At 70.8% G+C, this 57,070-nt stretch carries 47 protein-coding genes (2 of these 47 only partly in view); 24 read left to right on the forward strand and 23 right to left on the reverse strand.

Features of this window, described 5'->3' with window-relative positions:
- The 7 genes from OHA88_RS17780 to OHA88_RS17810 form a co-directional block, all read left to right on the forward strand.
- Positions 1–36, forward strand: partial view of a HEAT repeat domain-containing protein gene (locus tag OHA88_RS17780; RefSeq protein WP_328626248.1) — the end only. 2,139 nt of this gene lie to the left of the window's left edge; 36 of the gene's 2,175 nt are visible here — the last part of the coding sequence; its start codon lies off the left edge, out of view; its stop codon occupies positions 34–36.
- Complete coding sequence (locus OHA88_RS17785; RefSeq protein WP_328626249.1) at positions 33–347, forward strand: zinc-ribbon domain-containing protein; 315 nt, start codon at positions 33–35, stop codon at positions 345–347. The genes OHA88_RS17780 and OHA88_RS17785 overlap by 4 nt, the downstream gene beginning before the upstream one ends.
- Before the next feature lie 113 nt (positions 348–460).
- Positions 461–1,225, forward strand: coding sequence for a hypothetical protein (locus OHA88_RS17790; protein WP_328626250.1), 765 nt, complete (start codon positions 461–463; stop codon positions 1,223–1,225).
- A complete protein-coding gene (locus tag OHA88_RS17795) occupies positions 1,222–2,595 on the forward strand; it encodes a sensor histidine kinase (RefSeq protein WP_328626251.1) in 1,374 nt (457 codons plus the stop codon). Before OHA88_RS17790 ends, OHA88_RS17795 begins: the two co-directional genes overlap by 4 nt.
- A gap of 36 nt (positions 2,596–2,631) precedes the next feature.
- Positions 2,632–4,011: an FtsW/RodA/SpoVE family cell cycle protein gene (locus tag OHA88_RS17800; RefSeq protein ID WP_326627267.1), complete on the forward strand. Its 1,380-nt coding sequence runs from the start codon at positions 2,632–2,634 to the stop codon at positions 4,009–4,011.
- Positions 4,008–5,465, forward strand: a complete 1,458-nt coding sequence (locus OHA88_RS17805) for a penicillin-binding transpeptidase domain-containing protein (RefSeq protein WP_328626252.1) — start codon at positions 4,008–4,010, stop codon at positions 5,463–5,465. Before OHA88_RS17800 ends, OHA88_RS17805 begins: the two co-directional genes overlap by 4 nt.
- 89 nt (positions 5,466–5,554) lie before the next feature.
- Positions 5,555–6,034 (forward strand): DUF3291 domain-containing protein, encoded by a 480-nt coding sequence (locus tag OHA88_RS17810; protein ID WP_328626253.1) that lies wholly within the window; start codon positions 5,555–5,557, stop codon positions 6,032–6,034.
- On the opposite strand, the gene OHA88_RS17815 is transcribed toward OHA88_RS17810, so the two are convergent.
- From OHA88_RS17815 to OHA88_RS17825, 3 genes are all read right to left on the reverse strand, one after another.
- Entirely contained in the window at positions 6,035–6,868 is an 834-nt protein-coding gene (locus OHA88_RS17815) for a hypothetical protein (protein WP_328626254.1), read from the reverse strand.
- Positions 6,869–6,922: 54 nt separating this feature from the next.
- The gene (locus OHA88_RS17820) at positions 6,923–7,807 is read right to left on the reverse strand and encodes an ADP-ribosylglycohydrolase family protein (protein ID WP_328626255.1); all 885 of its coding nucleotides are present in this window, start codon (positions 7,805–7,807) and stop codon (positions 6,923–6,925) included.
- Positions 7,808–8,041: 234 nt separating this feature from the next.
- A complete protein-coding gene (locus OHA88_RS17825) occupies positions 8,042–9,145 on the reverse strand; it encodes a ferritin-like domain-containing protein (RefSeq protein WP_326605766.1) in 1,104 nt (367 codons plus the stop codon).
- Between the two features lie 178 nt (positions 9,146–9,323).
- Between OHA88_RS17825 and OHA88_RS17830 the strand changes: the two genes are divergently transcribed.
- The 5 genes from OHA88_RS17830 (at position 9,324) to OHA88_RS17850 (ending at position 15,432) form a co-directional block, all read left to right on the forward strand.
- On the forward strand, positions 9,324–10,259 hold the full coding sequence (locus OHA88_RS17830; RefSeq protein WP_328626256.1) for an AurF N-oxygenase family protein: 936 nt from the start codon (positions 9,324–9,326) through the stop codon (positions 10,257–10,259).
- 40 nt (positions 10,260–10,299) lie between these two features.
- Complete coding sequence (locus tag OHA88_RS17835) at positions 10,300–11,052, forward strand: TetR/AcrR family transcriptional regulator (protein ID WP_328626257.1); 753 nt, start codon at positions 10,300–10,302, stop codon at positions 11,050–11,052.
- 34 nt (positions 11,053–11,086) lie between these two features.
- Entirely contained in the window at positions 11,087–11,353 is a 267-nt protein-coding gene (locus tag OHA88_RS17840; protein WP_030915852.1) for a hypothetical protein, read from the forward strand.
- Positions 11,354–11,437: 84 nt separating this feature from the next.
- Positions 11,438–14,113: an outer membrane protein assembly factor BamB family protein gene (locus tag OHA88_RS17845; protein ID WP_328626258.1), complete on the forward strand. Its 2,676-nt coding sequence runs from the start codon at positions 11,438–11,440 to the stop codon at positions 14,111–14,113.
- Between the two features lie 146 nt (positions 14,114–14,259).
- Positions 14,260–15,432 (forward strand): C40 family peptidase, encoded by a 1,173-nt coding sequence (locus OHA88_RS17850; RefSeq protein WP_328626259.1) that lies wholly within the window; start codon positions 14,260–14,262, stop codon positions 15,430–15,432.
- A 100-nt stretch (positions 15,433–15,532) separates the two neighbouring features.
- Here OHA88_RS17850 and OHA88_RS17855 read toward each other — a convergent pair whose 3' ends face one another.
- From OHA88_RS17855 to OHA88_RS17875, 5 genes are read right to left on the reverse strand one after another with little or no spacing between them, the layout of a single operon-like run.
- On the reverse strand, positions 15,533–16,780 hold the full coding sequence (locus tag OHA88_RS17855) for a styrene monooxygenase/indole monooxygenase family protein (RefSeq protein ID WP_030969918.1): 1,248 nt from the start codon (positions 16,778–16,780) through the stop codon (positions 15,533–15,535).
- 43 nt (positions 16,781–16,823) lie between these two features.
- A complete protein-coding gene (locus OHA88_RS17860) occupies positions 16,824–17,474 on the reverse strand; it encodes a GTP-binding protein (RefSeq protein WP_328626260.1) in 651 nt (216 codons plus the stop codon).
- The gene (locus OHA88_RS17865; protein WP_267001902.1) at positions 17,455–17,865 is read right to left on the reverse strand and encodes a DUF742 domain-containing protein; all 411 of its coding nucleotides are present in this window, start codon (positions 17,863–17,865) and stop codon (positions 17,455–17,457) included. Before OHA88_RS17865 ends, OHA88_RS17860 begins: the two co-directional genes overlap by 20 nt.
- Entirely contained in the window at positions 17,865–18,344 is a 480-nt protein-coding gene (locus OHA88_RS17870; protein WP_267001904.1) for a roadblock/LC7 domain-containing protein, read from the reverse strand. Before OHA88_RS17870 ends, OHA88_RS17865 begins: the two co-directional genes overlap by 1 nt.
- Entirely contained in the window at positions 18,341–21,280 is a 2,940-nt protein-coding gene (locus OHA88_RS17875; RefSeq protein WP_328629717.1) for a sensor histidine kinase, read from the reverse strand. The genes OHA88_RS17870 and OHA88_RS17875 overlap by 4 nt, the downstream gene beginning before the upstream one ends.
- 364 nt (positions 21,281–21,644) lie before the next feature.
- Here OHA88_RS17875 and OHA88_RS17880 point away from each other — a divergent pair, with 364 nt between their 5' ends.
- Positions 21,645–22,430 carry a hypothetical protein gene (locus OHA88_RS17880; RefSeq protein ID WP_328626261.1) on the forward strand — a complete coding sequence of 262 codons (786 nt, stop codon included), beginning with the start codon at positions 21,645–21,647 and terminating at the stop codon, positions 22,428–22,430.
- A 133-nt stretch (positions 22,431–22,563) separates the two neighbouring features.
- Here OHA88_RS17880 and OHA88_RS17885 read toward each other — a convergent pair whose 3' ends face one another.
- Positions 22,564–23,061 (reverse strand): MarR family winged helix-turn-helix transcriptional regulator, encoded by a 498-nt coding sequence (locus tag OHA88_RS17885; protein ID WP_383926561.1) that lies wholly within the window; start codon positions 23,059–23,061, stop codon positions 22,564–22,566.
- Positions 23,062–23,286: 225 nt separating this feature from the next.
- On the opposite strand from OHA88_RS17885, the gene OHA88_RS17890 reads away from it, so the two are divergent.
- Complete coding sequence (locus tag OHA88_RS17890; protein ID WP_328626262.1) at positions 23,287–24,135, forward strand: lysozyme; 849 nt, start codon at positions 23,287–23,289, stop codon at positions 24,133–24,135.
- A 191-nt stretch (positions 24,136–24,326) separates the two neighbouring features.
- On the opposite strand, the gene lon is transcribed toward OHA88_RS17890, so the two are convergent.
- Positions 24,327–26,747, reverse strand: a complete 2,421-nt coding sequence (gene lon / locus OHA88_RS17895; protein ID WP_328626263.1) for an endopeptidase La — start codon at positions 26,745–26,747, stop codon at positions 24,327–24,329.
- A 162-nt stretch (positions 26,748–26,909) separates the two neighbouring features.
- Between lon and OHA88_RS17900 the strand changes: the two genes are divergently transcribed.
- The 5 genes from OHA88_RS17900 (at position 26,910) to OHA88_RS17920 (ending at position 34,738) form a co-directional block, all read left to right on the forward strand.
- The gene (locus OHA88_RS17900; RefSeq protein WP_328626264.1) at positions 26,910–27,383 is read left to right on the forward strand and encodes a hypothetical protein; all 474 of its coding nucleotides are present in this window, start codon (positions 26,910–26,912) and stop codon (positions 27,381–27,383) included.
- A 505-nt stretch (positions 27,384–27,888) separates the two neighbouring features.
- Positions 27,889–28,581, forward strand: coding sequence for a spermidine synthase (locus tag OHA88_RS17905; RefSeq protein WP_328629718.1), 693 nt, complete (start codon positions 27,889–27,891; stop codon positions 28,579–28,581).
- Between the two features lie 235 nt (positions 28,582–28,816).
- Positions 28,817–29,554 (forward strand): response regulator transcription factor, encoded by a 738-nt coding sequence (locus OHA88_RS17910; RefSeq protein ID WP_267001914.1) that lies wholly within the window; start codon positions 28,817–28,819, stop codon positions 29,552–29,554.
- The gene (locus OHA88_RS17915) at positions 29,551–30,627 is read left to right on the forward strand and encodes a HAMP domain-containing sensor histidine kinase (protein WP_328626265.1); all 1,077 of its coding nucleotides are present in this window, start codon (positions 29,551–29,553) and stop codon (positions 30,625–30,627) included. The genes OHA88_RS17910 and OHA88_RS17915 overlap by 4 nt, the downstream gene beginning before the upstream one ends.
- 259 nt (positions 30,628–30,886) lie before the next feature.
- A complete protein-coding gene (locus tag OHA88_RS17920; protein WP_328626266.1) occupies positions 30,887–34,738 on the forward strand; it encodes a multifunctional oxoglutarate decarboxylase/oxoglutarate dehydrogenase thiamine pyrophosphate-binding subunit/dihydrolipoyllysine-residue succinyltransferase subunit in 3,852 nt (1,283 codons plus the stop codon).
- Between the two features lie 96 nt (positions 34,739–34,834).
- On the opposite strand, the gene fxsT is transcribed toward OHA88_RS17920, so the two are convergent.
- From fxsT to OHA88_RS17960, 8 genes are all read right to left on the reverse strand, one after another.
- The gene (fxsT, locus tag OHA88_RS17925) at positions 34,835–37,828 is read right to left on the reverse strand and encodes an FxSxx-COOH system tetratricopeptide repeat protein (RefSeq protein WP_328626267.1); all 2,994 of its coding nucleotides are present in this window, start codon (positions 37,826–37,828) and stop codon (positions 34,835–34,837) included.
- Positions 37,829–37,918: 90 nt separating this feature from the next.
- Positions 37,919–39,304 carry an aKG-HExxH-type peptide beta-hydroxylase gene (locus OHA88_RS17930; protein ID WP_328626268.1) on the reverse strand — a complete coding sequence of 462 codons (1,386 nt, stop codon included), beginning with the start codon at positions 39,302–39,304 and terminating at the stop codon, positions 37,919–37,921.
- A complete protein-coding gene (locus tag OHA88_RS17935; protein WP_328629719.1) occupies positions 39,301–40,446 on the reverse strand; it encodes an FxsB family cyclophane-forming radical SAM/SPASM peptide maturase in 1,146 nt (381 codons plus the stop codon). The genes OHA88_RS17930 and OHA88_RS17935 overlap by 4 nt, the downstream gene beginning before the upstream one ends.
- A 285-nt stretch (positions 40,447–40,731) precedes the next feature.
- Positions 40,732–40,935, reverse strand: a complete 204-nt coding sequence (fxsA, locus tag OHA88_RS17940; protein WP_328626269.1) for an FxSxx-COOH cyclophane-containing RiPP peptide — start codon at positions 40,933–40,935, stop codon at positions 40,732–40,734.
- A gap of 100 nt (positions 40,936–41,035) precedes the next feature.
- The gene (locus OHA88_RS17945; RefSeq protein WP_328626270.1) at positions 41,036–44,506 is read right to left on the reverse strand and encodes an SAV_2336 N-terminal domain-related protein; all 3,471 of its coding nucleotides are present in this window, start codon (positions 44,504–44,506) and stop codon (positions 41,036–41,038) included.
- Between the two features lie 7 nt (positions 44,507–44,513).
- Positions 44,514–45,563: an AAA family ATPase gene (locus OHA88_RS17950; RefSeq protein ID WP_328626271.1), complete on the reverse strand. Its 1,050-nt coding sequence runs from the start codon at positions 45,561–45,563 to the stop codon at positions 44,514–44,516.
- 118 nt (positions 45,564–45,681) lie between these two features.
- Complete coding sequence (locus OHA88_RS17955) at positions 45,682–47,706, reverse strand: VMAP-C domain-containing protein (protein ID WP_328626272.1); 2,025 nt, start codon at positions 47,704–47,706, stop codon at positions 45,682–45,684.
- 56 nt (positions 47,707–47,762) lie between these two features.
- The gene (locus OHA88_RS17960) at positions 47,763–48,332 is read right to left on the reverse strand and encodes a CU044_2847 family protein (RefSeq protein WP_328626273.1); all 570 of its coding nucleotides are present in this window, start codon (positions 48,330–48,332) and stop codon (positions 47,763–47,765) included.
- 164 nt (positions 48,333–48,496) lie between these two features.
- Here OHA88_RS17960 and OHA88_RS17965 point away from each other — a divergent pair, with 164 nt between their 5' ends.
- Entirely contained in the window at positions 48,497–48,682 is a 186-nt protein-coding gene (locus OHA88_RS17965; RefSeq protein WP_030190019.1) for a DUF6104 family protein, read from the forward strand.
- A gap of 41 nt (positions 48,683–48,723) precedes the next feature.
- Here the strand turns inward: OHA88_RS17965 and OHA88_RS17970 are convergent, their stop codons facing one another.
- Positions 48,724–49,569, reverse strand: coding sequence for a hypothetical protein (locus tag OHA88_RS17970; protein WP_328626274.1), 846 nt, complete (start codon positions 49,567–49,569; stop codon positions 48,724–48,726).
- Positions 49,570–49,723: 154 nt separating this feature from the next.
- On the opposite strand from OHA88_RS17970, the gene OHA88_RS17975 reads away from it, so the two are divergent.
- Together OHA88_RS17975 and OHA88_RS17980 are read left to right on the forward strand one after the other, a co-directional pair.
- Positions 49,724–50,581 (forward strand): DUF4097 family beta strand repeat-containing protein, encoded by an 858-nt coding sequence (locus OHA88_RS17975; RefSeq protein WP_328626275.1) that lies wholly within the window; start codon positions 49,724–49,726, stop codon positions 50,579–50,581.
- A 1-nt stretch (position 50,582) separates the two neighbouring features.
- Positions 50,583–51,599 (forward strand): PadR family transcriptional regulator, encoded by a 1,017-nt coding sequence (locus tag OHA88_RS17980; protein ID WP_328626276.1) that lies wholly within the window; start codon positions 50,583–50,585, stop codon positions 51,597–51,599.
- 86 nt (positions 51,600–51,685) lie between these two features.
- On the opposite strand, the gene OHA88_RS17985 is transcribed toward OHA88_RS17980, so the two are convergent.
- From OHA88_RS17985 to OHA88_RS18000, 4 genes are all read right to left on the reverse strand, one after another.
- Positions 51,686–52,264 (reverse strand): Clp protease N-terminal domain-containing protein, encoded by a 579-nt coding sequence (locus OHA88_RS17985; protein ID WP_328626277.1) that lies wholly within the window; start codon positions 52,262–52,264, stop codon positions 51,686–51,688.
- Positions 52,264–52,473, reverse strand: a complete 210-nt coding sequence (locus OHA88_RS17990; RefSeq protein ID WP_030915748.1) for a sigma factor-like helix-turn-helix DNA-binding protein — start codon at positions 52,471–52,473, stop codon at positions 52,264–52,266. The genes OHA88_RS17985 and OHA88_RS17990 overlap by 1 nt, the downstream gene beginning before the upstream one ends.
- Before the next feature lie 409 nt (positions 52,474–52,882).
- Positions 52,883–53,848 (reverse strand): zinc-binding dehydrogenase, encoded by a 966-nt coding sequence (locus OHA88_RS17995; RefSeq protein WP_030915745.1) that lies wholly within the window; start codon positions 53,846–53,848, stop codon positions 52,883–52,885.
- A 206-nt stretch (positions 53,849–54,054) separates the two neighbouring features.
- The gene (locus tag OHA88_RS18000; protein ID WP_267001957.1) at positions 54,055–55,278 is read right to left on the reverse strand and encodes an NAD(P)-dependent malic enzyme; all 1,224 of its coding nucleotides are present in this window, start codon (positions 55,276–55,278) and stop codon (positions 54,055–54,057) included.
- A 523-nt stretch (positions 55,279–55,801) separates the two neighbouring features.
- Here OHA88_RS18000 and OHA88_RS18005 point away from each other — a divergent pair.
- Both OHA88_RS18005 and OHA88_RS18010 read left to right on the forward strand, forming a co-directional pair.
- Positions 55,802–56,764, forward strand: coding sequence for an ABC transporter substrate-binding protein (locus OHA88_RS18005; protein ID WP_328626278.1), 963 nt, complete (start codon positions 55,802–55,804; stop codon positions 56,762–56,764).
- 28 nt (positions 56,765–56,792) lie between these two features.
- On the forward strand, positions 56,793–57,070 hold the 5' end (the start) of the coding sequence (locus OHA88_RS18010; protein ID WP_326627342.1) for an amino acid ABC transporter permease. It continues 673 nt past the right edge of the window; 278 of the gene's 951 nt are visible here — the first part of the coding sequence; its start codon is at positions 56,793–56,795; its stop codon lies off the right edge, out of view.

A 57,070-nucleotide genomic window follows, 5' to 3' on the forward strand; every position in this document is an offset into this window, starting at 1 on the left:
CTTCCGGGGAACACGGGGAAAGGGCCCACAACGTGATCATCTTTGGTACGCGAGGCTATCTCTATCAACTGGCCGTTCTGACGCTGGTCTGCGGCTGGTGCGGCAACCCGGCCGCGCACACGCTGCGCAAGCGGGTCACGAAGTTCACGCTGTTCTTCGTGCCGCTGTTCCCGTTCTCGACCAAGTACGCGACGCAGTGCACGTTCTGCGGCGGGGAGCAGAAGATCCCGAAGGAGCAGGCCGAGCAGCTGCTGGCGCAGCACGTGGCGGCGCAGGACGGCAACCCGTTCGGGCAGGCGCAGCAGCCGGGGTACGCGCAGGACGGGCAGAACCCCTACCAGCACTGAACAACCGCCTCTTCACCGGCAGCAAGAAGACATAAAGGACTTCCTTCCGAATAAGGTCGACGGATCACGGGTCTGCGGACTCATGGACCGGACGACCGGGAAGGGAGCGAGCGATGCGCCCGCACCGCCGGGTGACGCGCCGCGCGACGGCGGCCCTCGTGGCCGCCGTCGGCGCCGCACTGCTGGCCGGCTGCGGCACCGACGGCGGCCGGCTGCAGAGCGCCGGACCGGCCCCGACCGCCATCGGGCCCGCCCGGCTCTGGCCCCAACTGCCACCCGCCTCCGCCGCTCCGTACGACTACGGCGAGGGCGCGACGGCGCGCATCCCCGGAATCACGGTCCCGCACGACGATGTGCGTGCGCTGGACCCGGTCGCCGTGGTGCAGGCCGACCTGAAGGCCACCACCAGCCGGTCCAGCGGTTCGGACGAACTCCCCGCCGACACGGTCCGGAGGATCACCGCGTGCCGCACCGCGCCCGCCGCCTGCCCGGTCCTGCAGCCGTACTACCGCGATCTGACGGGCGCGGGCAGGGACGACATGGTGCTCGGCGTGCGGCGCAGCGACGGGCGGCTCTCCGTCCGGGTCTACATGGCACACGCGGGCGCGCTGACCCGGATCATGGCCGTCTCGGACGCCGTGATCAGCGTGGAGCTGGCCGGCCGGGATGTGATCATGCGGGTGCCGTCGGCGATCACCGGGTACGAGTACCGGACGGTCTGGTCCTGGGACGACCAACAGCACGCGATGCTGCCGACGCAGGACGAGATCCTGCGGAAGCCCCCGGAGGCGGAATCCAGCGGCCGGCCGAGCGCGGAGCCCAGTCCTGCGCCGACCGTGACGTCGCCGTCGCCCGCCGTCTCCGAGGGGCGCCGATGAGGCGACGGAGACTGCGTACGCCCGCCTGGACCGCGACGCTCACCTGGAAGGCCGCGGTGTTCATCACCGTGATGTGCTGCGCCCTCGCCGCACTGCTCGGCGTACTGGTGCACACCGCGGTGACCCGGGAGACCGTCAGCGAGGCCCGCGACAAGGCGCTCGCCCGGCTGGCGGACGCGACCAGGGCGTACGAGGCGGGCGAAGCGCTCCCGCCGGATTCCGGTATCGACCCGGCCGGACTGCCCGCCTCCCTGCGCGACCTGGCCGTGAGTGGGCGTCGGGGCACCGTCGTCGCCGACGCCCACGGCCGGGCGGCCATGTGGGCCGCCGGCCCGGCCGACGGCCGCGCGCTCGCCACCGAGATCGACTACAGCATGAGCGCCCACACCATCGACCGCCTCGACCGGGCGATCGTCGGCTCCTCGCTGCTGGCGATCGCCGTGACGCTGCTGGTCGGCGCCTTCGCCGTCACCAGGGTCACCCGGCGGCTGCACCAGACCGCCCGGGTGGCCCGCCGGATCAGTGCGGGCGATCTCGACGCCCGCGTCGACGACCCCTGTACGGCGGACCCTGCGCGCCCGCAGGACGAGGTGGCGATCGTCGCCGGCGCACTGGACACGATGGCGTCCACGCTCCAGCGCAAACTGCTGGCCGAACAGCGCTTCACCGCCGATGTGGCGCACGAGCTGCGCACCCCGCTGACCGGTCTCTCGGCCGCCGCCGAGCTGCTGCCGGCCGGCCGGCCGGCCGAGCTGGTGCAGGACCGGGTCCGCACCATGCGGGCGCTGACGGAGGATCTGCTGGAGATCTCCCGGCTGGACGCACGTACCGAGGAGGTCGATCTCGCCGTGCACGAACTGGCGCCGCTGGCCGAACGGGTGGTGCGCGCGTCGGGGACGGCGACCGAGATCCGCGTCGTGGGAGCGGAAGCCGCCGGCGGGGTGCGGAACGTGCAGGTCGAGACGGACAAGCGGCGGCTCGAACGGGTCCTCGGCAATCTGATCTCCAACGCGCACAAGCACGGCCGCCCGCCGGTGGTCCTGACGGTCGACGGGCCGGTGGTGACCGTACGCGACCACGGCCCGGGCTTCCCGGACTATCTGCTGACCGGCGGTCCGCAGCGGTTCCGGACCGAGGGCGGCGGCAAGGGCCACGGGCTCGGACTGACCATCGCCGCCGGACAGTCGGCCGTCATCGGCGCCGAACTCGTCCTCGGCAATGCGGAGGACGGCGGGGCGGAGGCGCGTCTGACGCTCCCGGAGTACGTGCAGTTCGACGAAGACGAACCGGCCGGCCAGAACGGCGACGACGACGGCACCCGGTCCGGCGGCGACAGGCCGACCGGCGACGGCCAGGCCGAAGCGACATAAGGGAAATAAGGTCCACCTCTTGCTACGTTGCGGGGCATGACCGCAACGAGGCCGGACGCACCCCCGCCCGAGCTACGCCTGCCCAAGCGGCGCGGAGTGGAACTCTCGCTCCTCATCGGGGCCGTCCTCATCTCCGTCTACGGCTACGCCGCCGTCGGTCTCGCGCGCAACGACGCGGTCCCGCCCGATGTCGCCGGTTACGGCGCCGGCCTGGGACTGCTCGCCCTCCTCGCCCATCTCGCCGTCCGCTTCCGTGCCCCGTTCGCCGATCCGCTGCTGCTCCCCATCGCCGTCCTGCTCAACGGTCTCGGCCTGGTGCTGATCTACCGGCTCGATCTGGAGACGCCCAAGGACCAGGCCGCACCCACCCAGCTGATCTGGTCGACGCTCGGTGTCGCGCTCTTCACCGTGGTCGTCGTCTTCCTCCGCGACTACCGGGTGCTGCAGCGGTACGCGTACCTCTCCGTCGCCACCGCCCTCGTCCTGATGATCGTGCCGATCTTCTTCCCCGCCGTGAACGGCGCCAAGATCTGGATCCGGGTCGGCGGATTCTCCTTCCAGCCCGGCGAGTTCGCCAAGATTCTGCTCGCCGTCTTCTTCGCGGCGTATCTCGCCGCGAACCGCAATGCCCTCGCCTACACCGGCCGCAAGATCTGGCGGCTCCAGCTCCCCACCGGCCGCGTGCTCGGCCCGATCGTGGCGATCTGGCTGCTCAGCGTCTGCGTGCTGGTCCTCGAACGCGATCTGGGCACCTCGCTCCTCTTCTTCGGCCTCTTCGTGATCATGCTGTACGTGGCGACCGGCCGGACCGGCTGGATCGCGGTGGGACTGCTGCTCGCCGCCGTCGGCGCCTTCGTCGTCGGCTCCTTCGAACCGCATGTGCACAGCCGGGTGGAGGACTGGCTCGATCCGTTCGCCACCATCGCCGCGGGCCGCGGGCCCAGCCAGCTCGCCCAGTCGCTGTTCGCGTTCGCCGCGGGCGGGATGCTCGGCGCCGGGCTCGGTCTGGGCCACTCCATCCTCATCGGCTTCGCCGCCAAGTCCGACTTCATCCTGGCCACAGCGGGCGAGGAGCTCGGGCTGTCCGGGCTGACCGCGGTCTTCCTGCTGTACGCACTGCTGGTCGCCCGCGGCTACCGGGCCGGCCTCGCCCTGCGCGACCCCTTCGGACGGCTGCTGTCGATCGGGCTCGCCTCGATCCTGGCGCTCCAGGTGTTCGTGATCGCGGGGGGCGTGATGGGGCTGATCCCACTGACGGGCATGGCGATGCCGTTCCTCGCCCAGGGCGGTTCGTCCGTCGTCACCAACTGGATCATCGTGGCGCTGCTCATCCGCGTCAGCGACGTCGCCCGCAGGCCCCACCCCGACCAGGTGGAGACCGGGGTCGTCGCACCGATCGCGGAGGACCAGTCGTGATCCGCTACATCCGGCGGGCCGCCGCGTTCTGTCTGCTGCTGCTCATGGCGCTCCTGCTGAACGCCGCCCGCATCCAGGTCTTCCAGGCCGACGAACTGAACGACAACCCCGCCAACCGCCGCCGGACGATCGTCCGTTACGACCAGCCGCGCGGCGACATCATGGTCGGCAAGAGGTCCGTCACCGGTTCCCGGAACACCGGCGAGCAGCTCAGCTACGAGCGTACGTACACCAACGGCCCCTTGTACGCGCCGGTGACCGGCTACGCCTCGCAGACGTACGGCACGACGCTGATCGAGAACGCCGAGGACGGCATCCTCTCCGGCACCGACCCGATGCTCGCCCCGGTCCCCCTGTGGAACGAGATCACTCGCAGCCAGCAGCCCGCCGGCAACGTCGTCACCACCATCAAGGACTCGATGCAGCGCGCCGCGTACGACGGGCTGGGCAGCCGGCGGGGCGCGGTCGCCGCTCTCGAGCCGTCGACCGGCAAGATCCTGGCGCTGGTCTCGACCCCCTCGTACGATCCGGGACGGCTCTCCGGCACGGGTTCGTCGGTCACCGACGCCTGGCGGCAGCTCAACGCGGCGAAGAGCCAGCCGATGCTGAACCGGGCGATCCGGCAGACCTACCCACCGGGTTCCACCTTCAAGATCGTGACGGCGGCGGCCGCGCTCGACGCGGACGTGGTCACGGACCCGGACGCCCGCACCGACACCCCGTCCCCCTATGTGCTGCCCGGGACCAGCACCACGCTCCCCAACGAGGCGAGCGGCTGTGAGGAGGCGTCGCTCGCCGAGGCGATCCGGGTGTCGTGCAACACCGTGATGGCCCATCTCGGGGTGCAGGTGGGGCTGGACGGGATGGTGGAAGCGGTACGGAAGTTCGGCTTCAACGACACCGGACTGAAGATCCCGTCCGGGGTGGCGAAGAGCAACTTCGACACCGATATGAGCGACGACCAGCTGGCCCTGTCGTCGATCGGGCAGTACGACACGACGGCGACTCCCCTGCAGATGGCGATGGTGGCGTCGGCCGTGGCGAACGGCGGCGAGCTCAAGTACCCGTATCTGGTGGACCGTACGACCACCAAGGGCGGCACCACCGTCCGTCAGAACAACACGCGCTCGTACCACCAGGCGATGAGTCCGCGTACGGCGACGCAGCTGCAGCGGATGATGGTCGACGTCGTGGAGCAGGGCACCGGGTCCAACGGTGCGATCTACGGGGTGACGGTGGGCGGCAAGACCGGCACGGCGCAGCACGGCATCGACAACACGGGCATGCCGTACGCCTGGTTCATCTCCTGGGCCGAGTTCCCGGACTCGGGGCAGCCGGCCGTCGCGGTCGCGGTCGTCGTCGAGGACGCCGCCGCGAAGCGGGCGGACATCAGCGGGGGCGGCAGCGCGGCGCCGATCGCCAGGTCCGTCATGGAGGCGGCACTGCGGGGCTGACGGCACGGGTCGCACGGTTCGGATCCGGGGTCGTCCCGCGGCGCGGAACGGTCCGTGCGACGCGGAGCACCCTGACTTACTGTGCGGTCATGACATCCCTCGCGCCGCAGCCCGGCCACGAACTCGCCCAGGTGAACGTCGCCCGGCTCAGATTCCCGTTGGAATCCACCGAGTTGAAGGACTTCGTCGATGCTCTCGATCCGGTCAACGCGGTCGCCGACCGAGCAGTCGGCTTCATCTGGCGGCTCCGGAGCGAGACCGGGAACGCCACCGACGTACCGGTCTTCGGCGACTCCTGGCTGATCGTGAACATGTCGGTGTGGCGGGACACGGACGCGCTGACGGCCTTCATGTACCAGGGGCAGCACCGCGATCTCCTTGCCCGGCGCCGCGAGTGGTTCGAACGGGTGGCGGAGGCGATGACCGCGCTGTGGTGGGTGCCGGCGGGTGAGCGCCCGACGGTGCAGGACGCCGAGGAGCGTCTGCGCCATCTGCGTGAGCACGGTCCGACGGAGCGGGCGTTCACCCTGCGGACCGGCTTCCCGGCCCCGGCCGCCGCCGCGGGCTGATCAGCCGATCGGCCTGCGCGACTCGGCCCTGACCTCGGCCGTGTCCGCCGCCGCCTGCTCCAGGTCCACGCTCTTCGGGTCCTGGACCGCGGTCTTGGGAGTGACCAGGCCGACGAAGGCCGCCGTGTTGTCGTCGCCCCAGGCGCACATGGGGATGGTGCTGGTCACTCCGGCGTCCTTCGACGTGACGACCTGACAGGCCACCGTGATGTCGTATCCGTCGGGCGTGAACTCCCTGGCGGGTACGACGACGGTCATGCCCTTCTCTCCCGCGGCCCCCTCCAGGATCTTGTCCCGGGTGAACTCGGGCATCCTGATCCGGCCCCACATACCGGAGATGACCAGAACGCCGCCCTCGGCGGAGGTGTACCGGGTGACGACGGCCTTCACATCACGGACGCTGGGGTCAGGGACCTCCTCGACCTCCTTGCCGTCGGTCGACGACGTGTCCTCGGCGAGCGTGTACTCCTCGTCCAGCAACTTCTTCGGCACGGTGAGCCGGTACTCGGCCTCGGGGAAGCCACCCACGACCGACTTGCCGGCTCCGACCAGCTGGAAGGCGGTGTAGCCGAGGGCGCCGACCGCCACCAGTGCGGCGGCCACGATCCCGATGACCATGCCGGTCCGCTTCTTCTTCGGCGGCTGAACGCCCGGCGGGCCGGGCATCCCCGGCTGCCCCCACGGCCCTTGCGGCGGCCCCTGCGGCGGCAGTTGCTGCTGCGGATAGCCGTACGGGGGCTGCTGGGCATACGGGTTGTGCTGCGGGGGCTGGGGCGGCCCGTACGGGCCCTGCGGCGGCTGCGGCGGCTGCGGCGGCTGCGGCGGCATGGTCATGGCACCCAAGTTACGTCACGCATGCGAACGCCGATTCGACACAGGGTGGCCGTCTCAACTCAACGGCTCACGACTGCGCAGCCACTGGGCCGGCACGCCGTCGACCCCGGTGGCCGCGGCGACGACCCCGCCGGTGATGGCGCAGGTCGTGTCGACGTCGCCGAAGCCCTCGGCGGTGGCCCAGAGGGCCGCTTCCAGATCGCCCGGATGCCGGGCCGCGGTCCACAGGGCGAACGGGACCGTGTCGTCGGCCCGGATGCGCTGCCCGTTGCCGAGCAGATCGGCCGCCTTCCACGGCTCGGTGGTGAACGGCACGGCTGCGGCGCGCCGGATCCCGTCCCGTACCGATCCTTCGGGTGTACGGTCCGCGACCGCCGTCAACGTGAACCCGCCCCGCACCTGCAGTGCCGCGGCGACGGCCACGGCCACCGCGCCCGCGATGCCCTGCGGGTGGGCGTGGGTGACCTCGGCCGACAACTGCGCCTGCCCGGCCGCATGGTCGAGGTCCGCGTGGAACCGGGCGCCGAGCGGTGCGACCCGCATGGCGGCGCCGTTGCCGAGGCTGCCGCCCTCGAACAGGTCGGGCGCGAGGGTGCGCCAGTCGGCCGGTGCGGTGAGCAGCTCGGGCAGCAGGATGTGCATGCCGTGGCCGTAACCGCGGGCCGGGTCGATGTCGTACGTGAGGGCGAAGCAGGCGGCGAGCCGGTCCTGGTCCACCTCGCCGTGCTCGTCGAGGACACGCTGCAGGGCGCGGGCCATGGCCGTGTCGTCGGTCCAGTGCCAGACCGGTTCAGCGGGTGTGCGGCGGGCGCGGATCTCGTTGCGGGCCTGCCGGGGCGGGCGGAAGAGCGGGAACCATCGCTCCCCGAACGCATCACCGAGTGACAGTCCTTCAAGGCTTCGGCGGGCGGCCGCCAGGTCTGCGCGCGGGGGCGTCATGAGGGTCATCCTGGCGCCCGGGGCAGCGGGTGTACATCCCTTATTGGCGGGCACGGGCAGCGCCCGGCCCGGGATCTCGCGGAACTGTGCCACGGCTCCCGTGCGTCACCGCCGAGGGCGTCGCGGCGACGCACGCCGCACTGCCGGAGGAGCCGGTACGGGTGGCGGAGCCGGTGGGCGGTTCCGCGGCCGGCCTCCGGGCGCCGGCCGCTGAAGAACCTCGTGGCGGACCGCCTACGCCGCACCGTCCGCTATCGCGTCCTCGACCTCCGCCACCCGGGCCTGCTCCTCCGCCGCGAACCGGTCGCGGTCCAACTGCTCGGCGATCTCCTCGTCCTGGGCCATCAGCAGGTCCAGGTTGGAGTCGCCGAGCTCGAAGACGCCCATGTCGACGTAGGCCTTCTGGAGCCGTTCGCCCCACAGTCCTATGTCCTTGACGCACGGCACTATCCGGCTGAACAGCAGCTTGCGGAAGAGCTGCAGATACTCCGAGTGCTCGGAGAGCTCCTTGGCCTCCTGCTTGCCCACGCCGAAGTTCTGCAGCACCTCGACGCCGCTGAGCCGGTCCCGCATCAGGTAGCAGCCCTCGATGACGAACTCCTCGCGTTCGCGCAGTTCGGCGTCGCTCAGCTGCTTGTAGTAGTCGCGCAGCGCCATCCGTCCGAAGGCGACATGGCGGGCCTCGTCCTGCATGACGTACGCGAGGATCTGCTTGGGCAAGGGCTTGGTCGTGGTGTCGCGGATCATGCCGAAGGCGGCAAGGGCGAGCCCCTCGATGAGGACCTGCATGCCGAGGTACGGCATGTCCCAGCGCGAGTCGCGCAGGGTGTCGCCCAGCAGGCCCTGCAGGTTGTCGTTGACCGGGTAGAGCATCCCGACCTTCTCGTGCAGGAACCGGCCGTATATCTCCGCGTGCCGGGCCTCGTCCATGGTCTGGGTCGCGGAGTAGAACTTCGCGTCCAGATCGGGGACCGACTCCACGATCCTGGCCGCACAGATCATGGCGCCCTGCTCACCGTGGAGGAACTGGCTGAACTGCCAGGAGGTGTAGTGCTTGCGCAGCTCGCCCCGGTCCTTCTCGGTCATCTTCGCCCAGTGCGGCGTGCCGTACAGCGTGAGCGCCTCGTCCGGGGTGCCGAGCGGGTCGGCGGGGTCGACCTCCAGGCTCCAGTCGATGCGCTTGTTGCCGTCCCACTGCTTGTCCTTGCCCTTTTGGTAAAGGGCGAGAAGGCGCTCGCGGCCGTCGTCGTACTCCCAGCTGAAGCGGGCGGCGCCGGAGGCGGGCACCTGCCACAGCGGTTCCTCGGGGGCGGTGGTGTAGAGGTCGTGTGTCGACACGGACGGCTCCTTCGCCTCGCATGGTTCGATAAGTTCCGTGGCGGTTACGTCAGTTGGCAGGTTCACACGTTGGTAGACGCCGGGTCAACAAGTCGCGCGCAAGGGATTGACGACCTTGCTGACAAGCAGTCTCATAAGAAGCGACCGCCGGTAACCCACGTGTGAGGTGCCCTCAGCCATGACGACAGTGACCGAACGCGACGTGCAGACGCTTCGCGACGCACTCGGCCCGCTCCGGGACCGTGAGCAGATCGCCGAACGCCTCCTGGAGTCCTCGGCCAAGCACTCCTTCGACCCGGACACCGAGCTCGACTGGGATGCGGCCGTCGAGGACGGCAAGTGGTTCTGGCCGCCCGAGCTCGTCTCGCTCTACGACACCCCGCTGTGGCGGAAGATGTCCGAGGAGCAGCGGATGGACCTGGCCCGGCACGAGGCGGCGTCACTGGCCTCGCTCGGCATCTGGTTCGAGATCATCCTGATGCAGCTGCTGGTCCGGCACATCTACGACAAGCCCGTGACCAGCAACCATGTCCGCTACGCGCTCACCGAGATAGCCGACGAGTGCCGGCACTCGATGATGTTCGGCCGCATGATCCAGTGGGGCGGGGCGCCCAACTACCCCGTACCCCGCGTCTATCACAACCTCGCGCGGGTGCTGAAGACCGTGTCCACCACGCCGGGATCGTTCGCCGCGACCCTGCTCGGTGAGGAGATCCTCGACTGGATGCAGCGGCTGACATTCCCGGACGAGCGCGTCCAGACGCTGGTGCGCGGCGTGACCCGGATCCATGTCGTCGAGGAGGCACGGCATGTCCGGTACGCCCGCGAGGAGCTGCGCCGGCAGATGGTCACCGCACCGCGCTGGGAGCGCGAGTTCACCCGGCTGAGCTGCGGAGAGGCGGCGCGCGTCTTCTCCGTCTGCTTCGTCAACCCGCAGGTGTACGAGAACGTCGGCCTGGACCGCCGCGAGGCCGTCGCCCAGGTGAGGGCGAGCGGCCACCGGACGGAGGTCATGCAGACGGGCGCGAAGCGGCTGACGGACTTCCTCGACGACATCGGTGTGCTGAACGGGGTCGGGCGCCGGCTGTGGAAGAGCTCGGGCCTGCTGGCCTGACCCGGCTCCTCCACCGGGGGAACGGCTTACGCTTCGAGGTATGACCTCTGCTGCCGCAGCCCCGCCGAACCGCGCGTACCAAAGGCTCAGCGTCGAGGAGCGCCGCACGCAGCTCCTCGGTGCGGCCCTCAGCCTCTTCGCGCACCGGGCCCCCGACGAGGTCTCGCTCGACGAGGTCGCGGCGGTCGCCGGAGTCTCCCGTCCTCTCGTCTACCGCTACTTCCCCGGCGGGCGGCAGCAGTTGTACGAGGCTGCGCTCCGGTCCGCCGCCGACGAACTGGAGCTGTGCTTCACCGAGCCGCCCGTGGGCCCGCCCACCGAACGGGTGGAGCGGGTGCTCGACCGCTATCTCGCGTTCGTCGACGAACACGACGCCGGGTTCAGTGCGCTGCTGCGCGGTGGCAGCGTCGCGGAGACGTCCCGGACGACGGCGATCGTCGACGAGGTGCGGCGGGCGGCGGCCGAACAGATCCTTCTCCACCTCGGCCGCGGAGACACGCGGGCACCGGGCCCCCGGCTGCGGATGATGGTGCGGACCTGGATCGCAGCCGTCGAGGCGGCCTCCCTGATCTGGCTGGACGAGGAGAAGCAGCCCCCGGCGGACGATCTGCGCGCCTGGCTGGTCGATCAGTTGATCACCCTGCTCGCGGCCACCGCGGCCACGGACCGGGAGACGGCGGCCGTGGTGGCGGAGCTGCTGCCGCTGGAGACCGCCGACGGCCCGGCCGGGCGGCTGGCCGCCCGACTCGTCCCGGTGGTCGCCGAAGCGGCGCACCTGCTGCCACCGGACTGAGTGCCGGAACACGCCCCTGCGTCAGACTGGGGGCGTGAGAAGCGAGAACACCACCTTCAGGGGCGGCCCGCTGGACGGGCGGGTCCTGCCCGTCCTCGTCGGCGCGACCGGCCATCCGCCCAAGTGGTACGAGGTCCCGGTGCCGGATGCCGACGGCGGACCGGCCACCGTGTACACATACCGGCGGGTCCCGGCCGGATACTCCAAGCGGCTGGGTGTGCAGCGCGGCTGGGTGTACGAGTACGCCCCGGAGGGCCGCGAACGCCACACTCCCAAGTGGCCTTGGTCGAAACCGAACTGACCCGCGCGCATCCCGGCTGCGCGCACCGAACCCTCTAGGATCGACGGATCCATGGTCACGAGAACGGTCACAAGGGGGTGCGCCATGGAGGCGCTGCGTCAGGACGATCCACGCCGCTTCGGTCCGTACACCGTGGTGGCGCGGTTCCGCGAGACCGCGAGCGCCGTGCAGTACCTCGCGCATGACGCGGCCCTCGACGACACCGTCGTGATCACCGCGGCCCGCCCCGAACTCGCCGCGCTCCCTGCCTTCCGCCGCCGCTTCGAGGCGGAGACACGCACGGCGGACCGGCTGGCGGGTGGCTGGGTCCAGCCACAGATCGTCACCCGTACGGCAGAACACGCGGACGAGGACGCAGACGGACCCGCGGACAGGCAGCTGTGGACGGCCGTGGCGTACGTACCGGCGCTGACGCTCGCCGAGGCGATCGATTTCGCGGGCCCGCTCCCCGAGCGTGCCGTGCGGATACTGGGCGCGGGCATCGCCGAAACCCTCTCCCGGGTGCATGCCACCGGGGCCGTACTGGAAGGGCTCGCCCCCAGGACGGTGCTGCTGGCCGAGGACGGGCCCCGGCTCACCGCCTTCGGCCCCCTGGGCGCGGCGGCCGACGCGGAGGCCCGGTCGGGCGGGCAGCTGTCCGTACGGCTCGGCTATCTCACCCCGGAACAGATCGAGGGCAAGGAGGCCGGACCTGCCTCCGACCTCTTCGTGCTGGGCCTGCTGCTGGCGTACGCGGCGACCGGGACGACCCCGCTCGCCGACGGACCGGCGGCGGAGGCCGCCGAACGGATCGCCCGTACCGAGCCGGAACTGGACGCGGTTCCGGAAGAATTGCGCGGCCTGATCGCGCGCTGCCTCGCCAAGGACCCGGCCGACCGGCCGACCGCGGGCACGGTGGCGGCGGAACTGGCACTGGAGGGTGCGGCGGGCCTGGCCAAGGGCGGCTGGCTGCCGGATCCGCTGACCCGGGCGATCATGGAACAGGCCGGACAGGTACGAAAGTTGGCGGCGGATCCGGATGACGGTCCGGCCGACGCCGCCACCGGCACCCCCGTCGACTCGCCGACCCACGGTCTGCTCGGCCCCCTCGGCCACGACTCCGCCGACGCGGCCCCCGACGGACCCGCCGACGCCCGGTCCGACACCCCCGCCACCAGGGACGACGACGTCCGGACCACCCGCATCGGCAGCGTCGGCAGCCCCCGTGCGCCGGAGCCCGACCGGCCGACCACCCAGCTGTCCATCCCGCGTGAGCGCAGCGGGCCTCCGGCCGAGCTGCCCACCGGCCTGCCGCCCGTCGCACCGCTCGTGCCCCGGCCTCTTCCCGCTCCCACGACGCCGGCCGCCCCCGCATCGACCGCCCCGACAACAACCCCCACCGCTCCCCTTCCCTCTCCTCCCCCTGCCGGTCCGGTCAGCGCTCCCGCTCCCGCAGTCCCCTCACTCGACCGTCGCACGCTGCTCGTCGGTGGCGTTGCCGGTGCCGCCGGACTCGTCGTCGGGGGCGGGGCGGTGCTCGCCTTCGGGTCCGGCGGTTCCGAGGACCAGGACGACGCCAAACCCGCCCCGGCCCCCACGCGCCTCACCGTGGCCGGGCTGCCGCCGCAGCCGCGTTGGGTGTACACGCATCCCGACGCCGAGCCCGCGCCGCTCACCGCCGCACTCTGGCTCGACCGGCTGCTCGTCCTGACCGGCGACACGCAGGCCGTCGGAATCGATCTGCGCTCCGGCCGCCGCGTCTGGGAGTGTGCGGACGGAGCCAAGGGGCAGGCGGCCCTGCCCGCCGGCGAGGATCTCTGCTTCGTCGCCGGGCCGTCCGAGTTCCTCTGGCTGTCAGCCAAGAACGGACAGGTCATGCACCGGGTGGCGCACGAGGACGGGTTCAAGGACGCGCCGTATCTGACGGTGTCGGACATCGTCGGCCAGTCCGGGCCGGTCATCTGGTTCACCGGCTCCCACAAGGTCACCGTGAAGGCCAAGAAGCCGAAGAAGGGCAAGAAGCCCGGTAAGGACACCCAGGCCGTCGTGTCGTTCCTCTTCGCGTACGACGTCGTGCAGCGCAAGGAGGTGTGGCGGACTTCCGTACCCACCGGGCGTGAATCGGCCGCCCCCGCCTACCGGTTGATCACCGTCCGGCCGGACGACGTCGTCGTACGTCAGAAGAGTGCGACGCTCACTCCGGGAGACGTCAAGGCCGCCAGGGGCAAGGCGGTCTTCCGCGGCTTCGACCGCGAGAGCGGGAAGCTGCTGTGGACCAGGTCGTTCGGCAAGGTCGGGCCGGACGGGGCGGCCGTCGGCGACGACAAGGGGCTGCTCTACGCGGCGGTGGGCGACGATCTCCAGACGTTCGAGATGCCCGGGGGCAAGCCGGAGTGGACCCTGAACGGCACCGCGGGCTCCGTGTTCGGGACCCCGGTGCCGGCCGGAACGCTCCTGCACATCACCAACCGCAACCAGGAAGTCGGCGCGGTCGACCGGGCCACCGGAAAGCTGCACTGGCGGCGGTCCACTGAGGCGACGCCCGGCGGCGCCGCGCCCGCCATCACCGTCAGCCTCTCCGGCAAGACCCTGCTGGCGGCCGGAGGGGCGCAGGTCACCGCGTTCTCGGCGGAGGACGGACGGCGGCTGTGGAAGTTCCAGGACATCGGGGTGCAGGATCCGAAGGGGGCCACGGTCACCGCTCCGTACCGGGTGCTGGCGTTCGGGAAGACCGCCGTGGTCCAACGCGAGTGGATCTTCTACGCGTTCCCGGTGGCGTGAACCCGCAGGACACCCGCCTTCCGGGGGAACCCCGCGGCCGCCACGGCACGGGGTTCTTGCATCGCCCGGCACCCGGTGACCGTATGGATGTGTTGCGCTCACTCATGGGGTAGTCCCACGATCGCCCCGTCATCGGAGGTGATCCCGTGTCAGGCACGGTCCTGCGCACCGTCTGCTCTGCGGCGCTCGCCGCCCTCGTCCTGGCCTCCCCCGCCGTTGCCGCCCCCGTGGAACCGGACCCCGGGCCCTCGGGCGTGGCCACCGGCAAGGGCCCCGACTCCACCAAGAGCATCGCCGAGCTGCTGACCGAGCTGCGCACGCTGTACCGGCAGGCGGAGGAGGCCACGGAGACGTACAACGGGACCGTGGCCGAGCTGAAGAAACGGACCACCGAGGCGAAACGGCTCGATTCCGCCCTCTCCGCGGCCAGGCTCGCACTGGCCCGCAGCCACGACGAAGCGGGGCGGCTGGCCCGTGAGCAGTACCAGGGGCGGTCCGACTTCTCCTCGTACGCACAGCTGCTGCTGGCCCGTGATCCCGAGCACGCCCTGGACCAGGGGCATGTGATCCAACGGGTGTCCGCGGACCGGGCCGCGACCGTGAAGCGGCTCACCGGCACCGCGAAACACGCCGACGGCCTGGCCACCGCATCCCGCAAGGTACGCGACAGACAGCGGGTACTGGCGGCGCGGCAGAAGAAGCAGCGGGACACGGTGCGGGCGCGGCTGCGAAACGTCGAGAAGCTGCTGGCCACCCTCTCCGCCGAAAGGATCGCCCAGATGTCCCGGCTGGAGCAGCAGGCCACGGAGAAGGCCCAGGGCGCGCTGGTCGCCTCGGGCGCCCTGTCCTCGTCCCGGCAGCCGTCCGAGGAGGGCGGCGAGGCGGTGAAGTACGCGATCGGGCAGGTCGGCAAGCCGTATGTGTGGGGTGCGGAAGGGCCGGGGTCGTTCGACTGCTCCGGGCTCACCTCACGGGCCTGGGCCACCGCGGGCCGGCCCATCCCGCGAACCTCCCAGGAACAGTGGCAGCGGCTGCGGAAGGTGCCGCTGAAAGCGCTGCGCCCGGGTGACCTGGTGATCTACTTCCCGAAGGCCACGCACGTGGCGCTGTACATCGGCAACGGCCTGGTGGTGCAGGCGCCCCGGCCGGGGACCCGGGTGAAGGTCTCACCGGTGGCGTCGAACCCGCTGCTCGGCGCCGTGCGGCCGGACCCTGAGAACGCATCGCTGCGCACGTACGAGCGGCCGGAGCTGCCCCGGGATGCGTCGGACGACTCGGACACGGGGTACAGCTCGTCGTCCGCCCCCACCGGCGCGTAGCGCAAGCTCCCGCGAGTCACCCTGGCCGGGCCGCCTGTGGGCCGTCCGAAGGCGGCCCACAGGCACCGATGTTCACCAACGCTGACCAGTACTTCGCAGGTCAGGCGGCGGATGCGGCCCCGGAGACCTGGGCCAGGTACGCGTTCGTCTTCTCCGGGTCGAAGAAGAAGTTGTCGAAGTCCGCCGGGTTGTCGAACCCGTTGGCGAAGCGGTCGGCGACCGGCTGGAGCTGGCCGGCTGCGCCGATCAGGTTCAGCACGTGCTCCGGCGGTACGCCGAGCATGGCGTTCGTCCACTTCACGACGTGCTGCGCGGTGTCCCAGTAGCGGTCGAAGGTGGACTGCATCCAGTCCGCGTCGAACGGACGGTCGCCGTGCTCGATGATCGACCGGAGGTACGCATCGGCGCACTTGGAGGCCGAGTTGGAGCCCTGGCCGGTGATCGGGTCGTTGGCGACGACCACGTCCGCCACGCCGAGCACCAGACCGCCGCCGGGCAGCCGGCCGATCGGCTTGCGGACGGTCGGGGCATAACGGCCCGCCAGGGTGCCGTTGGCGTCCGTCAGTTCGACCTTGGTGGCACGGGCGTACTCCCACGGCGTGAACTGCTCCATGAGCTCCAGCGTCTTCGCGAGGTGCTCGGAGGGGTCCTTGATGCCCTGGAACACGTCCAGCGGGCCGCCCGGGATGCCTTCCCAGAACAGGATGTCGGCGCGGCCGGACGTGGTCAGGGTCGGCATCACGAAGAGCTCGCCGACGCCCGGGACCAGGTTGCAGCGGACCGCGTCGAACTCGGGGTGCTCGGGGCGCGGGCCCATGCCGTGGACGTACGCGACGGCCAGTGCGCGCTGCGGGGCGTCGAACGGCGAACGGGACGCGTCCCGCCCGAACATGGAGACCAGCTCGCCCTTGCCCGCGGAGACCATCACCAGGTCGTAGGTGCGGGAGAAGTAGTCGAGGTCCGAGACGGCCGCACCGTGGATGACGAGCTGTCCGCCACGCTGGGCGAACGTCTCCATCCAGCCGGCCATCTTCACGCGCTGGTCGACGGACTGGGCGAAGCCGTCCAGCTTGCCGACCCAGTCGATGGCGCGCGAGGAGTCGGGGGCGGCGACCGAGACGCCGAGGCCCTCGATGCGCGGGGCCTGGGACTCCCAGAAGTTGAGCTGGAGGTCGCGCTCGTGCTGCAGCGCCGTGTCGAACATGCACTGCGTCGACATGACCCGGCCGGACCGGATCTCGTCGGCCGTGCGGTTGGACATCAGGGTGACTTCGTACCCACTGGACTGCAGTCCGAGGGCGAGCTGGAGACCGGACTGGCCGGCACCGACTATGAGTATCTTCCGCATCGCGGTTCTCCGTTACTTCTACGTGTACGTGCGCGTGTTGTGTCTAAGCGGGTGTGGCGTCAAGAGCGTGGCCCACAAGGGCCAGCAGCGACTCGACGACCGTGATCCTGTTACGCGCATCCATGATCACAACGGGTACGTGCAGGGGTATGGTCAGGGCCTCCCTGACGTCCTCCGCCTCGAATCCGGGTGTTCCCTCGAAGTGGTTGACGGCCACGATGTACGGCAGTCCGCAGCTCTCGAAGTAGTCGAGCGCGGGAAAGCAGTCGGAGAGCCGCCGGGTGTCGGCGAGCACGACCGCCCCGATCGCGCCGCGCACCAGGTCGTCCCACATGAACCAGAAGCGCTGCTGTCCGGGCGTGCCGAACACGTACAGCACGAGGTCGTCGTCGAGGGTGAGACGGCCGAAGTCCATCGCGACGGTCGTGGTGACCTTGTCGGGCGTCGCGGTGAGGTCGTCGGTCTCCTCGCTGGCCTGGGTCATCAACGCTTCGGTCTGCAGGGGGGTGATCTCGGAGACCGATCCCACGAAGGTCGTCTTGCCGACGCCGAACCCGCCCGCGACCACTATCTTCGTGGCTATGGGGGCCCTGGTGTGGTCCAGCTGCCATGCCTGCAGTGACTCTTCGGTCTGGCTCTCCGGTCCCGGCTGACGCGGGGCGGACAGCAGCGAGTCAGAGACGGCGGAGTCCATTCAGCACCCTTTCGAGCAGTGCGCGGTCGGGCTGGCCGGTGCCGTGACCGGTCCCGTACACACGGATCTTTCCCTGGTCGGCCAAGTCGCTGAGCAGCACTCGGACCACGCCGAGCGGCATCTTCAACAGGGCCGAGATCTCCGCGACCGTACGCATGCGGCGGCAGATTTCGACAATGGCCTGGAGCTCCGGCATCACACGCGTGGTGAGGCTGCCGTTGGTGAGCTCGCGGCGCTCCTCGGGCGCTTCCAGCGCGGCCACGAACGTCTCGACGAGGAGGACGTGACCGAAGCGGGTGCGGCCGCCGGTGAGCGAGTACGGGCGGACCCGGGCAGGCCGGCGGTCGGAACCGCGGACGGGGAGCCTGCGGGCGGGTTCAGCAGCGGGCATCACTGGGCGCTCTCCATCGATTTGCGCAGTTCACTGCGGAGTTCGGGGGTGAGTACGTGTCCGGCACGGCCGACGAAGAGCGCCATGTGGTACGCGATGACGCTCATGTCGCAGTCGGGTGTGGCGTGCACGCCGAGCAGGGATCCGTCGCTGATCGACATGATGAAGACGCTGCCCTCGTCCATGGCGACCATGGTCTGCTTGACGCCACCGCCGTCCATCAGCTTCGCGGCGCCGATGGTGAGGGAGCCGATGCCGGAGACGATGGTCGCGAGGTCGGCGCTGGAGCCCCTGGGGCCGTCCTGCCGGCCCGTCGCTCTGGCGGCGTGGTGGCCGGGGTCGGAGGAGAGCAGCATCAGTCCGTCGGACGAGACGACCGTGACCGAGTGGACCCCTGGCACCTCCTCGACGAGATTGCTCAGCAACCAGTGAAGGTTCCGGGCCTCGGTACTCAGCCCGAATGTGCTGGGCGCAGTCAACTGCGTGCCTCCTCGACTGTGTCCCCCGTGTCATCGATTCGACCGCCGGAACGGTCTGCCAGCTCGGCGTGGTCGGTCTGTGCGGTGCGTTCGCTCCGGTCGACGTCGACGTCGAGGGCAGGGCCGGCGCCGGCGGCACTGCCGACGCCCTCGGCGATCTCCGCCTCGACATCGCGGCGGCCGTCCTTCGCGCCCTGATGGAAGCCGCCGAGGCGACGGCGCAGCGCTTCCTTGTCCAGGCTGCCCTTGCGCTCGGTGGCAGGGGCGGCGGCGGGCTTCACGACCTTGGGGGTGCGCTTGGGCAGCCCCTTGTCGGTGATGCGTTCGCCCTGCGGCTGCTGCTGTGGTTCCGGCTGCCGGGGGCCGGGAAAGGCCTCTGCGACGGTGGTGACGGCCGGGACGGGAGCGGTGAAGGGCTCCTGGCTCTCGTCCGCGGTGCGCTCGTGGCGGTCGGGGCCGATGGCGTACGGGTCGGACGCCATCGGGGCCGCGGGAGCCGGCGGGGCCGCCCGGAACTCCGGGACCTCGGGGAGCCGGACCTGCATCGTGGTCTCGGCCTCTGTCTCGGCGGCGAGCGGCTCAGGTGCGGGCGACTCGGCTGCGACCGGCTCGGTTGCGACCGGAGCCGGTGCGGGCACCGGCTCTGTGCCGGGCTCCGCTCCCGCGTCGCGGATCGACTGCTCGGCCGCGGCGATCAGCGGGTCATCGGGCAGTGCGAGCGTCCGGCCCGGCAGGGAGTTGGAGTTGGCCTCGGCGACCGATCCCGGCAGGTTCAGCGCGGGCGCGTCCCCCGGCACCCGCACCGGCGGCGGGGTGGCGGTCGGCGGCGCCTTCGGCAGCAGCGCCTGCGGCAGCACGACGACCGCCGTCACACCGCTGCCCTTCTGCTCGCGCAGCTGGACCCGCACTCCGTGGCGCGCCGCCAGCAGCGACGTCACCTGGAGTCCGAGGCCCGCTCCGTCCGCGCCCTGCCGGCCCGCCTCGAACGAGGACGCGTCGGCCAGCCGGGCGTTGAGCTCGCCCATGCGTACGGACGACATCCCGATGCCCTCGTCCTGAACGGAGAGCATCACCTCGCCGGACTCCAGCAGCCAGCCGGACAGCTGGACATGGGAGTCGGGCGGCGAGAAGGAGGTCGCGTTCTCCAGGAGCTCGGCGACCAGGTGGCTGAGGTCGTCGGCGGCGAAGCCGGCGATCTGGGCATGCGGTGGCAGCGACTGGATGGTGACCCGCTCGTACCGCTCGATCTCACTAACGGCCGCCCGCAGGACGTCGACCAGCGGGATCGGGCCGGAGTGACCGTGGCCGTGCTCGGCGCCCGCGAGGACCAGCATGTTCTCGCTGTGGCGGCGCATGACCGTGGCCATGTGGTCGAGCTTGAAGAGCGTGGCGAGCCGCTCCGGGTCCTGCTCGCGCTCCTCCAGGCTCTCGATGACGCCGAGCTGGCGCTCGACGAGGCCGAGGGTGCGCAACGAGAGGTTGACGAAGGTGTGGTGGACCGTGTTCTTCAGCTGCTCCAGCTGGGCGGCCAGGTCGGCCGTGCGGACCTGGAGTTCGGCGCGCTGGAGGGACAAGGCCTCGTGCCCGGCGACGAGCTCGCCGCGCTCCTTCTCCAGGTTCGCGAACCGGCCGTTGAACTCGTGGAGCAGCCCCTGCAGCTTGCCGTGCAGCGTGTTGAGGTTCCGTACGACCTGGGCGAACTCGTCGTTGCGGCCGGTGTAGCGGACCGGCTCGGCGGTGCCGGGCTCCGCGGCGAGGCGGGCGGCGCCGATCCGCAGGACGGCGAGCGGCTGGGTGAGCGTGCGGGCCACGGCGGTGGAGACGCCGACGGCGATCAGCAGACAGCCGCCGAGCAGCGCGATGTGCAGTTCGAGCGCGGTGACGTCGTCGTCGCGCAGCTGCTCCAGTCGCTGGATCCGGGCGGTGCCGAGTGCGGACTCGACGCTGCGCATCCGGTCGATGCGGGCGGAGAGTGACGCCTCGACCTTCTTCCGGTTCACCTGCTGGTCGGAGTCCGACAGCTCGGGGCGGTCGGTGAGCGCGGCGAGGTACTTCTCCGCGCTGTTGACCTCGGGCCCGGTGACGGTGGAGGAGAGCTTCTCGCGGGCGGTGGAGCCCGCGGCCTGGTCGAAGTCGGCGAGCGCGGCGAGCTCGCGGACCCTGGCCTGCTGGGCGGCTGCGCTCAGCTCGTCACGGTTGCGGTCGTCCTCGCTCGGGCCCTCGTCCTGGGGCTGCACGGGCAGCCCGGTGAACGGGTCGATCTGCGGGGTGGTGGCCACTTCGCGGGGCACCGACAGCGCGGCGATCAGCAGCCCGCGGGTGGCGGAGGCCTGCTCTGCCGCCTGGCCGAGGGCAAGGGGCGCACGGGTGGCCTCGGCGGCGCGCGGCGGCGTCTTCTCGGCCAGTTCGTCGGCGAGGTCCTGCAGCTTGGCGATGACCTCGGAGTACGCCTGGTGGGCCGCGAGCGCCGAGCCCTTGCCGGTGAGCGCGGTGCGGCGCAGCGAGGGGATCGTGGAGAGGTCGCGGCGCAGCGCGGCCGGGGCCGTGTCGCGGATCTCGTCGATCTGCTGGTCGACGCGGGCGCTGCGGCTGCTGGGTCCGTCGCTCTTCGGGCCGGACTTCTCGGCCCGGCCGCTCGCGATGTAGGCGGTGACCTCGTCACGCTCGTCCGCGAGGGCGTGCGCGAGCGCCACCGCCTGCTGATTCAGCTCGGCGAGCGTGACCAACCGCTGGGACTCGTTCAGTTCGGAGGAGGCGCCGAGCGCCGCGGGCGCACCCGCGGCGATGACGGTGATGCCGACGACCGCGACGCCGGCGACCAGCCGGCTGCGTACGCGTACGGTGCGCCGGGTGGGCTCACCTTCGGCCGGCGGCAGAGGTGTCGCCCCGGAACCGCTTCGCTTGCTGCCCTTGCTCCGAGGCCGCTTCTTCTGCACCGGTGCTCGCAATCTTGACTCGTCCACCCTTGAAGCAGAGGTGACGTTCGGTCACATGGAACGGCGCCCCGACCCCTGGTACGGCTTCTGACCATTCCAGTGCTTTTGAGAGGGGGGCGCGCATCAACCGCTCCGCCACCTGAACGAGTGAACATCACTCCAGAGTTGACGAACAAGTCTCCCCACACGCGTCGTCGCGCACACCCGGGCCCCGGGCTGGAACTTCCGCGCAGGCTTTGGCAGGATGCCCGCCCGCACGCCGCTCGGAGCCATTCCTTCCGCTCAAGAGGCAGGGCTGACCTGCCCGTACGGTCCAACGACGCACTCGTGCAGGGTCGGTGAAGGCGTCGTGCAGACTTGCCGTATGCGTATCGAACTCGCCACCGTCCCCGGTAGCCCCGGGCGCCCCAACGAGGACTGGGCAGCCACCGCGCTTCCCGCCTCCGGCCAGGGCGGGACGCTGGTCCTGCTCGACGGCGTCACTCCGCCGCAGGGGAACGACGGTTGTGTGCACTCCGTCCCGTGGTTCACCGCTCGACTGGGCGCCTCCCTGGTCGAACTGTCGGGTTCGCGGCGGGATCTGCCCCTCATGGAGGTCCTCGCCGAGTCCATCCGGCGCACCGCCGACACGCACCGTTCCTCCTGTGACCTTTCTCACGTACGTACGCCGCAGGCGACCGTCGTGATGGCGCGCTGGGACGAACACGAGATCGAACACCTGGTGCTCTCCGACTCGGTACTGCTGTTCGAGTCGACGGACGGCTCGGTACGCGCACTGCTCGACGACCGGCTCGACCGGCTGCCACCGGGCTCCCTGGCCACCGAGGCGATCGCCGACGCACAGGTGCGCAACAAGGAGGGCGGCTTCTTCACCGCTGCCGCCGACCCCTCGGTGGCGGCCCGCGCGGTGACCGGGCGGACGCCGCGCGCCGAGGTGCGGGCGCTGGCCGCGCTGACGGACGGGGCGAGCCGCTGGACCGAGATGTTCCGCGAAGGGGACTGGGCAGCCTGCCTCGGGGTGCTCCACAAGGAGGGCACACAGGGGCTGATCGACCGGGTCAGGGCGCTGGAGGACGCGGACACGGAACGCACGCATCTGCGGCGCAGCAAGACGCACGACGACGCCACGGCGGCCTACGCGGTGCTGTAGGTCACCCGGGTACACGGTCGGCCGGGAGCGCGGAGGGTACTCCCGAGTGGACGGTTTCCACAGGGCGGAGGTCCGGGAGCGCCCGGGAATGCCGGGCCGGTCCAGGCGCCGGCCGGGTCGAGCCCGGCTCCCTTCATTCCTCCGCGCGGGTGTTCAAGTGGTGCAGCAACCGGGCCAGTTCCGCCACCTCGGCCCGGTCCCAGTCGGCGAGCTTGCGTACGTACCGCTCACGGCGGGCGTCGCGGACGCTGCGGTAACGCGCGAGTCCCTCGTCGGTGAGATGGACGAGGAAGGCCCGCCCGTCGGCCGGATCGGGCTCGCGCGCCACCAGTCCGAGGTCCTCCAGGGCGCGCAGTTGACGGCTCATGGTCGCCTTGCCGACCCCGAAGTACGCCGCGAGATCGGTGGCCCGCTGCTGCCCCGCCGACTCCAGCTGCACGAGGAGTCCGTACGCCGCGGACTCCAGTTCGGGGTGGACCTCGCGCGCCATTTCGCCGGAGCTCGACCGCGCCCGGCGCAGGAACACGGCCAACTCCCGCTCCAGCGCCAGGAATACGTGGTCCACACCAGTCGCCCCGGTCGCGCCGGGTTCACTGCCGCTTTCGCTCCCGTGCACGTCAACACCCCTCATGAGCTTTCCTGCCGCTGAAAGTTTCTTTCACTGCTGGTCATCGCCGCAGCTCCGCCAGTATTTCGCAGGCGTAGACCAACGGCACCGCCCAGGCCCCCTTCCGCCGCGCGGGTCTACGTGCGTAGCGTCACTCCTGACATGTCCACACCATTACATGTCACAGGGGTGCGCCGAGCCGCTCCCCTGGGTCGGCAGATCCCCCCACCGAGACCTCGGAGGCACGCAATGCCCGTGCACAGATCCGGATCCGGAACGACCCGCCGCTCGCGCTTGGCGGCGATGGGAACTCTTCTCGCAGCACTCTCGCTTCTGCTCACCCTGCCCGGCGCGGCCACCGCGGCCGACTCCCCCACCGCCACCACCACACCCGCACGCGGGTCGGCCACGATGGGCATGGGTGTCGTCGCCCATGACGGCCAGGGCGGCCTGCCGCGTGACACGCGCGCCGTGCAGACCGAAGGCGTGGACGTCAGCAGCCACCAGGGCAACGTCGACTGGGCGACCCTCTGGAACAGCGGTGTCCGGTGGGCCTACACCAAGGCCACCGAAGGCACCTACTACACGAACCCCTACTTCGCCCAGCAGTACAACGGCTCGTACAACGTCGGCATGATCCGGGGCGCGTACCACTTCGCCACCCCGGACACCACGAGCGGCGCGACCCAGGCGAACTACTTCGTGGACCACGGGGGCGGCTGGTCGCCGGACGGCAAGACCCTGCCCGGCGTCCTCGACATCGAGTGGAACCCGTACGGCGACCAGTGCTACGGCAAGACCGCGGCCGCCATGGTCTCCTGGATCCGCGACTTCGTGAACACGTACAAGTCACGCACCGGCCGCGACGCGGTCATCTACACCGCGACCAGCTGGTGGCAGGCCTGCACCGGCAACAACGCGGGCTTCGCCACCACCAACCCGCTCTGGGTGGCCCGCTACAACACCACCGTCGGTGAACTCCCGGCCGGCTGGAGCTACTACACCATCTGGCAGTACACGTCGTCCGGCCCGTACGTCGGCGACCACAACCACTTCAACGGCGCCCTCGACCGCGTACAGGCACTCGCCAACGGCTGAGTCCCGCCCCGCCGGGCCCCGGTGACGCACCCCGTCACCGGGGCCCGGACCGCCCCTGGGCACGGCCCGCGACCGGCTGCCCGGAAATCGCGGATACCGGGGATACGCGGAACGGCCCGCACCGCCCTCTCGGGGGTGCGGGCCGTCCGACCGGCCGCGCACGTCATGCCACGCCCGTCACGCCATGGCGCTCACGCCGCGGCCGGGATCCTCTCCTCCACCCTGGCCGAAGCCGGGGCGAGAGCGATCTCCAGCACCTGACGGACATCCGTCACCGGGTGGACCTCCAACTTGTCGAGGACCTCGGCCGGGACGTCGTCCAGATCGGCCTCGTTCCGCTTCGGGATCACCACGGTGGTGATCCCGGCGCGGTGAGCGGCCAGCAGCTTCTGCTTCAGGCCGCCGATCGGCAGCACCCGTCCGGTCAGCGACACCTCGCCGGTCATCGCCACATCCGTACGGACCAGCCGCCCGGAGAGCAGCGAGGCCAGTGCCGTCGTCATCGTGATACCGGCACTGGGGCCGTCCTTGGGGACCGCGCCCGCCGGGAAGTGGATGTGCGCTCCCCGGTCCTTGAGATCGGCGACCGGCAGTTCCAGTTCGGCGCCGTGCGACCGCAGGAAGCTGAGCGCGATCTGCGCGGACTCCTTCATGACGTCGCCGAGCTGGCCGGTCAGGGTGAGTCCCGCAGCACCCGTCTCCGGATCCGCCAGCGACGCCTCGACGAACAGCACGTCTCCGCCGGCGCCGGTCACCGCGAGTCCGGTCGCCACGCCCGGCACCGCGGTGCGGCGCTCGGCCGGGTCCTGGGCGGACTCGGGAACGTGGTGCGGCCGTCCGACGAGACCCCGCAGGTCCTCGTCGGTGACGGTGAACGGGAGCTCCCGGTCGCCCAGCTCGTGCTGGGCCGCGACCTTGCGGAGCAGCCGGGCGACGGCCCGCTCGAGGTTGCGTACGCCCGCCTCGCGGGTGTATTCGCCGGCCAGCTTGCGCAGCGCCGACTCGTCGAGGGTCACCTCGTCCTTCTCCAGACCGGCCCGCTCCAGCTGGCGCGGCAGCAGGTGGTCCCGGGCGATGACGACCTTCTCGTCCTCGGTGTAGCCGTCGAGCCTGACCAGCTCCATGCGGTCGAGCAGCGCCTCCGGAATGGCTTCCAGGACATTGGCGGTGGCCAGGAAGACCACGTCGCTGAGGTCGAGCTCGACCTCCAGGTAGTGGTCACGGAAGGTGTGGTTCTGCGCCGGGTCGAGCACTTCGAGGAGCGCCGCGGCCGGGTCACCGCGGAAGTCGGAGCCGACCTTGTCGATCTCGTCGAGCAGGACGACCGGGTTCATGGAACCGGCCTCCTTGACAGCGCGGACGATGCGTCCGGGAAGCGCACCGACATACGTACGCCGATGGCCGCGGATCTCCGCCTCGTCCCGCACACCGCCGAGCGCGACACGGACGAACTTGCGCCCCATGGCGTGCGCGACGCTCTCGCCGAGGGACGTCTTGCCGACGCCGGGAGGCCCGACGAGGGCCAGCACCGCACCACCGCGGCGCCCGCCGACGACCCCGAGACCGCGGTCGGCACGGCGCTTGCGCACGGCGAGGTACTCGGTGATCCGCTCCTTCACGTCCTCCAGGCCCGCGTGCTCGGCATCGAGGATCTCCTTGGCGGCGCGGATGTCGTACGCGTCCTCGGTGCGCTCGTTCCACGGCAGTTCGAGGACGGTGTCCAGCCAGGTGCGGATCCAGGAACCCTCGGGGCTCTGGTCGGAGGAGCGCTCCAGCTTGTCGACCTCCTTGAGCGCGGCCTCACGGACGTGCTCGGGAAGATCGGCGGCTTCGACGCGTGCCCGGTAGTCGTCGGACTCGTCCTCCGGGTCACCGTTGAGCTCGGACAGCTCCTTGCGTACGGCTTCGAGCTGGCGCCGCAGCAGGAACTCGCGCTGCTGCTTGTCGACACCCTCCTGGACATCCTTCGCGATGGACTCGGCGACGTCCTGTTCGGCGAGGTGCTCGCCGAGCCACTGGATGGCGAGCTTCAGCCGGGCGACCGCGTCGGCGGTCTCCAGGAGCTGCACCTTCTGGGTGGTCGTGAGGAAGGGTGAGTAACCGGAATTGTCGGCGAGGGCCGAGATGTCGTCGATCTGCTGGACCCGGTCCACCACCTGCCAGGCACCGCGCTTCTTCAGCCAGCTGGTGGCCAGGGCCTTGTACTCCTTGACCAGCTCGGCGGCGACACCGGGAAGCGGCTCGGGGACGGACACGTCCACGCGTGTCCCCTCCACCCAGAGCGCGGCCCCGGGTCCGGTGGTCCCGGCGCCGATCCTCACCCGGTCACGGCCGCGGATGAGCGCACCGGGGTCGCCGTCGGAGAGCCGGCCGACCTGCTCGACGGTACCGAGCACACCCGTTCCGGTGTACGTCCCGTCGATCCGCGGCACGAGCAGCACCTCGGGCTTGCCGCCACCCGGCCGGACGGCTGCCTGCGCGGCCTCCACGGCGGCGCGCACATCGGTGTCGGACAGGTCGAGAGGAACCACCATTCCGGGCAGCACGACCTCGTCGTCGAGCGGCAGCACAGGCAGGGTCAGCGGAGTGACCGCGTTGGGCTCATTAGCCATGATCTCCCCTTCGGCATTCAAGTTGAGCTATGCAGGCTCAATGCTCCTGAGCGACATAATGTTCCCGCGGCTGCGTTCGCTCTCAGCGATCTTCCTGGTGCCTCGCCCGCCACCTGCGAAATCCGTTCGCGACTGCCTTGCGCACGGTGGGAGAGTGCCCGCATGGGTGACACACGCGGGGGCGACAGGGGCCTGGCCGAGGACGGGACGATCAGACGTGAAGGCTCGCTGAGCCGCGTACCGGCAACGTTCGCCCCCGTGGTCGAGGCGGCCCGCTCCCGGATCACCGATGCGTTCGACGCCGCGCAATGGCACAGCGCCTACCTCTACCGCAGCATCCCGCGGGTCACGGCCATTCCCGGCGTCTCCGACCTGGACCTGCTGCCCGCCCTGCACGCCGAACCGACCGAGTCCGACCAGGCCGCCGCCCGGCCGTCGACGCCGCTCTCGACGCCTCGTTCGGCCCGCGACATGGAGGAGGCCGCGGAGATCTTCGGCCGGTACCGCCCGGAGCGAATCGGTGAACGGCGTCCCGATGACGACGGCAGCAGTAGCAGCGGGGGCGCAGCACCGCGTACCTCTGCCGCACAATCCCGTCCGCACCGCGCAGGGCACCTGCCGCAGATGAACCGGTGAGGCACCGCCGTCCGATACCGGTAGAGGGGACGTGAGGCTGATGCACCCCTCGGGGGAGAACGGGACCGGCGATGACGACGCGCTGCTGCGCGCCGTCGCACATGCGGATGCGGCGGCTCTCGCCACGCTCTACGGCCGGCATGCCGACCGACGCTTCGCCCGGCTGAGCCGCCGGTGCGCGCACGTACGCGGCCGGCCGCGGTCCGTCCCTCCCGCAGACCGTCTCGGACGGCTGCTTCCTGGTCTCGATCGCCCTGGCCGGTTTCGTCGTCGGCCGACTGCCCCCGTGGCGGCTGACCGCACCGGTTCCGGCGTTCTGCACGTACGTCGGGGCGGCGCTCCTGGCCGGGGCGGCGCTCCTGGTGGTGCGCGGCGCACGGCCGGAGCCCCGGTGACCACACCTTTCGACTCCTCGCGCCCCACCCGGATCCACCGATTCCGGCCCCGCCCGCGCCGTCCGACGAGGATGGTGGAATCCATCCGCCGCCTACCGGAGACCGAGGACATGCCGACCGCCGACCGCCGCACCGCTCACAGCTCCGTCACACTCGACCGCCGCGAGGGACCGTACGGGGAGGTCGTCCTGCGGGAGCGGGGGGACGACTTCGAGATCATCGCCAACGGGTGCTTTCTGATGGACACCGCGGACGGGCGCTCCGAACGGCTGTTGATCGATGCCGCACTCGCCGCACTGCCCGCCGGGCGGACGGATCCGGCAGTGCTCGTCGGAGGGCTCGGGGTCGGCTTCTCGCTGGCGCACGCCGCCGCCGAGCCGCGCTGGGGGCGAATCGCGGTGGTCGAGCGGGAACAGGCGATCATCGACTGGCACCTGGACGGGCCGCTGGATCGGATCTCCGCTGCGGCGCTCGCCGATCCGCGGACGGCGATCCTGGCGACGGATCTCGTCACTTATCTGCGTACGACTACGGACCGTTACGACGCGTTGTGTCTGGACATCGACAACGGACCGGACTGGACCGTCACCGAGGACAACGGAAGTCTCTACTCCGCTTCCGGCCTGGCGGACTGCTGGGAACGGCTCAATCCGGGTGGGGTGCTGGCGGTGTGGTCCGCGCAGCCGTCCGCCGCCTTCGAACAGGCCCTGCAGAATGCCGGATTCAGTGGCGTAAGGACGGAAGAGGTGCATGTTGCCCGAGGTGTGCCCGACGTGGTTCATCTCGCACTTCGGGACGGCTGAGGTTCCCCCGCCGGGTATCCGGGCCCCTGGACGCCCGGGGGCCAAGCGTCACAAGACAGACACTCCGCCGCCTGCTTGCGTCCAACCCGTTCCCGTGCCGTTACACCCTGCGTAGCCGGGAACAGTCTGCTGGCTTTACGCTGCTGAGCGGCAAACGGGATCACCCACGAAATTCACAAGCGAAGACCGTGCGTCCGGGGGAATGACCCCCGCGAGAACGGGCAGGGGCGGGGCGATGGAACAGACACACACCACCCACAACGGTGTCGCGGCCACCCCGGGCGCGCAGCGCCGGGTGCTGGTGGTCGAGGACGACGCGACGATCGTCGACGCCATTTCCGCACGCCTGCGGGCCGAGGGCTTTCTGGTGCAGACCGCGCTCGACGGCCCCGCGGCCGTCGACGCGGCCGAGGCCTGGCAGCCCGACCTGATGGTGCTCGACATCATGCTTCCGGGCTTCGACGGCCTGGAGGTCTGCCGCCGGGTTCAGGCCACACGGCCGGTGCCGGTGCTGATGCTGACCGCCCGGGACGACGAGACCGACATGCTCGTCGGCCTCGGCGTCGGCGCCGACGACTACATGACCAAGCCGTTCTCCATGCGTGAACTGGCGGCCCGGGTGCATGTCCTGCTGCGCCGGGTCGAGCGCGCTGCGCTGGCCGCGGTGACGCCGCGCAGCGGCATCCTGCGCCTCGGCGAGCTGGAGATCGATCACGCCCAGCGCCGGGTCCGGGTGCGCGCGGAGGACGTCCACCTGACGCCGACCGAGTTCGACCTGCTGGTCTGCCTGGCGAACACACCGCGCGCGGTGCTCTCCCGGGAGCAGCTGCTCGCGGAGGTCTGGGACTGGGCGGACGCTTCCGGTACCCGCACCGTCGACAGCCACATCAAGGCGCTGCGCCGGAAGATCGGCGCGGAGCGGATCCGTACCGTGCACGGTGTCGGTTACGCCCTGGAGACCCCGGCGCCATGACCCGGCCCGGCTCCGGACTGCGCCCTTTCTCGATCAAGGCCAAGCTGGGCACGCTGGTCGTGGTCTCGGTGTTCATCACGACCGGACTGCTGATGGTGGCGGTGCGCACCAGGACCGAGCTGCGGTTCATCACGGTGTTCTCGGTGATCGCGACGCTGCTGATCACCCAGTTCGTGGCGCACGGGCTGACGGCGCCGCTGGACGAGATGACGAAGGTGGCCCGGTCGATCTCGCACGGCGACTACACCCGACGGGTGCGGGGCGCGGACCGGCGGGACGAGCTCGGCGATCTGGCCCAGACGATCAACCTCATGGCGGACGATCTGGAGGCCGTGGACCTGCACCGCAAGGAGCTGGTGGCCAATGTCTCGCATGAGCTGCGCACTCCCATCGCGGCGCTGAGAGCCGTCCTGGAGAACGTCGTGGACGGGGTCTCCGCCGCTGATCCGGAGACCATGCGCACGGCGCTGAAACAGACGGAGCGGCTCGGCAGGCTGGTGGAGACGCTGCTGGACCTGTCCCGGCTGGACAACGGGGTGGTCACCCTCAAGGCCCGCCGTTTCGAGGTGTGGCCGTATCTCTCGGGCGTACTGAAGGAAGCGAACCTCGCCGCCTCGCACCGCAGGCTGTCCTCCGGCTCCGGGAACCACACCCGCACGGACGTACATCTGCATCTGGACGTGTCGCCGCCCGAGCTGACCGCGCACGCGGACGCGGAGCGGCTCCACCAGGTGGTGGCCAATCTGATCGACAACGCGGTCAAGCACAGCCCGCCGCACGGCCGGGTCACGGTGCGGGCACGGCGCGGCACGCTGCCGGAGTCGCTGGATCTCGAGGTCGTGGACGAGGGTCCGGGCATTCCGGAGTCCGAGCGGCACCGGGTCTTCGAGCGTTTCAACCGTGGCAAGGTGGCGTCCCCGCACGGTCCGGGCAGTGACGGCGGTACGGGCCTGGGCCTGGCGATCGCCCGTTGGGCCGTGGATCTGCACGGCGGTCGCATCGGAGTGGCCGAATCGGCTCGCGGCTGCCGGATCCAGGTCACCCTTCCGGGGATCTCTCAACCACGCAGTTGACGTAGGGCCCGAACCGGAAGGGCACGTTCTACGCGTCGTCCCACGAGGGGATATGGTCCACGTGGCCGTAGCCACGGCCACGCGTACCCGGAGTGAAGCGGAACCACGCTTGTTTCCCGCCATTTCCAGCACCGAAACCCGCTCTTTGATGTGACTTGCACGACGAAGACCGGCCCGGTCTGCATGGAACGGTCAAGGAGGCGTAGCCTTGATTTCCGCTGTCCATCACCTTGTGAAGCGGAAGAGGGCGGTTGCCGCCGTGTCGTCTCAGTCCCCCAGTAACTCGAGCATCTCGACCGACCAAGCCAGCCCGGGTGCAAACCCGGCTGCCGCTTTCGGCCCCAATGAGTGGCTCGTCGACGAGATCTACCAGCAGTACCTCCAGGATCCCAATTCGGTCGATCGCGCCTGGTGGGACTTCTTCGCCGACTACAAGCCGGGTACGTCCGGCACGGCGGACAAGCCCGTTCCCGGCGCCGCAGCCGCGGGGGCTGCGGTAACTCCGGCCCCGGCTGCCACCGCACCGGCGCAGACCGACCACGCCGCACCGGCCGCTCCGGCGCAGCCCGTGGCCCAGGCTCCGGCTCCGGCCGCCGCACCCGCCGCCCCGGCGGCGCCCGCGGTTGCCGCACCCGCTGCTCCGGCCGCACCGGCCGCTCCGGTGAAGGCCGCGCCCGCGGCACCCGCCGCGCCGGCAGCCGCGAAGGCCCCCGCCAAGGCGGCCCCGGCCACCGCGGCGGCCGAGGGCCCCGAGTACGTGACGCTGCGCGGTCCGTCCGCCGCCGTTGCGAAGAACATGAACGCCTCGCTGGAGCTGCCGACGGCCACGTCCGTCCGCGCCGTCCCGGTGAAGCTGCTCTTCGACAACCGCATCGTCATCAACAACCACCTCAAGCGCGCCCGCGGCGGGAAGATCTCCTTCACGCACCTCATCGGGTACGCGATGGTGCAGGCCCTCAAGGCCATGCCGTCGATGAACTACTCCTTCGCGGAGAAGGACGGCAAGCCGACCCTGGTCAAGCCGGAGCACGTCAACCTCGGTCTGGCCATCGACCTGGTGAAGCCGAACGGCGACCGCCAGCTGGTCGTCGCGGCCATCAAGAAGGCCGAGACACTCAACTTCTTCGAGTTCTGGCAGGCGTACGAGGACATCGTCCGCCGCGCCCGCATCGGCAAGCTCGGCATGGACGACTTCACCGGAGTCACCGCCTCGCTGACCAACCCCGGCGGCATCGGCACCGTCCACTCGGTGCCCCGCCTGATGCCCGGTCAGGGCCTCATCATGGGTGTCGGCGCGATGGACTACCCGGCGGAGTTCCAGGGCACCTCCCAGGACACCCTGAACAAGCTGGGCATCTCGAAGGTCATGACGCTGACCTCGACGTACGACCACCGGGTCATCCAGGGCGCCGCCTCCGGCGAGTTCCTGCGGATCCTGGCCCAGCTGCTGCTCGGCGAGAACGAGTTCTACGACGAGATCTTCAAGGCGCTGCGCATCCCCTACGAGCCGGTCCGCTGGCTCAAGGACATCGACGCCTCGCACGACGACGACGTCACCAAGGCCGCGCGGGTCTTCGAGCTGATCCACTCCTACCGGGTCCGCGGTCACGTCATGGCCGACACCGACCCGCTGGAGTACCGCCAGCGCAAGCACCCCGACCTGGACATCACCGAGCACGGCCTCACCCTGTGGGACCTGGAGCGGGACTTCGCGGTCGGCGGTTTCGCCGGCAAGACGATGATGAAGCTCCGCGACATCCTCGGTGTGCTGCGTGAGTCGTACTGCCGCACCACCGGCATCGAGTTCATGCACATCCAGGACCCGAAGCAGCGCAAGTGGCTCCAGGACCGGGTGGAGCGTCCGCGCCCGAAGCCGGAGCGCGAGGAGCAGCTGCGGATCCTGCGCCGCCTCAACGCCGCCGAGGCGTTCGAGACGTTCCTGCAGACCAAGTACGTCGGCCAGAAGCGGTTCTCGCTGGAGGGCGGCGAGTCCGTCATCCCGCTGCTCGACGCCGTCATCGACTCCGCAGCCGAGGCCCGCCTCGACGAGGTCGTCATCGGCATGGCCCACCGCGGCCGGCTGAACGTCCTGGCGAACATCGTCGGCAAGTCGTACGCGCAGATCTTCCGTGAGTTCGAGGGCAACCTCGACCCGCGGTCGATGCACGGCTCCGGCGACGTGAAGTACCACCTGGGCGCCGAGGGCACCTTCACCGGCCTGGACGGCGAGCAGATCAAGGTCTCGCTGGCCGCCAACCCCTCGCACCTGGAGGCGGTCGACCCGGTCCTGGAGGGCATCGCCCGCGCCAAGCAGGACATCATCAACAAGGGCGGCACGGACTTCACGGTCCTGCCCGTCGCGCTCCACGGCGACGCGGCCTTCGCGGGCCAGGGCGTCGTCGCCGAGACGCTCAACATGTCGCAGCTGCGCGGCTACCGCACCGGCGGCACCGTGCACGTGGTGATCAACAACCAGGTCGGCTTCACCGCCGCCCCGGAATCGTCGCGTTCCTCGATGTACGCCACCGACGTGGCGCGCATGATCGAGGCGCCGATCATCCACGTCAACGGCGACGACCCCGAGGCCGTCGTCCGGGTGGCCCGTCTCGCCTTCGAGTTCCGCCAGGCGTTCAACAAGGACGTCGTGATCGACCTCATCTGCTACCGCCGCCGCGGTCACAACGAGGGCGACAACCCGGAGTTCACCAACCCGCAGATGTACACCCTGATCGACAAGAAGCGCTCGGTGCGCAAGCTGTACACCGAGTCGCTCATCGGTCGCGGCGACATCACGCTGGAAGAGGCCGAGCAGGCGCTCCAGGACTTCCAGGGCCAGCTGGAGAAGGTCTTCGCGGAGGTCCGCGAAGCCACCTCGGCTCCGGCTCAGACCCATGTCCCGGACGCGCAGCCCGAGTTCCCGGTCGCCGTCACCACCGCGGTCTCCCAGGAGGTCGTGAAGCGGATCGCCGAGTCCCAGGTCAACATCCCGGAGCGGATCACGGTCCACCCGCGCCTGATGCCGCAGATGCAGCGCCGTGCCGCCTCGGTGGAGAACGGCACGATCGACTGGGGCATGGGCGAGACCCTGGCCATCGGTTCGCTGCTGATGGAGGGCACTCCGGTCCGGCTCGCCGGCCAGGACACCCGCCGCGGCACCTTCGGTCAGCGTCACGCGGTCCTCGTCGACCAGGTGACCGGCGAGGACTACACCCCGCTGCTCTACCTCACCGACGAGCAGGCCCGTTACAACGTCTACGACTCGCTGCTCTCCGAGTACGCGGCGATGGGCTTCGAGTACGGCTACTCGCTGGCCCGCCCGGAGTCGCTGGTCATCTGGGAGGCCCAGTTCGGTGACTTCGTCAACGGCGCGCAGACCGTCGTCGACGAGTTCATCTCCTCGGCCGAGCAGAAGTGGGGCCAGACCTCCGGCGTCACGCTGCTCCTGCCGCACGGCTACGAGGGCCAGGGCCCGGACCACTCGTCCGCCCGCCCGGAGCGCTTCCTCCAGATGTGCGCGCAGGACAACATGACGGTCGCCATGCCGACGCTGCCGTCGAACTACTTCCACCTCCTGCGGTGGCAGGTGCACAACCCGCACCACAAGCCGCTGATCGTCTTCACCCCGAAGTCGATGCTCCGTCTCAAGGCGGCGGCGTCGAAGGTGGAGGAGTTCACCACCGGCGGCTTCCGCCCGGTGATCGGCGACGACTCGGTCGACCCGAACGCGGTCCGCAAGGTCGTCTTCTGCGCCGGCAAGGTCTACTACGACCTGGAGGCCGAGCGCGAGAAGCGCGGTGTCACGGACACGGCGATCATCCGTCTGGAGCGCCTGTACCCGCTGCCGGGTGCCGAGCTCCAGGCCGAGATCGCCAAGTACCCGAACGCCGAGAAGTACCTGTGGGCCCAGGAGGAGCCGGCCAACCAGGGCGCCTGGCCGTTCATCGCCCTGAACCTGATCGACCACCTGGACCTGGCCGTCGGCGCCGACGTCCCGCACGGTGAGCGCCTGCGCCGTATCTCGCGGCCGCACGGCTCGTCCCCGGCGGTCGGCTCGGCCAAGCGGCACCAGGCGGAGCAGGCTCAGCTGGTCGCCGAGGTCTTCGAGGCCTGATCAGCGGCCGTACGAACCGGAGGGCCCGGTCCCGCGAGTGATCGCGGGAGCGGGCCCTCCGGCGTGTGCGGGGGGCGGCGGTCTCCGGCGCGGGAGTCAGATCAGCTGCGGCTCGAAATCCCAGAAGGGCCGGTTGCGCGAACGCGCCGAGACCGTGTGCACGTGCTGCGCCCCCAGTGTCGATACCAGGTCGCCCAGCGCTTCGCTCTCCACCTTGTCGGCCCGCCGACGGTCCCGGGTGCCGCGCAGATCCGCCGCATACGCGATACGGGCGGACAAGGTGAGCGGATGAGTGCGGCCGAGTGCCTCGGCAGCACGCGCGATGACCGATTCCGTCAAGGCCGCCGCGGACTCCGGCTCACCCACGAGATTGCGCAGCGCCGAGGCATTGATGGCGACGCCGAGGGTCCACGGGTGGTTCTCACCGACGGCGCGCGTCATGTCCAGGAGCGCATTCTCGCCCAGGACGTGCGCCTGCTCCCGCTCCCCGACGTTACGCAGGATCAGGGCATGGTTGGAGCGGACCCCCGCTACGTACGGGTGGTTCTCGCCGAGCATCCGTACGTACCCGTCGACGACGCGTTCGCTTATCGCCCTCGCCTGGTCGATGTCCGCGTGCTCACGGGCGAAGCAGCTCTGTCCGGCCGCAAACATCATGGTCAAGGGGTCGTCCTCGCCGAGCACCCGTTCGCTGCGTTCGAGTACGCGGGTGAAGAGGGACGCCGCTGCGGCTCGGTCGCCACCGCGGTAGAGGCACAGGGCCAGATTGTGTTCGGACAGGAGCGTCTGCGGGTTGTCCTGGCCCAGCACGATGTGGTGCATGCGGGTGCTGCGCGTCTGGAGGGACTCGGCCTCGGCGTACCGGCCCAGGAGCCGCAGATCGGTCGAGTAGTTGATCTCCGAACTCAGTGTCCAGCCGTGGCGGTGTCCCAGGCGGTCCCGGTGCTTGTCCAGGGTGCGCCGGTTGAGCTCCCGCGATTCCTCGTAGCGGCCGAGCAGACGGAGCGAAATGGCCAAGTTGTTCTGGGCGGTGATGGTCCGGGAGTCGTCGCCGAGGATTTCGCGGTAGGAGTTCAGCAGCCGCTGGGACATCTCCAGGGCGTCCTCGTACCTGCCGAGCCCCCGGAGATCCGCGGCGAGGCCGTTGCAGGCCCGCAGGAACTCCAGGTCCCTCTCGCCCCGCTCCCTGCGCAGATGATCCACCGCGGCCTGCTCCATGGCTGCGGTCTCCGCGTAGTTGCCCACGGAACGCAGCAGGTTGGCGTAGTTGTAGCTGAGGTCCCAGATCCGCGGGTGGGTCTCGCCGAGCAGCTCCTTCCAGGCGGCCATGGCCCGCCCGGCAAGCTTGATGCCCGCCCGGTACTCCCCAGAGAAGTACATGTAGCGCAGGCAGTTGAGCACCAGGGTGTGCACGGCAGGATCGGTGCTGCGCAGGACATCGGCCCATTTGAGATGCGGTGTGATCTCGGCGTAGGCGGGCCACTGCCGGGAGTCGATGGGCCGGCCGGGGTCCGCCGCGGTGAGCGCGCGCCGTACGACGCCGGCGAACTCCTCCCGGTCCCGCTCGGGCATGTCCTTACCAATGATCTGGTGCACCATGCGGTGCAGGTAGACCGATTCCCCGGCGATGGACACCTCGTCGTCGGAGGACTCGTGGGACTCCAGCCGGACCACGGAGTACTGGCGGAGCTGGCTGATGGCACGGTTCCACAGCAGCGGGTCGTTCATCAGCCCGGCCAGTTGCTCGGGCAGATCGCCGGAGGGCATGTCCTTCAGCAGCCGCACAGGAATCGAACCGGGCGCGAAGAAGCTGCACAGGCGCAGCAGGTCGACGGACTCGGGGACGGTCTCCCTGAGTTTGTTCAACAGTATCGACCATGCGGTCTGGAAGGCCAGCGGGAAGTCCGCGGACACCTTGACCACGTCCTGGTCGATGCCCCCGCCCAGGAGTTCGATGTACTCCTCGACCGACATGTCGGAGTCGTTGAGCCAACCCGCCGTCTGGTCGAGCAGGAGGGGCAGATCCTCCAAGGCCTCGGCGAGCCGGTCCGCGTCGGACGGGGTCAGCCGGGGTGCACGGCGGCGGATGAACGAGACCGACTCGTCCCTGCTGTAGACCGGGACCTCGACGAGATTACTGTTGTGCTCACCCCACTCGGGGTTGCGCGAGGTGATCAGCACATGGCCGGGGCCGGTCGGCACCAGGTCCCAGATGTGCTCGGGTTCGTCGGCGCCGTCCAGGACGAGCAGCCAGTGGGAATACGGATCGCCGCGCCGCAGGGAGTCGCGGACCGCCCGGAGCCGTTCGCCGTACTCGGCACCGGTGGGCAGACCGAGTTCGGGGGCGAGTTCGGCGAGTTTCTGGCGGTACAGGGCCCGGCGGTCGGCCGGTACCCACCAGACCACGTCGTACTCGGAGCCGAACCGGTAGACGTACTCGGCGGCCAGCTGCGTCTTCCCCACGCCGGACATGCCGTGGAACGTGACGACACCGGCACCCCGCCCGGCGCCCTGGAATGCGTGATAGGTGTCGCCCAACAGGCGCTCGCGTCCGGTGAAGCGTGTGTTGCGGCGGGGAACTCCGCCCCAGACCTCGGGGGTGTCCGCCGGGAAACGCGGCCCGGGCGTGGTGTCGGCCTGGTCGGGCAGTGGGTCCGTGGGCAGGGACAGGGCGACCAACATGCGGCGTTCGGCTTCGGCGGCGCCGACGTTGGTGAGATCGGCGGCTCCGAAGACGGAGGTGGCGGCAGGCAGCGCGGACGTGGTGAGCGAGACCGCCGCGAAGCGCTCACGGTCGAGTGCGACGACATTCCGCAGCGCTCTGTTCCACTCGTCATGGCTCCGGGGGCCGAGCTGGAAGTACCACTCGCTGAGGACGACGAGGATGCGCCCCGGAGCAAGCATCAGGTCCTGGAGCGATTCCTCCAGCGTGGCTTCGTCCTGCGGGTCCCAGCGCTGATAGACGACATGCACTCCGCGCCGTTCGAGACGGTCCCCGATCCAGGCTGCCCAGGCTCGGTTGAATCCGGCGAAACTGATCGTGACGGATTGCGTCCCCGATGCGTCAACTTGCTTACCTGCTAGGGGCATTCAGCCGTCTCCCTGCATCATTACAAGCCCTACTAACTTATCATCAGGAAAGGTCGGTGACGGTGAATCACTGCCACGCAGGGGCCACCGTCACACACGACCGGAGTCGTTCCTCTGCTGCCATATCACGCGGGCCGTGCTCACATAGGCGCGCGCGCGGGCCAGGTGGCCTGCCGGGGGCGGACAATCCGCCAGACGGTGGTAGAGCGTGATCAGTTCATTGACGACGACCCTTCCCTCCGGGGTGAGCGCGCCGGACCCGGCGAGGACCGGCAGAACCGCACCGGTCTGCTCCCGGCTGCGTGTGTGTTCGGTCCAGGCGAGGTCACGCAACCCGGCGCTCTGCGCGCCGAGCGCACACCGCTGCCAGAAGTCGGCGAGCGCGAGATGGGCGTACGCACCCTGGAACAGCCCGTCGAAAGGCCGTGGGTCGGGTCGCCAGGGCGCGAAGTGACGCGGGGTCGTGTCCTCGCGGTGCAGCGGAACCAGTGCGGCGAGCGCGGCCAGTTTGGTGTGCTGAAGTTCGTGCACGAGCGTCGAGGCCAACAGTGCCGGGGAGGCCGGCCTGCTGCTCAGGACGGCGCCGAACGCCTCGCGGCGGGTCCCGCTGCAGTGGGCGGCCCCGTCACCGGCACCGCCGGATCCGGGCGGCGGCGCGAGGGGGACCAGACACCGCAGCAGGGCGGCCGCCTCGGCGAGCCGGTGAGCGCCCCCGATACGCAGCAGGGGCGTCACGCGCGTCCACGACGCCGCCCAGGTGCTCTGTTCCCCGGTGTCCCGCGGGGCGGCGTCGCCGAGACCGTGACGGCGCTGCCCGCTGCCGGACGTGCGGTAGGGGTCGAGGTTGTCGAGCGGCACGAGGGCACCGCCTGCCACCAGGGCCGGAAGCGCGAGCAGGGGCAGCCAGCGCGGGTCGGCGGGTTCGGCCGCGCTGCCGCCGAAGCGGACGACGAGGTCCGTCGCGTGCCGCTGTCGTACCGTCAGCCGCTCTCCGTCGAAGTGGAGGTCGGCCTCGCCCGGGAGCGTACGCAACGAGCCGAGCGTCGGCAGCGGCAGCGTGGTGGCGACGGCAGTGAGCCGAGTGGTGAAGGGCAGCGCGGACCGGATGGCCGCCGCCGCGGCGATGGCTCCGAGGTGCGAGAGATCGGCTCGCAGCACCGGTCCGCCCCGTCCGGAGAACAGACCGTACAGGCAACCGCGGACCCACGGGCCCACCAGCGGATAGAAGAGCACTGATCGCGCGGCGTCCCGGTCGGCTCGCTCCGCCGCCGCCAGTAGCGCCCAGTGGGTGTGGAGCCGGTCGAGCCGGTCGGCGGGGCAGACGTCCGCGGGCGCCTGACCGGCGGCGTCGAGCAGCGCCCGCAGGGAGGCGAGCCTGCGGGTGTGCTGGTCCCGGGCGAGCAGATCGAGTGCCTCGGGCCCTCCCCCGGTCCGGCCCAGCTCGCGCAGGAACCGGTCGGGAACGGCGGAGGTCATGCGGGGGCTCCCGCGGTCGCGTCGGACAGCCCGGCCGCGACATGGCGGATCAGCCGGTCGAGGTCGGCGCAGTAGACGGAGGGGTTGATGAAGCCGTGTCCGGCACGGTATCGGTGGGCGTAGTGACCGCCGCCGCAGACCGTGAGCAGCGGGCAGGAACGACATGTGGCGGCGAGCGCACCAGCGCCCCCCTGACGTGCGGCGACCCCCGGGTGACGCAGGGCCCGGTCGAAGCTGTGCCGGAAGACGTCGAGTCCGGTGGCGGCTGCCGTGTCGTAGGCCGATTTGAGGGAGTCGACCTGTTCGATCGCCCCGTCGGTCTCCACGACCACGGCGTTGAGCGGGTCGAGGCCGAGGGCCTCGGCCGCGGCCGGCAGCCCGAGCAGCAGCGCGAGACATTCCTCGAAGAGCCGTATCCGGGTCTCGCGTCGTCCGGCCGGCCACCAGCGGTCGAAGACGGCGCACAGCCAGTCGCCGTACGGGGTGGGCCGGCCACCGGTCCGTCGCGCTCTCGCTGCCGTGGCGTCCCGCGGACGGACTCCGGTCAGACCGGGGGGCGGCGCGGACCAGTTCCCGTGCGGCAATAACAGGTCCAGGGTGGGCGGGCGGAGGTCGAGGAGCGAGGCGTACATCTCGACGGGATCGCTCTGCAGGTCCACCACGGTGAGGATGCCTGCGTAGGTCTCGGGGTGGTGGTCGGCGAGGAGGCGTGCGCCCCGCAGAGCGGCGGGCCACGACGGCCGGCCCGCGTGGTCGACACGCAGGGTGTTGTGGGCGGCCAGACCTCCGTCGAGACTGATGCCGACCCGAATGCCCGCGCCGGCCAGGGTCGCGATGCCGGCGTCGGTGAGCAGCGTGGCATTGGTCTGCACGGTGGTGTGCAGGACGCAGCCTTCGGGAAGCCCCTCACGCACCCGGTCGGTGAAGGCCGCCAGCCGTTCGGCGCCGGCCAGCAGGGGTTCGCCGCCGTGCAGTACGAGGGCCACCTCGGTCAGCCGGTGGGTTGCGGCGTGCTCGGCAATGCGGGACGCGGTGTGCTCCAGGACATCGGCCGGCGTCGCGGCCGGGCGGTCACGCCAGGTCCGGTCCGGCCCCGCGTACAGGTAGCAGTACCGGCAGGCGAGGTTGCAGCGGCCGTACATCTTGACGATGAACTGCCCGAAGGGCACCGCGTCGTGGCGTTCTGGCCAGGTGTCAGACGACGCGCGCGTGGTCGTCTGTCGAGACACGCCGGCCCCCTCGCTGTGCGCCCCACGGCACGCCCTGCCGGACGGCCCCCGCCGTCGAGAGGAGTCTCTCTGGCCCGGCGGGACCGCAAACACCACCGATGAGAGGTTGCCCTGTTCGCGGGGGTGGACGGCCGAAACCGGCCGGGTCGCCCGCCCGGCACGGGTCCGTTTCCCTGCCGGGGCCCCCGGCCCGACCGCTCAAAGCGCGCTCTGGAAACCCCACAGCATCTCCCCCGGCCGTTCGGAACGACCGCGCAGGTCTTCGATCACCGCCCTGAGGACCGGATGGTCCACGGTGCGCAGCGTCTCGAGATCGATCTCCAACAGGTCGGGGAGGACGCCGGTGCCGCGCTCCGGCGCCTGCGTCGGCCTTGCCTCGTCCTTACGTGCGGACACGCTCATCACCGCTCCCGGTTACCGTCGTACTCGGCTCACTGCCATGCGCTCGTCCGTGGGCGCAGGGCACCTGGTGTTCCGGCTGCGAGCGCACGCCGTCGTGCGCTCATCGTTCAAGTTCGGCAAGGCGGGCTGCGGACGACTCACCCGCCGCGCCACCGCCGTCCGGCATCGTGCGCCACTCCTGGGCGGCCGCTCGGTAGGCCTCACGTGCCGCTCGGGGCCGGCCTGCTTCTTCATAGGTCATACCCCGACAGTGGTTGGCCTGAGCACTCAACTCCACTGCTTGTAGAAACTGTTGCGGATTCTCCCGCTCGGCTGCGGCCGTCCGGGCCGATTCGGCGGCGTCCCGGAACGCCTCGGCCGCCTCGTCCAGCCGGGTCGGCCGGTGCAGCACGTGGTACGCATCGACGTGCGACCGGCCGAGTTCCAGCAGACAGCGGGCGGCTGTCAGCGGATCGCGTGCTTCCCGGGCCGCGAGCCCGAAGAGATGCTCGGCCTCCCGCAGATCGACCCGGTCCTCGGTGGCCCGGTGCCGCAGCATGAGGGCCCGGCCGAGCATGAGCAGCCGGTCCGACTGGCTGTTGCTGTCCGAAGGGGTCTCAGTGCGGCAGTCGCGCAGGATGCGCACTGCCGTGCCGATGTACGGCCGCCCGTCGGGCAGTTCGGCACGGCGCAGCATGATCTCGCCCCATTCGGCGAGCAGATCCGCGTGGGCCCGGGAGTCCCTCGGCGTCCCGCGGGCGGCCCGGCCGAACCACTCTGCCGCGAGGCCGAGTTCGTCCGCGTCACCGGTGTGCTCGTACCGCGCCGCGCAGACCCGCCCCGCTCTGAGCTGCAGCAAGGCGCGCGTCCGCTGGTCGCGTACGGTTGCCAGTGCCTGCTCGACCAGGGTCGCTGCCTCATCGGGCTCGGTGCCTGAGGCCAGCAGGGCATCCACCAGGTCCAGCAGGATCCGAGTCTGCGTGCCCATGGTCTGCGCGCCCCCCTCCCCGGCGAGCACCTTGCGAAGCGACCGGGCCCCCTGTCCCGCGTAGAGCCGGGACTGCTCGGGGTCGGCCGTCGCCCGGGCCAGATGCAGCAGTGTGCGGCCGTGCGCCAGCGACAGGCTCATCGGGCGGTTCTCCTGATCGGGCCAGACGTCGGCGAACGCCTCCAGCATGCCGACCGCCCCCTGCAGCAGGGAGCTGTCGCCGCTGAGCCGCCATTGCGCCTCCATCGCCCGCACCCGCTCCAGGGTGAGCCGCAGCGCTTCGGCGGGGTCGAGTCCGGCCGCCGCACAGGCGACTGTGTACTCGGCGTCGGCGCGGCGCAGGAGGCTCAGCGCCCCGCGCCGGTCGCCGCGCCGCCGCCGGTCGTCGGCCGCGGCGTGCAGCACCTTGGCCAGCACGGCCCGTTCACGCGCCGCCCCGGGCTGCGCGGCGGCGAGTTCCGCGGCGTGCTCGGCCTCGCGCAGCAGCTCGCTGCCGCCCTGGACCTCCCACAGCCGCAGCACACACCGGGCGTACTCGGCCCAGAGTTCGGGGTCGGCGCCAGGCAGCTCCTCGCGTTCGGTGGCGCCCCGCAGCAGCTGCACGGCGTCGATCAGGTACTGCACCATGCTGTCCACGTCGAAATGACGCAGGAGCGCGCGGGCGCTCTGCACCGCCGTGTGCGTCGTGCGGTCGGTGGCGTCGCGACCGCGCCGGTCGCCGTAGAGCGCGAACTGCTCGGGCAGGGGCATGAAACGCTCCAGTACGCGGGCCGCGACCTCGGCGAAGGGGTGGGGGACGCGCGACCCGCTTCCACCGCTCTCCCCGTTCTCGTCACCCTCTTCGCTCTCCCCGTTCTCGCCGAAGCCGCCGCCGTACGTGCGGGGCCCGATGTCCGTGACGTACGAGGAGGCGCCCCTGCCCTCCCCGAGCTGCGCGAACGCCAGCGCGGGAAAGTTCGGCCCGCCCTTGCCGAACCGCTGCTCTATGTACTCGGAGCAGTGTTTGAGCACGAGCAGCGCCTCGTCCCGCCCCAGCGGGCCGAGCAGCGCCTCCTGGACGCCGGGTGCGAACGCGTACCACTGCCCGCTGCCCGCGACGTCGGCCCTGCTGCGCGACAGCAGCCCGCTGAGCAGCACCTCGGCAAGCTCGGAGGGGCCCGAGTCGGGCAGCATCGTCCGCTGCACCAGCTGCATCACCGGGAGATAGAGCGGGGCCGCGGCGAGATAGACCGCCAGCTGTCCGGCGGCCGGGGAGGCCGTCGAACGGAAGCGGCTGACCAGCTGGAGCGACGACATCCGGTCGCCGGGACGCGGCGCGGGGGCCGCGGGCTGGTCGGCCCTGACCCAGCCGACCGCTCCGGAGATCCGGCCGGAGCCGGTGCCGGAGAGCAGCCTGGCCCAGGCGGCGAGCGCGCCCGCCACCGGCGGCAGTACGGGGACGGCGAGGGCGCCGGGACGGACGGTGGGCGCACCGCCGGCCTCCTCGGTGACTTTCAGCACGGTGGCACCGGAGAGCCCTTCGCCGCGGGAGAGCGCGCCGTAGGTGACCGGCAGTCGGGTGCGGTTCCACATGCGCTGCGGCAGCGGCTGCAGTACGGCGGTCGGGGCCTGCCGGGCCAGCTGATGCAGCAGCCGGTGGGCCCGCCCGCTGTGCCAGAGAGGTCCGGCGCAGTCGCTGACGAGTACGGTGACCCGGCGGCCGGTCGGATCACTGAGCCGGTCCGCGGAGTTCAGCGGTGCGGCGGCTGGGTCCGGACTGCGGCTGACCGCGCAGGAGCCGTCGGGCCCGCGGTGCAGATAGCGCACCTGGACGTCCCGGAATGCCCCTAACTGTCCAAATACCTGCTGGAGTTCGCCGAACATTCGGTCCCAGACGCGCATCGACGACGAGGCATCCATGACGAACTGCAGGAGTGCGTCGGCCCGGGAGACGCCACGGAACACCGGAATGATCAACCCACCTGCCCTGGCGCTCAGTTCTGCGGTGGCCGTCTCGTCCAGGATGCGGCGCGTGGGGGGCGAGGCCGGACGGTAGCGCTGCAACGGGCGTAAGGCACGCTGGAGTTCGAGGGGCGCGGGGAGTGCGGGTGCGGCGGGCACGCTGAGGGTGAGGGTGGTGGCACTGCGGCCCGTGCGGCCGCGTGAGTCGTCCTCCTCGTCGCTGCGCACGCCGTCGTGTGCCGCCGCCTTCGGTAGCGGTACGGGATACAGGGCGATGCGGTGGTCGGTGTCCCCGGGATCCTCCTGCGCGGCGCTGTCGCCGACCGGTGCCGGGTCCGTGGTGGCGCCGCGGGCGGTCGCGGGCCGGGGGGACGGCGTGGCCGGCCGTTCGCCGTGCAGCCGGCCGTGCGAGGACGCGCCGGTGGCGCCGCCCTCCTCCTCCCCCTCGGGTACGTCGGCCCGGCGGGTCCACCGGGCGAGCCAGAGGGCGTCGCAGAGCTGTTCGGCATCGGGGTCGAGTCCGGCCTCGCGCAGCCGGGCCACGAGTGCGGGCAGCAGATCTCCCGCGTAAGACTCCGGCGCACGCCCTTCCGGCTCCGAGCCAGGCCCTGACCCCGGAAGTGGGCCCCTGTCCGGACCATGCCGTGCCGTGGCGTCGGGCATCAGCGCATCACCTCGGCCGGTCGAGTCGCTGGATGAGCAGGTCGGCGAGCCGGTCCCGGCCGGCCGGGGCGGCGGCGTCGGTGAGGTAGATCGCATTCAACAACTGGTCGGTGGCGAGGAGTTCGCTGCGTGACCGCTCCAGGAAGTGGGCGATGAGATCGTCTCCGGAGCGCGCCGCCTCGTCGCCGAGATGGGCTCGTACGAAGGTGGCGAGCCGCTGGTGGTCGGGGCGGCCCAGCTCCAGGTGGATGCAGCGGCGCATCAGCGGGGCCGGGAAGTCGCGTTCGCCGTTGCTTGTGAGCACGACGAACGGGAAGGCTGCGCACTGTACCCGGCCACCCTTGACCGTCACTTTGGTGCCGTCGTCGGTCAGCACCTCGGCCTCACCGTTCGGCAGCCGGTCGGCGATCCGTTCCAGCTCGGGGATGCCGAACTCACCCTCCTCCAGCACATTGAGGAGATCGTTCGGCAGGTCGATGTCGCTCTTGTCGAGTTCGTCGATGAGCAGCACACGGGGCCGGTCGGAGGGCAGCAGTGCGGTGCCGAGCGGGCCGAGCCGGATGTAGCTGCCGACGTTCTCCGACGTGTCGGGACCGACCGCCCCTGCCGCTGCGCCGTGCGCGGCGATCTGGACGTCCTGCAGCCTGGCGATCGCGTCGTAGTGGTAGAGGCCGTCGAGGAGCGTGGACCGGCTGACGATGGGCCAGCGCAGGACCCGGCCGAGCCTGAGTTCATGGGCGACGGAGTGGGCCAGGGTGCTCTTTCCGGCTCCGGGGCTTCCGGTGACCAGCAGCGGGCGGCGCAGATAGAGCGCAGCGTTGATCATTTCGAGCTCTTCGGCGCCAGGCCGATGCAGTTCGGCGAGGTGCCGGTGGCCGCCGAGGCGTCGGGTGGCCGAGCCGTCGGTGAGCGCACCGCCGTCATCGTCCGCTTCGTCGGGGTCCGGGGCACCGCGGCCCGCGAAGTCACGCCAGGGCGGCGGGGGTGGCAGCTGTTCGATGCCCTCGTGCGGTTCGCCGGCCCCTCGGTAGATGAGCCACTCACTGGGTTCACTCATAGCGTGTTCCTCGTCGTCACTCGTCCGCCAGGGCGTCTCTGAGGGGCAGCAGCCGTCGAACGTGCCTCACGGTAGCGATCCGGGCACTCCCCCGTAAGGGGCGCACCGGCGCGCCCGTTCACGGCGCCTCCAGGAACTGACCCGAGCCGGGCAGGGAATAGCGTGGATCGTCATAGAACAGGGCAATACCGTCCGACCAGTACATCTCCGTACGACCCGCGCACACGCCTTGTCTCAATTCGTGGATCTTCTGCGGCAACCGGTCGGAGGTGCGGACCTCCGCGACGGTGTCGGCGGCACGCCGGTGGAATTCCGTACAGACCGCGTCGGTCTCCCCCGTACGCCGCCGCCACAGAGCCACACCGAAGCCGCCTTCGAGCACCCGCACCAGCCCGGCCGTGGTCTCCGGGCCCGGCCGGTCGCCGTACCGGCAGAGCACCGGCACGGTCTCGTGCGCCAGGGCTTGCAGGGCCGTCACCTCCGGTACGCGTACCGCCATCCCGTCCTCGCAGTCGATCACCTCGGCCCGCATCACGGCGTTCCTGGTGCTGTTCCAGCGGGTCCGGCGCAGCCCGTCCAGTTCATCGGTCGGCGGCCCTTGGTCCGCGCAGCGCACGACCACCGGGCGTACGGCGCCGAGCGGCAGCCCGTCGGGGGTCACCTGCCAGTTGTCGACGTCCAGGCCGAGCAGCGCCGGTACGACCGCGACCTGGAGCACGGCGGGGCTGTCCGGTTCGTCGCACCGCCGGAATGCCTCGGCGAGCGGGGCCGCGAGCCGCTCCGGCAGGGCGCCGAGCCCCGTGCCCTGGCTGTCCTCGGCGACGGGCAGGACCTCCCCGGTCAGGCGGGCGATGCCGATCCGCCAGTCGTACAGGTCCCGTTCCCAGCCGCGCGGCTCCAGCTCCAGCAGGACGAAGGCGCGTTCGCCGTACCGGGCCGGCTCGCTCAACGGGGCGGGGGCCCGCTGGTGCTCCTGGTCCCGGCGCTGCCGGACGGCGCGCCAGTGCAGCACGAGTTCCTGCCGGAAGTCGCGGGAGAGGTCCTCGTCGGCGATCCGTTTCACCCATTCCCAGAGGGACTTCGTGGCGGTCCGGGTGGAGGGCACGTCGAACGGGCGGTCGGCGGCGAGAACACCCATGCAGTAGCGCAGGATGAGTTCGAGCGCGGCGTCGCGGTCACGGACGCGGGCGTCGTACAGCGAGCCGAGGCCGTCGCGCCAGCCACGCGGCGCCGGGCGGAGGTCGCGCGCGTGGACGTTGGGCAGGCCGTCGAGGAGACTCAGCAGATTGCGGGTGCTGACCGGCGGCGGGAACTCGGCGAGCCTGCCCAGCAGGTCGATCCGCCGCTTGGGGCTGAGCACCCGGCCGGGCGGCCCGGGCAGGTCGCTCTGCACATCGGCCCAGGTCCGCTCGGTGGAGGCCGGGCTGTTGTGCCGGTCGGCGTGGTAGCGGTCGTGGGCGTGGAAGACGGCCTGGTAGGTGTCCTCCGACTCGGTCTCCACGGGTCCGGCGGGCACCGTCAGGGAGCGCAGCCGCTCGATGCCGACGGCGGTGCCGCCCTGATGGTCGTCGAGCCGCGACTTGATCACGCCGACGACCTCGCCCCGGGCCACGTCCACCACGGGACCTCCGGACATCCCGAGCTCCAGCCAGTCCCCGTCGAGCCGGATCTGCTGGTCGGCGTCGGCCCAGCCGCCGTACGTGCCCTTCACCTCGCAGTCACCGCTGAGCGTCGTCAGCCCGCCGCCCGGCGAGGGCGCCCAGCCCACGCAGCGGACCTTGCGGCCGCGGAGCATGGCCTCCGAGCGCTCGGTGACGTACACACAGGTGTGTTCGACGGGCCGCCGGAGCTGGATGAGCGCAAGGTCGGGAGCGGGCCAGCCGGTGACCCCGGCCGGCCGGGTCTCGGGCAGCGCGGCGAGCACCACACCGGGGACCTCGGTCAGCTCGGCGCTGTACGGATCGGCCCTGAACAACACGTTCACCTCGCGCCCCTCCCCCCGCATGGCCACATGCGCGCACGTGAGGACCCAGCTCGGGGCGATGAAGAAGCCGCTGCCCAGGAAGCCCTGGCCGGGTCCGTCAGTGGCATACCCGGCACCCGGGCGATGGATGCGTACGGTGGCGTCCCGCACGAGGTCCATGAGCGCAGCCTCCGCCTGGCCCGGACCCCCCTCCGCGCCCCCGCCGGCCTCCTGCGTCATGACCCGCCGCCGTCAGCGGCCGCGGCCGCAGGGGGATGCGCCGGTGCGCCGGTGGGTGCCCCGGCGGACGGCGACGGGGGCGCGGGCTCCGGTTGTCCGGGGTGAGCCGGTGGCGCCGGGGGCGCCTGGGCTGCGGGTGGCGCGGACGGGATCGGGGGCACGGCCTGCGCGGGCACCTGGGGCGTGACCGGCGGATCGACGGGCGGTCCGCCGCCGTTCCAGGTGAGCGTGACCTTGATGGCACCCTTGGCCTCCCCGTCCGCGAGGAGCCCGACGACCTTGCCCGCCTTGGCGGTGAGCTCGATGCCGAATTCGACGCTGACCTCGTCCGGCCGCACGGCCCGCAGCGGCTCGGCGAGCGACCGCGCGACGCCGGTCACCACCCCCTGCAGGCTCTCCACCCGGGCCTGCACCTGGTCGGCGAAGTCCGAGAAGCCGGTGTCCGTGTAGGACAGACCGCTCCCGGCCGGCGTTCGCCGGAGTTCCTCGGCCCCGGAGATGCGCGCCCAGACCGGCGTACCGTCCGGCAGCTCGATGCGCGTAATACGGGCCTCGCTGTCGCTCATGACACCCCCCGTTCCCCCAACTCCCCGCAGGTTAACGGCAGTACGTGACCGATGCGAGGTGCATCGGCCATGACACCGGGGCGGGACGCGTCGGTTCCGGAGAGCGTCCGCACCGTCCCGTGCGGCCCGGTCGGAGGCGCTCACCAGGCATTAAACTTGCCGCCATGTACTTCACCGACCGTGGCATCGAGGAGCTGGAGAAGCGGCGCGGCGAGGAGGAGGTCACCTTCGAGTGGCTCGCCGAGCAGCTGCGTACCTTCGTCGATCTCAACCCCGACTTCGAGGTGCCCGTCGAGCGCCTCGCCACCTGGCTGGCCCGGCTCGACGACGAAGACGAAGACGAGGAGTGACGACGAGTGACGAGGACGACGAGTAGAGCGACGCCCGGGATCTAGGATCTGTCGTCCCTGATCCGGTCGTACGCGAGACCGGCCGCCCCGTGCGCGAGCAGCATCGCCCCGGCGAAGGCCCACCCTCCGCTGCGGCGCCCGACCCCCCAGGCGACGAGCGGGAGACCCGCGGCGAGCTGGGCCACGGCGAGCGCACGGGCCCTGGGGCCGCGCACCCACGGACCGAGGCCGCTGCTCTCGACCGCGTCGAGTTCCAGCTTCACCGCATCACGCCAGCCCGCCCACGCGATCCGTTGCGCTTCGGGCCGGCCGCCCGCCGCGTTGTGCAGCCGGTCGGCGGGTTCGCCGGGTTCGAGGCCCGGCGGGAGCATCACTCCGATGCGGGCGAGGACGGCGAGCAGCCCGCGCAGCCGGGTACGGGCGTCCGCTTCGGGGTCGGGGCGGGTCAGCGCTTCGAGTTGCTGGATGTCCAGCACGGGATCGAGGCCGAGCCGCGCGGCGAACGTACGCATCGCCTCGTCCTCCCCGGCCGGGGTGCCGTCCGTCAGCCAGACGTAGCCGACGGGCCGTCGGAAGCCGGACGCGAGTGTGTAGCCCGCCCGGTCGCCGTCCCACCACAGCGCGAGGACCGGCCAGGTGGAACCGACCGCGAGTGCGGTGGCCCAGCCGCCCAGCACACTGTCGACCGGCTGCTCCCCCTCCGTCTCCGCCGCGCTCCGACTTTCCTGGCTGTCCTGCCAGGGCGTGCCCTCCGGGACGAGGACGCTCCACTCGTCCCCGGCGGGTGCGAGCAGCATCCGCTCGCGCAGCAGATGGGCCACGGGCCGCACGGATCCGGGCTCGGCCCGGCACAGCAGCAGCGCGCCCACGGACGATGTCGCGTTCATGCCCCACACCGTAGGGCAATTTGCCCATATTTGGAGCTATTTGATCGATCCACGACATCTCACCTCCTCTTGACTTCCCCGATCCGCGATATATCGTGTTCCGCAAGAGACGCGATATGTTGCGTCGCGCTGTGTTCCCCGGGAGGTCAGATCCATGCCTGTGTCGACGTGGGCCATCACCGAGCCTCGGAAGCTGACCTTCGACGAGCCGGTGACGTCGCTCAATGTGCGCATCGTCAACGGCACGGTCAATGTCGTGGGCACCGAGGAACCGACCGCCCGGCTGGAGGTCTCCGGGATCGAAGGCCCGCCGCTGATCGTGACGCAACAGGGCGGCACCCTCTCCGTCGCCTACGAGGACCTGCCCTGGCACAACTTCCTGAAGTGGTTCGACCGCAAGGAATGGCACCGCAGCGCGGTCGTCTCGCTCGCCGTGCCGGCCGGGTCGACGGTGGAGGTCGGCGTGGTCGGCGCCGGAGCGTTCGTCTCCGGCATCCGGGGGCGTACGGACGTGCGCGGCGTCAGCGGCGACACCACGCTCGTCGGCCTCGCCGGCGCGGTCCGGGCGGACACGGTCTCCGGCAATGTGGAGGCCCAGGCCGTCACCGGCAACCTCCGCTTCAAGTCGGTCTCGGGCGATCTGACGGTCGTCGAGGGCGCCGGGGCCTCCGTACGGGCCGATTCGGTCAGCGGCGACATGGTGCTGGACCTGGACCCGACCGGGAAGCCCACGGACATCCGGCTGACCACGGTCTCCGGCGAGGTGGCGATCCGGCTGCCGCACCCGGCGGACGCGAGGGTCGAGGCGAGCACGGCCAGCGGCGCCGTCTCCAACGGCTTCGAGGATCTGCTGGTCAGCGGCCAGTGGGGAGCGAAGAAGATCACCGGCACACTCGGCGCCGGGACGGGAACGCTGAAGGCCACGACCGTCTCGGGATCGATCGCCGTGCTCCGCCGCCCAGCTGCCGAGGAAGATCCGTACGACGCCGAGCCGACCGGAAAGGTGCTCTGACATGCCACCCGTATTCGCCCATGGGCGCCTGCGCCTCTATCTGCTGAAGCTCCTGGACGAGGCCCCCCGCCACGGCTACGAGGTGATCCGGCTCCTGGAGGAACGCTTCCAGGGTCTGTACGCACCATCGGCCGGCACGGTCTATCCGCGGCTGGCCAAGCTGGAGGCCGAGGGCCTGGTCACGCATGCCACCGAGGGCGGTCGCAAGGTCTACTCGATCACCGACGCGGGCCGCACCGAACTGGCGGGCCGCACCGGCGAACTGGCCGATCTGGAGCTGGAGATCCGCGAATCGGTCTCCGAACTGGCCGCCGAGATGCGGGACGACGTGCGCGGCGCGGCGGGCAAACTGCGCAGCGAGATGCGGGCTGCGGCCGGCGAGACCCGGCACACGTCCGCCGCCGGGGCCGGTGCGAAGGGCGACCGGGGATCCCCGTTCGGCGACTTCGGCGACTTCGGCGACAACGAGGCGTGGCGCACCGCCAAGGAGGAGCTGCGCAAGGCCAAGCAGGAGTGGAAGGAGCAGGCCCGCCGGGCGAAGGACGAGTCGCGCCGCGCCCGCGAGGAGGCCCAGCAGGCCCGCCGCCAGGCCAAGGAGGCCCAGGACAAGGCGCGCGAGCAGATGCAGAACGCGGCCCGGCAGGTCCAGGAGCACTTCGCCCGGGGCGACTGGCCCACCGGCGTACGGGAAGGCCTGGCGGAGATCACCGGCCGCCTCGGCGGCTTCGCCTCGACAGGCGGCTGGCCCCCGTACATCAAGCCGGAACCGGCCGACGTGGACCCCGAATGGGGAAAGGACACGGCCGGCACGGGCGACCCGGCCCGCGATCTGGACCGTCTGCTGGACCGCTTCCGCGACGACATCCGCGACGCGGCCCGGGACCGGGGCGTGACGGAGGCCCAGCTGACGGAGGCCCGTCGCCATCTGTCGACGGCAGCGGCCCACATCGGCGCACTGCTGCGGAAGGACACCGGCACCAAGGGCACCGACGCCGAGGGCCCGGACGCCTCCGGGTGAGCCGGACGAGGTGGCATGCCGCACGGGTCATGCCACCTCGTGATCACCCGCACCGGACGGAGGAGGCCACGGCCCCCGCCCGCCCCTCAGCTCGCCTCCGCCTGCCCCTCGGCTCCCCCGTCCCCGTAGAGCGCACGCGTCACCGTCCCGTGCGTCGCCCCGTGCTCCGCCAGCACATCGGCGACCACACCGGGGATGACGGTGAACGCCAGCAGGATGTGTTCCTCGCCGATGAACCGGTCGCCGCGCCCGAGCGCGATCCGCAGGGATTTCTCCAGGACGGTCTTCGCGCCACGGTTGAAGGGCGGTCGCCCTGACCGCCCCCGGCGGTCCTTCCGGTCGCCCGCCAGCGCACCCTCGCCGTGGGCGCCCTCGATCCGGGCGACGATCTCCGTCACGTCGATGCCGATACCGGCGAGTGCGTCCGTATCGGCCTTGGTCAGACCGCCACGGCGGGCCGCGTCGGCGAGCGCCGCCTCCACCGATGCGCGACGGTCGGTGAGGCCGAGCGCGGTGGCGGCGAAGGAGGCCCGGCCGCCGCCCGGCCGATCCAGCAGAGCGAGCAGCATGTGCTCCTCGGTGACGGAGCGGGAGCCCGTCCTTCGGGCCTGTTCCACGGCCCCGGTCACAACCGCACGGGCATCGGCAGTGAATCGTTCGAACATCAATTCCTCCCGTACTTCTTGTGCACGGCCTGTCGGCTGACGCCCAGTTCGGCGGCGATCTCCTGCCACGACCAGCCCTGGACGCGGGCACTTCTGACTTGGACGGCTTCGAGCTGCTCCAGCAGCCGCCGCAGCGCGACGACGGCCCGCAGCCCGACGCGCGGGTCACGATCGCCCGCACGTGCGGCGAGATCCGTTGCTTCGGTCATGATGTCAACTTACGTTGACACGCCACCCTTGTCAACCACAGTTGACAAGGGTGGCGGCGAGTCGTCCCGGAAGACCGGCGGCCGGGCGAAGCCGGACCCCTTGGGGTGCAGATGGCGGAGGTGCTTCTCCGTGAGGGCCGGCTGTCGGCGCCGGGGCGCCGCGGTTCGCCTCGCCCTCGACGCTCCGGCCGCGACAGGGCGAGGGTCCGGGCGCGGGCGTCGTTCAGCCGCTGAATGCCGGGCGGCCGGGGATCACCGACGGAGACGCGTACGGGCGGCGGCGGCGAGGGCCCCCGCCGCCCACACGGTCGAAGTGACAACTGCCATGGATGCGCCGCCCATATACGCGACGCAGATCCCACAGCGGAACTGACGCACCATCAAGGGTGCGTCGGAAGAGCGGACGGACTCAGGAGGCGGTGAGCACGATCTTCCCGAACTGGTCGCCCGCGGCAAGTCGTTCGAACCCCTCACGGGCCCGGTCCAACGGCAGCACCTCGTCGATGACGGGGCGCACACCGGTCGTCGCACAGAACGCCAGCAGGTCCTCCAGCTCGTCCTTGGACCCCATCGTCGAACCGACGACCTTCAGCTCCAGGAAGAAGATCCGGGTCAGCTCGGCGTGCGAAGGACGGTCGCCGCTGGTCGCACCGGAGATGACCAGGGTGCCGCCGGGGCGCAGCGACTTCACCGAGTGCGACCAGGTTGCGGCGCCGACGGTCTCGATGACGGCGTCGACACGCTGCGGCAGCCGCGCGCCCGGCTCGTACGCCTCGATCGCACCGAGCTCGACGGCCCGCTTGCGCTTGGCTTCATCGCGACTGGTTGCGTAGACCCGAAGGCCTGCGGCGCGACCGAGGACGATCGCGGCGGTCGCGACACCGCCGCCCGCGCCCTGCACGAGCACCGAGTCCCCGGGCCGCACCCCGGCGTTGGTGAACAGCATCCGGTACGCGGTGAGCCAGGCGGTCGGCAGACAGGCGGCCTGCTCGAACGTGAGCTCCTTCGGCTTGGGCAGCACGTTCCAGCTGGGGACGGTCACCTGCTCGGCGAAGGTGCCCTGGTAGCGCTCGGTGAGGATGGAGCGGGGCTCCTTCGGGCCGACGCCGTGCCCGGTCTGGCCGATGACGGAGTGCAGGACGACCTCGTTGCCGTCCTCGTCGATGCCGGCGGCGTCACAGCCGAGGATCATCGGCAGCTTGTCCTCGGCGAGGCCGACACCACGGAGCGACCAGAGATCGTGATGGTTGAGGGAGGCGGCACGGACGTTGACGGTGGTCCAGCCGGGACGCGCCTCGGGGGCGGGGCGCTCGCCCAGCTCAAGGCCGTTGAGGGGCTGGTCGCGGTCGATGCGGGATGCGTAGGCGGCGAACATGGCCTTGACGATAGGCCGGGGGGCGCGCCGACGTAACCGATCACGGGTGTGACGCGTACCGCGCGTGCGGGTCGCCCGCGGCGGACCTTCGGATCCGGAGATCCGGCCTCGCCGGCGTCCGGGGCGAAGCCGCCCCGGTCACGGAAAGGGGCGAGGCCGGGGAACGGGCCCCACAAGCACCCGGCCGCCCCGCCCCGCCCCGCACCTCAGCGTCGCGCCACGCCCTCCGCGCGCGCCGCCGCGGCAACCGCCGCGGTCACGGCCGGAGCGACCCGCTCGTCGAACGGTGACGGAATCACGTAGTCCGCGGCCAGCTCGTCACCCACGACATCCGCCAGCGCGTTCGCGGCGGCAATCTTCATGCCCTCCGTGATCCGGGACGCCCGCACCTGCAGCGCCCCCGCGAAGATGCCCGGGAACGCCAGCACGTTGTTGATCTGGTTCGGGTAGTCGGAGCGCCCCGTCGCCACCACGGCCGCGTACTTGTGCGCGATGTCGGGGTGGACCTCCGGGTCCGGATTGGCCATGGCGAAGACGAACGCACCGGGCGCCATCGACGCGACCGCCGACTCCGGCACCGTACCGCCGGACACACCGATGAAGACGTCCGCACCGACCAGCGCGGTCTCCAGCGGTCCGGAGATGCCGGCCCTGTTGGTGAGCTCCGCGAGTTCGCGCTTGACGTCCGTCAGGTCCTCACGGTCCCGGCTGACGACGCCCTTGCGGTCGGCCACGGCGACGTCCCCGAGCCCCGCCTCCAGCAGGAACTTCGCAATGGCAACTCCGGCCGCACCGGCGCCGGAGATGACACCGCGCAGGTCGCCGAGGGTCCGCCCGGACAGCTTCGCGGCGTTCCGCAGGGCCGCCAGCGTCACGACGGCGGTGCCGTGCTGGTCGTCATGGAAGACCGGGATGTCGAGCCGCTCCTTGAGCTTGCGCTCGATCTCGAAGCAGCGCGGCGCCGAGATGTCCTCCAGGTTCACCCCTCCGAAGGACGGCGCGAGGCGGACGACCGTCTCGACGATCTCGTCCGCGTCGGTGGTCGCGAGCGCGATCGGCACGGCGTCGACGCCACCGAACTGCTTGAAGAGGATCGCCTTGCCCTCCATCACCGGGAGGGATGCCTCGGGGCCGATGTCGCCCAGTCCGAGCACCGCGGTGCCGTCCGTCACGACGGCGACGACCTGCGACTTCCAGGTGTAGTCGTGGACCAGCTCGGGGTTCGCGGCGATGGCGCTGCACACCTTGGCGACGCCGGGCGTGTACGCGAGGGACAGGTCGTCCTTGTCCCGGATCGGGACGGTGGACTGCACGGCCATCTTCCCGCCGCGGTGAAGCGCGAAGGCCGGATCGAACGGCTCATCGGTGGCGCTGTCGGTGCTGTTGTCGGTGTTGCTGTCGCTGCGAGGATTGACGATCTCCGCTGCCATGGTGTTGACCCCTTAAGTCTTCAAGGTTTGAGGGTGGCCACTCCTGATTGAGGAGGGGTGGGCGGGCACCGCGTACGTTCCCTGCGCCGGGCGGTTGGCCCGCCCTGGCAGGGGGAGGTACGTACGCGCGGGCGCGCCGCACACGCGCCCTGGGCCCCGGATGAGGGGTGTAAACGTCTTTCTTACCGGACGGACCGCTTCACGGACGAGTCCGTAACGGCTCGGTGACGTGCCTCATAGTCGAATATCTGGACAAGCCCGCCAACATGCGAAATATAGGCCGACATGTGAGACGCGCCGAAGATTCTCCGGCCGGAAGAAGGGAAACCCACAGAAGGTCCAGCCTTGATGTACCGGCCTCTTGGGGTTCGGGGATCGCCCGTTATCCGATTTTGACATGGCTGGCGCCCCGAATGGGCTAGTCCGAATGGCAAGATGCCGTAATCAGACGAGGCGGCGACATCCGACGATGTGTGCCATACCGCCTGGCAACTCCACCCTCACCTGCCGGAGGAACCCGATCATGACCGCACGCACCACTCGTCGTACGACCGCGAAGTCCCGGATTGCTGCGGTCGGCGCCATCGCGGTCGCCGGCACCATGCTGCTGACCGCCTGCGGCGACCAGACCAAGGGCGGGTCGACGACGGCCGACTCGACGAAGAGCTCCACCGGCGCCTCCTCCCCCGCCGATCTCCTGCCGCAGGACATCAAGGCCAAGGGCGTCATCAAGGTCGGCTCGGACATCGCCTACCCGCCGGTCGAGTTCAAGGACAAGTCCGGCAAGGTCGTCGGCATCGACCCCGACCTCGGCGCCGCGCTCGGCAAGGAGCTCGGCGTGAAGTTCGAGTTCGAGAACGGCACCTTCGACACGCTGATCTCGGGTCTGCGCGCCAAGCGCTACCAGCTGGCGATGTCGGCGATGACCGACACCAAGGACCGCCAGGAGGGCATCGACTCCGAGACGAAGAAGAAGGTCGGCGAGGGCGTCGACTTCGTCGACTACTTCACCGCCGGTGTCTCGATCTACACCAAGAAGGGCGACGACCAGGGCATCAAGACGTGGTCGGACCTCTGCGGCAAGAAGATCGCCGTACAGCGCGGCACGGTTTCGCACGACCTCGCCAAGGCCGAGTCCAAGAAGTGCACCGGCGGCAAGAAGATCGCCATCGAGTCGTACGACACGGACCTGGAGGCCCAGACCCGGCTGCGCAGTGGTGGCGCCGACGCCGGTTCGTCCGACTTCCCGGTGGCCGCGTACGCGGTGAAGACCTCGGGCGGCGGCAAGGACTTCCAGCTCGTCGGTGAGCAGGTCGAGGCCGCCCCGTACGGCATCGCCATCGCCAAGGGCAACGACCAGCTCACCAAGGCCGTCCAGGCGGCCCTGAACGCGATCATCAAGAGCGGCGAGTACGACAAGATCATCGCCAAGTGGGGTGTCGAGGCCGGCGCCGTCACCGAGGCCAAGATCAACGGTGGATCCTGACCGGGCCCCGTGCGGAAAGGCTTCACCTGTGACTGACATCGAGAAGACGGGCCCGGCCGACAAGCCGCCCGTGCCCCCCACTCCGGCGGCCGGACCGGAGGCGATCAAGGCCATCCCGGTCCGCCACTACGGCCGGTACGTCTCGGCGGTCGTCGCCATCGCCGCGCTCGTCGCGCTCGTCTACGCCTTCTCGCAAGGCAAGATCAACTGGGGCGCCATCCCCGACTACTTCTTCGACGACCGCATCATCAGGGGCGTCGGCCAGACTCTGCTGCTGACCGCCCTGTCGATGGTCATCGGCATCGT

The sequence above is a fragment of the Streptomyces sp. NBC_00353 genome (assembly GCF_036108815.1).
Taxonomy (GTDB): Bacteria; Actinomycetota; Actinomycetes; order Streptomycetales; family Streptomycetaceae; genus Streptomyces.

What these genes read in the sequence shown, in the direction of transcription:
- OHA88_RS17790 (WP_328626250.1), top strand. Translation starts at nt 461, where the DNA reads ATGCGCCCGCACCGCCGGGTGACGCGCCGCGCGACGGCGGCCCTCGTG.
- OHA88_RS17795 (WP_328626251.1), top strand. Translation starts at nt 1,222, where the DNA reads ATGAGGCGACGGAGACTGCGTACGCCCGCCTGGACCGCGACGCTCACC.
- OHA88_RS17800 (WP_326627267.1), top strand. Translation starts at nt 2,632, where the DNA reads ATGACCGCAACGAGGCCGGACGCACCCCCGCCCGAGCTACGCCTGCCC.
- OHA88_RS17810 (WP_328626253.1), top strand. Translation starts at nt 5,555, where the DNA reads ATGACATCCCTCGCGCCGCAGCCCGGCCACGAACTCGCCCAGGTGAAC.
- OHA88_RS17815 (WP_328626254.1), bottom strand. Translation starts at nt 6,868, where the DNA reads ATGACCATGCCGCCGCAGCCGCCGCAGCCGCCGCAGCCGCCGCAGGGC.
- OHA88_RS17820 (WP_328626255.1), bottom strand. Translation starts at nt 7,807, where the DNA reads ATGACGCCCCCGCGCGCAGACCTGGCGGCCGCCCGCCGAAGCCTTGAA.
- OHA88_RS17830 (WP_328626256.1), top strand. Translation starts at nt 9,324, where the DNA reads ATGACGACAGTGACCGAACGCGACGTGCAGACGCTTCGCGACGCACTC.
- OHA88_RS17835 (WP_328626257.1), top strand. Translation starts at nt 10,300, where the DNA reads ATGACCTCTGCTGCCGCAGCCCCGCCGAACCGCGCGTACCAAAGGCTC.
- OHA88_RS17845 (WP_328626258.1), top strand. Translation starts at nt 11,438, where the DNA reads ATGGAGGCGCTGCGTCAGGACGATCCACGCCGCTTCGGTCCGTACACC.
- OHA88_RS17855 (WP_030969918.1), bottom strand. Translation starts at nt 16,780, where the DNA reads ATGCGGAAGATACTCATAGTCGGTGCCGGCCAGTCCGGTCTCCAGCTC.
- OHA88_RS17860 (WP_328626260.1), bottom strand. Translation starts at nt 17,474, where the DNA reads ATGGACTCCGCCGTCTCTGACTCGCTGCTGTCCGCCCCGCGTCAGCCG.
- OHA88_RS17865 (WP_267001902.1), bottom strand. Translation starts at nt 17,865, where the DNA reads ATGCCCGCTGCTGAACCCGCCCGCAGGCTCCCCGTCCGCGGTTCCGAC.
- OHA88_RS17880 (WP_328626261.1), top strand. Translation starts at nt 21,645, where the DNA reads ATGCGTATCGAACTCGCCACCGTCCCCGGTAGCCCCGGGCGCCCCAAC.
- OHA88_RS17885 (WP_383926561.1), bottom strand. Translation starts at nt 23,061, where the DNA reads ATGAGGGGTGTTGACGTGCACGGGAGCGAAAGCGGCAGTGAACCCGGC.
- OHA88_RS17890 (WP_328626262.1), top strand. Translation starts at nt 23,287, where the DNA reads ATGCCCGTGCACAGATCCGGATCCGGAACGACCCGCCGCTCGCGCTTG.
- lon (WP_328626263.1), bottom strand. Translation starts at nt 26,747, where the DNA reads ATGGCTAATGAGCCCAACGCGGTCACTCCGCTGACCCTGCCTGTGCTG.
- OHA88_RS17900 (WP_328626264.1), top strand. Translation starts at nt 26,910, where the DNA reads ATGGGTGACACACGCGGGGGCGACAGGGGCCTGGCCGAGGACGGGACG.
- OHA88_RS17905 (WP_328629718.1), top strand. Translation starts at nt 27,889, where the DNA reads ATGCCGACCGCCGACCGCCGCACCGCTCACAGCTCCGTCACACTCGAC.
- OHA88_RS17910 (WP_267001914.1), top strand. Translation starts at nt 28,817, where the DNA reads ATGGAACAGACACACACCACCCACAACGGTGTCGCGGCCACCCCGGGC.
- OHA88_RS17915 (WP_328626265.1), top strand. Translation starts at nt 29,551, where the DNA reads ATGACCCGGCCCGGCTCCGGACTGCGCCCTTTCTCGATCAAGGCCAAG.
- fxsT (WP_328626267.1), bottom strand. Translation starts at nt 37,828, where the DNA reads ATGCCCCTAGCAGGTAAGCAAGTTGACGCATCGGGGACGCAATCCGTC.
- OHA88_RS17930 (WP_328626268.1), bottom strand. Translation starts at nt 39,304, where the DNA reads ATGACCTCCGCCGTTCCCGACCGGTTCCTGCGCGAGCTGGGCCGGACC.
- OHA88_RS17935 (WP_328629719.1), bottom strand. Translation starts at nt 40,446, where the DNA reads ATGTACGGCCGCTGCAACCTCGCCTGCCGGTACTGCTACCTGTACGCG.
- fxsA (WP_328626269.1), bottom strand. Translation starts at nt 40,935, where the DNA reads ATGAGCGTGTCCGCACGTAAGGACGAGGCAAGGCCGACGCAGGCGCCG.
- OHA88_RS17945 (WP_328626270.1), bottom strand. Translation starts at nt 44,506, where the DNA reads ATGCCCGACGCCACGGCACGGCATGGTCCGGACAGGGGCCCACTTCCG.
- OHA88_RS17950 (WP_328626271.1), bottom strand. Translation starts at nt 45,563, where the DNA reads ATGAGTGAACCCAGTGAGTGGCTCATCTACCGAGGGGCCGGCGAACCG.
- OHA88_RS17955 (WP_328626272.1), bottom strand. Translation starts at nt 47,706, where the DNA reads ATGGACCTCGTGCGGGACGCCACCGTACGCATCCATCGCCCGGGTGCC.
- OHA88_RS17960 (WP_328626273.1), bottom strand. Translation starts at nt 48,332, where the DNA reads ATGAGCGACAGCGAGGCCCGTATTACGCGCATCGAGCTGCCGGACGGT.
- OHA88_RS17965 (WP_030190019.1), top strand. Translation starts at nt 48,497, where the DNA reads ATGTACTTCACCGACCGTGGCATCGAGGAGCTGGAGAAGCGGCGCGGC.
- OHA88_RS17970 (WP_328626274.1), bottom strand. Translation starts at nt 49,569, where the DNA reads ATGAACGCGACATCGTCCGTGGGCGCGCTGCTGCTGTGCCGGGCCGAG.
- OHA88_RS17975 (WP_328626275.1), top strand. Translation starts at nt 49,724, where the DNA reads ATGCCTGTGTCGACGTGGGCCATCACCGAGCCTCGGAAGCTGACCTTC.
- OHA88_RS17980 (WP_328626276.1), top strand. Translation starts at nt 50,583, where the DNA reads ATGCCACCCGTATTCGCCCATGGGCGCCTGCGCCTCTATCTGCTGAAG.
- OHA88_RS17985 (WP_328626277.1), bottom strand. Translation starts at nt 52,264, where the DNA reads ATGTTCGAACGATTCACTGCCGATGCCCGTGCGGTTGTGACCGGGGCC.
- OHA88_RS17990 (WP_030915748.1), bottom strand. Translation starts at nt 52,473, where the DNA reads ATGACCGAAGCAACGGATCTCGCCGCACGTGCGGGCGATCGTGACCCG.
- OHA88_RS17995 (WP_030915745.1), bottom strand. Translation starts at nt 53,848, where the DNA reads ATGTTCGCCGCCTACGCATCCCGCATCGACCGCGACCAGCCCCTCAAC.
- OHA88_RS18000 (WP_267001957.1), bottom strand. Translation starts at nt 55,278, where the DNA reads ATGGCAGCGGAGATCGTCAATCCTCGCAGCGACAGCAACACCGACAAC.
- OHA88_RS18005 (WP_328626278.1), top strand. Translation starts at nt 55,802, where the DNA reads ATGACCGCACGCACCACTCGTCGTACGACCGCGAAGTCCCGGATTGCT.